The organism is Achromobacter sp. ACRQX (assembly GCF_022346505.1).
GTDB lineage: Bacteria > Pseudomonadota > Gammaproteobacteria > Burkholderiales > Burkholderiaceae_B > Achromobacter > Achromobacter animicus.
This window is the reverse complement of record NZ_JAKRML010000018.1, coordinates 57,672-114,237: the sequence shown is the minus strand read 5'-3', so window position 1 is coordinate 114,237 and position 56,566 is coordinate 57,672. Positions and strand designations below refer to the sequence as shown.

53 protein-coding genes (2 of these 53 only partly in view) are annotated in these 56,566 nt (G+C 65.0%); 25 read left to right on the top strand and 28 right to left on the bottom strand.

The annotated features are described in order from the left end of the window. Window positions 1–576: the 5' portion of an ATP-binding protein gene (locus tag MHZ91_RS17285; RefSeq protein ID WP_239214817.1), read on the bottom strand. The gene continues 783 nt to the left of window position 1, outside the view; 576 of the gene's 1,359 nt are visible here — the first part of the coding sequence; it begins with the start codon at window positions 574–576; the stop codon falls past the left edge of the window. Further along, a complete protein-coding gene (locus MHZ91_RS17280; protein ID WP_239214815.1) occupies window positions 573–1,244 on the bottom strand; it encodes a response regulator in 672 nt (223 codons plus the stop codon). Before MHZ91_RS17280 ends, MHZ91_RS17285 begins: the two co-directional genes overlap by 4 nt. Window positions 1,245–1,369: 125 nt before the next feature. Between MHZ91_RS17280 and MHZ91_RS17275 the strand changes: the two genes are divergently transcribed. Genes MHZ91_RS17275 through MHZ91_RS17255 form a run of 5 tightly spaced genes read left to right on the top strand, consistent with a single transcriptional unit; the run spans window position 1,370 to window position 5,622 of the window. Continuing rightward, window positions 1,370–1,996 (top strand): thermostable hemolysin, encoded by a 627-nt coding sequence (locus tag MHZ91_RS17275; RefSeq protein ID WP_191577855.1) that lies wholly within the window; start codon window positions 1,370–1,372, stop codon window positions 1,994–1,996. Continuing rightward, window positions 1,993–3,486: an AMP-binding protein gene (locus MHZ91_RS17270; protein ID WP_239214813.1), complete on the top strand. Its 1,494-nt coding sequence runs from the start codon at window positions 1,993–1,995 to the stop codon at window positions 3,484–3,486. Before MHZ91_RS17275 ends, MHZ91_RS17270 begins: the two co-directional genes overlap by 4 nt. Beyond that, window positions 3,483–4,154, top strand: a complete 672-nt coding sequence (locus tag MHZ91_RS17265) for a TenA family transcriptional regulator (RefSeq protein ID WP_239214810.1) — start codon at window positions 3,483–3,485, stop codon at window positions 4,152–4,154. The genes MHZ91_RS17270 and MHZ91_RS17265 overlap by 4 nt, the downstream gene beginning before the upstream one ends. Then, window positions 4,151–4,966, top strand: a complete 816-nt coding sequence (locus MHZ91_RS17260) for an SDR family oxidoreductase (protein WP_175184567.1) — start codon at window positions 4,151–4,153, stop codon at window positions 4,964–4,966. Before MHZ91_RS17265 ends, MHZ91_RS17260 begins: the two co-directional genes overlap by 4 nt. Then, entirely contained in the window at window positions 4,963–5,622 is a 660-nt protein-coding gene (locus tag MHZ91_RS17255; protein WP_370647831.1) for a tetratricopeptide repeat protein, read from the top strand. The genes MHZ91_RS17260 and MHZ91_RS17255 overlap by 4 nt, the downstream gene beginning before the upstream one ends. 136 nt (window positions 5,623–5,758) lie before the next feature. Here MHZ91_RS17255 and MHZ91_RS17250 read toward each other — a convergent pair whose 3' ends face one another. Then, window positions 5,759–6,769: a tripartite tricarboxylate transporter substrate binding protein gene (locus tag MHZ91_RS17250; protein WP_239214807.1), complete on the bottom strand. Its 1,011-nt coding sequence runs from the start codon at window positions 6,767–6,769 to the stop codon at window positions 5,759–5,761. A gap of 45 nt (window positions 6,770–6,814) precedes the next feature. Then, window positions 6,815–7,957, bottom strand: a complete 1,143-nt coding sequence (locus MHZ91_RS17245) for a mandelate racemase/muconate lactonizing enzyme family protein (protein WP_239214804.1) — start codon at window positions 7,955–7,957, stop codon at window positions 6,815–6,817. A gap of 82 nt (window positions 7,958–8,039) precedes the next feature. Between MHZ91_RS17245 and MHZ91_RS17240 the strand changes: the two genes are divergently transcribed. Together MHZ91_RS17240 and MHZ91_RS17235 are read left to right on the top strand one after the other, a co-directional pair. Continuing rightward, window positions 8,040–8,933 carry a LysR family transcriptional regulator gene (locus MHZ91_RS17240; protein WP_239214801.1) on the top strand — a complete coding sequence of 298 codons (894 nt, stop codon included), beginning with the start codon at window positions 8,040–8,042 and terminating at the stop codon, window positions 8,931–8,933. A 29-nt stretch (window positions 8,934–8,962) separates the two neighbouring features. Continuing rightward, window positions 8,963–10,597, top strand: a complete 1,635-nt coding sequence (locus MHZ91_RS17235; RefSeq protein WP_239214798.1) for a thiamine pyrophosphate-binding protein — start codon at window positions 8,963–8,965, stop codon at window positions 10,595–10,597. An 82-nt stretch (window positions 10,598–10,679) separates the two neighbouring features. Here the strand turns inward: MHZ91_RS17235 and MHZ91_RS17230 are convergent, their stop codons facing one another. Continuing rightward, entirely contained in the window at window positions 10,680–11,861 is a 1,182-nt protein-coding gene (locus MHZ91_RS17230; RefSeq protein WP_239214795.1) for an MFS transporter, read from the bottom strand. Window positions 11,862–12,143: 282 nt separating this feature from the next. On the opposite strand from MHZ91_RS17230, the gene hisD reads away from it, so the two are divergent. From hisD to MHZ91_RS17205, 5 genes are all read left to right on the top strand, one after another. Beyond that, window positions 12,144–13,463 (top strand): histidinol dehydrogenase, encoded by a 1,320-nt coding sequence (hisD, locus tag MHZ91_RS17225; protein WP_239214792.1) that lies wholly within the window; start codon window positions 12,144–12,146, stop codon window positions 13,461–13,463. After that, window positions 13,460–14,227 (top strand): SDR family NAD(P)-dependent oxidoreductase, encoded by a 768-nt coding sequence (locus tag MHZ91_RS17220; protein ID WP_239214789.1) that lies wholly within the window; start codon window positions 13,460–13,462, stop codon window positions 14,225–14,227. Before hisD ends, MHZ91_RS17220 begins: the two co-directional genes overlap by 4 nt. Continuing rightward, entirely contained in the window at window positions 14,224–15,237 is a 1,014-nt protein-coding gene (locus MHZ91_RS17215; protein ID WP_239214786.1) for a LacI family DNA-binding transcriptional regulator, read from the top strand. Before MHZ91_RS17220 ends, MHZ91_RS17215 begins: the two co-directional genes overlap by 4 nt. An 81-nt stretch (window positions 15,238–15,318) precedes the next feature. Next, window positions 15,319–16,305, top strand: a complete 987-nt coding sequence (locus MHZ91_RS17210) for a tripartite tricarboxylate transporter substrate binding protein (protein ID WP_239214783.1) — start codon at window positions 15,319–15,321, stop codon at window positions 16,303–16,305. 25 nt (window positions 16,306–16,330) lie between these two features. Further along, window positions 16,331–17,119: an HpcH/HpaI aldolase/citrate lyase family protein gene (locus MHZ91_RS17205; RefSeq protein ID WP_239214781.1), complete on the top strand. Its 789-nt coding sequence runs from the start codon at window positions 16,331–16,333 to the stop codon at window positions 17,117–17,119. 2 nt (window positions 17,120–17,121) lie between these two features. Here MHZ91_RS17205 and MHZ91_RS17200 read toward each other — a convergent pair whose 3' ends face one another. From MHZ91_RS17200 to MHZ91_RS17185, 4 genes are all read right to left on the bottom strand, one after another. Further along, complete coding sequence (locus MHZ91_RS17200; protein ID WP_239214778.1) at window positions 17,122–18,018, bottom strand: glycerophosphodiester phosphodiesterase; 897 nt, start codon at window positions 18,016–18,018, stop codon at window positions 17,122–17,124. Then, complete coding sequence (locus tag MHZ91_RS17195; RefSeq protein ID WP_239214775.1) at window positions 18,008–19,612, bottom strand: hypothetical protein; 1,605 nt, start codon at window positions 19,610–19,612, stop codon at window positions 18,008–18,010. Before MHZ91_RS17195 ends, MHZ91_RS17200 begins: the two co-directional genes overlap by 11 nt. A gap of 2 nt (window positions 19,613–19,614) precedes the next feature. Continuing rightward, complete coding sequence (locus MHZ91_RS17190; protein ID WP_239214770.1) at window positions 19,615–20,487, bottom strand: hypothetical protein; 873 nt, start codon at window positions 20,485–20,487, stop codon at window positions 19,615–19,617. Between the two features lie 184 nt (window positions 20,488–20,671). Next, window positions 20,672–21,130: a hypothetical protein gene (locus tag MHZ91_RS17185; protein ID WP_239214773.1), complete on the bottom strand. Its 459-nt coding sequence runs from the start codon at window positions 21,128–21,130 to the stop codon at window positions 20,672–20,674. Window positions 21,131–21,360: 230 nt separating this feature from the next. Between MHZ91_RS17185 and MHZ91_RS17180 the strand changes: the two genes are divergently transcribed. Then, the gene (locus MHZ91_RS17180) at window positions 21,361–21,780 is read left to right on the top strand and encodes a hypothetical protein (RefSeq protein ID WP_239214772.1); all 420 of its coding nucleotides are present in this window, start codon (window positions 21,361–21,363) and stop codon (window positions 21,778–21,780) included. Here MHZ91_RS17180 and MHZ91_RS17175 read toward each other — a convergent pair. From MHZ91_RS17175 to MHZ91_RS17165, 3 genes are all read right to left on the bottom strand, one after another. Next, window positions 21,696–22,565 carry a hypothetical protein gene (locus MHZ91_RS17175; RefSeq protein WP_239214771.1) on the bottom strand — a complete coding sequence of 290 codons (870 nt, stop codon included), beginning with the start codon at window positions 22,563–22,565 and terminating at the stop codon, window positions 21,696–21,698. The two genes, MHZ91_RS17180 and MHZ91_RS17175, sit on opposite strands and share 85 nt — an antisense overlap. 2 nt (window positions 22,566–22,567) lie before the next feature. Then, window positions 22,568–23,440, bottom strand: coding sequence for a hypothetical protein (locus MHZ91_RS17170; protein ID WP_239214770.1), 873 nt, complete (start codon window positions 23,438–23,440; stop codon window positions 22,568–22,570). Between the two features lie 184 nt (window positions 23,441–23,624). Next, the gene (locus MHZ91_RS17165) at window positions 23,625–24,083 is read right to left on the bottom strand and encodes a hypothetical protein (RefSeq protein WP_175122654.1); all 459 of its coding nucleotides are present in this window, start codon (window positions 24,081–24,083) and stop codon (window positions 23,625–23,627) included. A gap of 230 nt (window positions 24,084–24,313) precedes the next feature. On the opposite strand from MHZ91_RS17165, the gene MHZ91_RS17160 reads away from it, so the two are divergent. From MHZ91_RS17160 to MHZ91_RS17145, 4 genes are all read left to right on the top strand, one after another. Continuing rightward, the gene (locus MHZ91_RS17160) at window positions 24,314–24,898 is read left to right on the top strand and encodes a hypothetical protein (RefSeq protein WP_239214769.1); all 585 of its coding nucleotides are present in this window, start codon (window positions 24,314–24,316) and stop codon (window positions 24,896–24,898) included. A gap of 49 nt (window positions 24,899–24,947) precedes the next feature. Beyond that, the gene (locus MHZ91_RS17155; protein WP_239214768.1) at window positions 24,948–25,613 is read left to right on the top strand and encodes an RNA polymerase sigma factor; all 666 of its coding nucleotides are present in this window, start codon (window positions 24,948–24,950) and stop codon (window positions 25,611–25,613) included. Continuing rightward, a complete protein-coding gene (locus MHZ91_RS17150; protein WP_239214767.1) occupies window positions 25,613–26,341 on the top strand; it encodes an anti-sigma factor in 729 nt (242 codons plus the stop codon). The genes MHZ91_RS17155 and MHZ91_RS17150 overlap by 1 nt, the downstream gene beginning before the upstream one ends. Before the next feature lie 65 nt (window positions 26,342–26,406). After that, window positions 26,407–28,035, top strand: a complete 1,629-nt coding sequence (locus tag MHZ91_RS17145) for a caspase family protein (RefSeq protein ID WP_239214765.1) — start codon at window positions 26,407–26,409, stop codon at window positions 28,033–28,035. A gap of 36 nt (window positions 28,036–28,071) precedes the next feature. Here the strand turns inward: MHZ91_RS17145 and MHZ91_RS17140 are convergent, their stop codons facing one another. From MHZ91_RS17140 to MHZ91_RS17120, 5 genes are all read right to left on the bottom strand, one after another. Further along, window positions 28,072–28,458, bottom strand: coding sequence for a VOC family protein (locus MHZ91_RS17140; protein ID WP_239214762.1), 387 nt, complete (start codon window positions 28,456–28,458; stop codon window positions 28,072–28,074). Between the two features lie 122 nt (window positions 28,459–28,580). Beyond that, window positions 28,581–29,477 (bottom strand): SMP-30/gluconolactonase/LRE family protein, encoded by an 897-nt coding sequence (locus MHZ91_RS17135; protein WP_239214760.1) that lies wholly within the window; start codon window positions 29,475–29,477, stop codon window positions 28,581–28,583. A 17-nt stretch (window positions 29,478–29,494) separates the two neighbouring features. After that, window positions 29,495–30,568: a tripartite tricarboxylate transporter substrate binding protein gene (locus MHZ91_RS17130; RefSeq protein WP_239214758.1), complete on the bottom strand. Its 1,074-nt coding sequence runs from the start codon at window positions 30,566–30,568 to the stop codon at window positions 29,495–29,497. 29 nt (window positions 30,569–30,597) lie between these two features. Further along, on the bottom strand, window positions 30,598–31,797 hold the full coding sequence (locus tag MHZ91_RS17125) for a CaiB/BaiF CoA-transferase family protein (protein WP_239214756.1): 1,200 nt from the start codon (window positions 31,795–31,797) through the stop codon (window positions 30,598–30,600). A 95-nt stretch (window positions 31,798–31,892) separates the two neighbouring features. Beyond that, window positions 31,893–32,810, bottom strand: coding sequence for a hydroxymethylglutaryl-CoA lyase (locus MHZ91_RS17120; protein ID WP_239214754.1), 918 nt, complete (start codon window positions 32,808–32,810; stop codon window positions 31,893–31,895). A 99-nt stretch (window positions 32,811–32,909) separates the two neighbouring features. Here MHZ91_RS17120 and MHZ91_RS17115 point away from each other — a divergent pair, with 99 nt between their 5' ends. Continuing rightward, on the top strand, window positions 32,910–33,662 hold the full coding sequence (locus MHZ91_RS17115) for an IclR family transcriptional regulator (protein WP_239214752.1): 753 nt from the start codon (window positions 32,910–32,912) through the stop codon (window positions 33,660–33,662). Here the strand turns inward: MHZ91_RS17115 and MHZ91_RS17110 are convergent. The 8 genes from MHZ91_RS17110 to MHZ91_RS17070 form a co-directional block, all read right to left on the bottom strand. Beyond that, window positions 33,643–34,941: a CitMHS family transporter gene (locus MHZ91_RS17110; protein WP_239214751.1), complete on the bottom strand. Its 1,299-nt coding sequence runs from the start codon at window positions 34,939–34,941 to the stop codon at window positions 33,643–33,645. The two genes, MHZ91_RS17115 and MHZ91_RS17110, sit on opposite strands and share 20 nt — an antisense overlap. 423 nt (window positions 34,942–35,364) lie before the next feature. After that, window positions 35,365–37,161, bottom strand: coding sequence for a methyl-accepting chemotaxis protein (locus MHZ91_RS28320; protein ID WP_304505271.1), 1,797 nt, complete (start codon window positions 37,159–37,161; stop codon window positions 35,365–35,367). A 183-nt stretch (window positions 37,162–37,344) separates the two neighbouring features. Continuing rightward, window positions 37,345–38,292 carry a sensor domain-containing diguanylate cyclase gene (locus tag MHZ91_RS17095; protein ID WP_239214749.1) on the bottom strand — a complete coding sequence of 316 codons (948 nt, stop codon included), beginning with the start codon at window positions 38,290–38,292 and terminating at the stop codon, window positions 37,345–37,347. 76 nt (window positions 38,293–38,368) lie between these two features. Continuing rightward, window positions 38,369–39,946 carry a serine hydrolase gene (locus tag MHZ91_RS17090; RefSeq protein WP_239214747.1) on the bottom strand — a complete coding sequence of 526 codons (1,578 nt, stop codon included), beginning with the start codon at window positions 39,944–39,946 and terminating at the stop codon, window positions 38,369–38,371. A 7-nt stretch (window positions 39,947–39,953) separates the two neighbouring features. After that, a complete protein-coding gene (locus MHZ91_RS17085; RefSeq protein WP_239214745.1) occupies window positions 39,954–41,126 on the bottom strand; it encodes a hypothetical protein in 1,173 nt (390 codons plus the stop codon). Then, window positions 41,123–42,268 (bottom strand): D-alanyl-D-alanine-carboxypeptidase/endopeptidase AmpH, encoded by a 1,146-nt coding sequence (gene ampH, locus MHZ91_RS17080; RefSeq protein ID WP_239214742.1) that lies wholly within the window; start codon window positions 42,266–42,268, stop codon window positions 41,123–41,125. The genes MHZ91_RS17085 and ampH overlap by 4 nt, the downstream gene beginning before the upstream one ends. Window positions 42,269–42,418: 150 nt before the next feature. Then, window positions 42,419–43,333: a LytTR family transcriptional regulator DNA-binding domain-containing protein gene (locus MHZ91_RS17075; RefSeq protein ID WP_239214740.1), complete on the bottom strand. Its 915-nt coding sequence runs from the start codon at window positions 43,331–43,333 to the stop codon at window positions 42,419–42,421. A gap of 132 nt (window positions 43,334–43,465) precedes the next feature. After that, window positions 43,466–44,467 carry a LacI family DNA-binding transcriptional regulator gene (locus tag MHZ91_RS17070; RefSeq protein WP_239214738.1) on the bottom strand — a complete coding sequence of 334 codons (1,002 nt, stop codon included), beginning with the start codon at window positions 44,465–44,467 and terminating at the stop codon, window positions 43,466–43,468. Window positions 44,468–44,674: 207 nt separating this feature from the next. Between MHZ91_RS17070 and MHZ91_RS17065 the strand changes: the two genes are divergently transcribed. The 7 genes from MHZ91_RS17065 (at window position 44,675) to MHZ91_RS17035 (ending at window position 53,188) form a co-directional block, all read left to right on the top strand. Continuing rightward, window positions 44,675–45,817, top strand: coding sequence for a mandelate racemase/muconate lactonizing enzyme family protein (locus MHZ91_RS17065; protein WP_239214736.1), 1,143 nt, complete (start codon window positions 44,675–44,677; stop codon window positions 45,815–45,817). A gap of 82 nt (window positions 45,818–45,899) precedes the next feature. Next, a complete protein-coding gene (locus MHZ91_RS17060; RefSeq protein ID WP_175122674.1) occupies window positions 45,900–46,862 on the top strand; it encodes a tripartite tricarboxylate transporter substrate binding protein in 963 nt (320 codons plus the stop codon). Window positions 46,863–46,936: 74 nt separating this feature from the next. Then, entirely contained in the window at window positions 46,937–48,571 is a 1,635-nt protein-coding gene (locus tag MHZ91_RS17055; RefSeq protein WP_370647830.1) for a Na+/H+ antiporter, read from the top strand. Window positions 48,572–48,805: 234 nt separating this feature from the next. Further along, window positions 48,806–49,951, top strand: coding sequence for a muconate/chloromuconate family cycloisomerase (locus tag MHZ91_RS17050; RefSeq protein WP_239214735.1), 1,146 nt, complete (start codon window positions 48,806–48,808; stop codon window positions 49,949–49,951). A 75-nt stretch (window positions 49,952–50,026) separates the two neighbouring features. Next, window positions 50,027–50,962, top strand: a complete 936-nt coding sequence (gene catA, locus MHZ91_RS17045) for a catechol 1,2-dioxygenase (protein WP_175137599.1) — start codon at window positions 50,027–50,029, stop codon at window positions 50,960–50,962. Between the two features lie 135 nt (window positions 50,963–51,097). Further along, window positions 51,098–52,396 carry an MFS transporter gene (locus tag MHZ91_RS17040; protein WP_175137774.1) on the top strand — a complete coding sequence of 433 codons (1,299 nt, stop codon included), beginning with the start codon at window positions 51,098–51,100 and terminating at the stop codon, window positions 52,394–52,396. A 12-nt stretch (window positions 52,397–52,408) separates the two neighbouring features. Beyond that, complete coding sequence (locus MHZ91_RS17035; protein ID WP_175137600.1) at window positions 52,409–53,188, top strand: 1,6-dihydroxycyclohexa-2,4-diene-1-carboxylate dehydrogenase; 780 nt, start codon at window positions 52,409–52,411, stop codon at window positions 53,186–53,188. A 2-nt stretch (window positions 53,189–53,190) separates the two neighbouring features. Here the strand turns inward: MHZ91_RS17035 and MHZ91_RS17030 are convergent, their stop codons facing one another. The 3 genes in view from MHZ91_RS17030 to MHZ91_RS17020 are tightly spaced (at most 9 nt apart) and all read right to left on the bottom strand, a layout consistent with a single transcriptional unit that may run on beyond the window. After that, on the bottom strand, window positions 53,191–54,066 hold the full coding sequence (locus MHZ91_RS17030) for a hypothetical protein (protein ID WP_239214734.1): 876 nt from the start codon (window positions 54,064–54,066) through the stop codon (window positions 53,191–53,193). A 9-nt stretch (window positions 54,067–54,075) separates the two neighbouring features. Further along, complete coding sequence (locus MHZ91_RS17025) at window positions 54,076–54,306, bottom strand: hypothetical protein (protein WP_239214733.1); 231 nt, start codon at window positions 54,304–54,306, stop codon at window positions 54,076–54,078. Beyond that, window positions 54,303–56,566, bottom strand: the 3' portion of a protein-coding gene (locus tag MHZ91_RS17020) for a T6SS effector BTH_I2691 family protein (RefSeq protein WP_239214732.1). Its footprint extends 514 nt past the window's final position; 2,264 of the gene's 2,778 nt are visible here — the last part of the coding sequence; the start codon falls outside the window, past its right edge — the gene reads right to left on this strand; it ends in the stop codon at window positions 54,303–54,305. The genes MHZ91_RS17025 and MHZ91_RS17020 overlap by 4 nt, the downstream gene beginning before the upstream one ends.

Below are 56,566 nucleotides of genomic sequence, written 5' to 3'. Positions count from 1 at the left end.
TCGTTCCAGTTCGGACGATAGCCTGCGCACGGGGGACATCGCCTGGCGCACCGCGTAGATCAGCAGCCCGATCAGCACCGGCAGGCCCAACAGCCAGGGAAGGATCTGGCCCGCCACGTAGGCGATCACCAGGTCGTCGCGTTCTCCGATGCGCTGTCCCACGGCGACCCGCGTCGGGCCCGATGGATCGTCCAGGTAAAAGAGCCGCCAGGGTTCCCCGTTGACGATGCTTTCCGCAAACCCTTCGCGGTCTTCGTTGCGGGGAAACTGCATGGCTTCGGGATCCAGCACCAGAGGGGCCTGCGCGCCGCGCCATATGGCCACCGAGAGATCGCCAAGGCCGGCATCGCCCGCTGTGCCCGATGCGGGCAACTGGGCACGCGCAGGCTGTGTCTGGGTGGAAGGCGGAATCAGCGCCGATATCGCGATCGTCTGTTGCGCCAGACGCACCATGTCGGTGTCGTAGAGTTCGTTGATCTCGTGGGCGGCGCGCCAGTACGTGCCTGCGATGGTGACGAGCCACGCGAATGGCGCCGCAAGCAGCACGGCAATGATCAGGCGGCGTTGCAATGTCATAAGTCGGCTTCCACCTGGCCCAGCGCGTATCCCGAACCCCGCACGGTGCGCACGATTTTCGGGTGAATCTTCTTGCGCAGATGGTGCACGAACACCTCGAGCGCATTGCTTTCGAGTTCGGCATCCCAGTCGTAAAGCTTGTCGCGGATGAAATCGCGCGTCAGCACGCGATTGGGATGCGTGAGGAACAGTTCCAGAAGCAGGGCTTCACGCGTCGTGAGGTCCACTTTCTGGCCTTTCCAATGCACTTCGTGCAGGGCCGGGTGGTAGTCAAGATCGCCATGCCGCCAGACGGGTTCGGGCTTGCCGGCGACGCGCCGCGTCACCGCGCGCAGGCGTGCCGCCAGTTCATCCAGAGTGATGGGTTTGATGAGGTAATCGTCCGCGCCGGCATCCAGGCCCGCGATGCGGCTTGAAACCGCCTCGCGCGCCGTCAGGATGACAACTGGCATGGTGCGGCCATCGCGGCGCCAGCGGTTGAGCAGAGACACACCGTCTTCTCCCGGCAGCCCGAGATCGAGAACGACGGCGTCGTAATGCACGACGCTGATCGCCTGATCTGCTTCCCGGCTGCTGGAGAACCAGTCGACGGCATAGCCCAGAAGCCGTAAGCCGGACTTCAGGCCATCACCAATGAGGGGGTCATCTTCGATGATGAGAATTCTCATTTGTCGTCTCTCGCCTTGCAGGGCTGAGATTAGCACCGCGCGGCGGTTAATTTCTCATTAAGGTTCCATGCCTAAGCTGCGCTCCATCGTATCGGGAAAATCAGTTCCTAAGCATGGAATACCGCATGCCCCACAACAAATGTTTCGCCCCGTCCGCCTGGACGGCGATGGCCGCGCAGCCCCGGGCCATGCCCGCAACGCTGCACGTCCACCCCCTCGAGGATCCGATGCGCGCGCGGATCGAGACCTACATTCACCAACGTTATCAACAGCGCTTTGGCGCCCGGCTGACCGAGTGGCTGCCCACGCTGGTCAGCGTGCAGCGCGACGGCGAGATCCTGGCGGCGGCGGGCTATCGCAGCGCGAGCGATCCGCTTTTTCTGGAGCGCTATCTGTCCGCGCCGATCGAGCAATACCTGCGCGATCAAGGCGCGCCTGTTGCGCGCAGTCTCATCGTTGAAGCCGGGCAGTTCGCCGCCGTGCGTCCCGGCGGCGGCAGATTGCTGGTGCCGCTCCTGGCAAGGCATCTGCACGCCGAGGGCTTTGATTGGGCGGTCAGCACGCTCACCATCGAATTGCACCATCTGTTCCGGCGGATGGGGCTGGCGCATCAGCCGATCTCGGCCGCCACCTCGGACCACCTGAACGAAGCCGAGCGCAAGGACTGGGGCAATTACTACGCGCATGCGCCGACGGTGTTCGCGGGGCGGCTCAATGCCATCCTTGGCCGGCTCCCGGAGATGGACGTATGAACGTGTCCGATTTCTTTGCACTGTTGAAAGACCCCGCGCGTGCTCGTGCATTGGCGGTCCAGACGCCGGCCGAGGGGCCGGATTACGCCGCGCTCACCGCCCGTGTGGACAAGCTTGCCGAAAGCCTCGCGGTGCGGGGAGCGACGGTGGTGGCCTCGCTGATGGACAACGGCCTTGAGTGGATCGTGCTGGATCTGGCCTGTCTTCAAGCGGGCGTGGTGCACGTGCCCCTGCCGCTGTTCTTCACGCCGGGCCAGTGGCGCGAGACCCTGGACGCCGCAGGGGTGAACGCCGTCGTCGGACCTGCGTCATTGCAGCCCATGTTGCAAGCTTTCGGTCTTGACATCGCCGCACATTGGCAGGGCCACACGGCGCTGTTCCGGCGCGCCTTCGCCAAGGTGCCGTTGCCCGCCGGCACGGCCAAGATCACGTTTACTTCCGGCTCGACCGGCAGTCCGAAAGGCGTATGCCTGGGCGCGGCCGAGATGCTTGCGGTGGCGACCGGTCTGGCGGCCGCCACGCAGCCGCTTGGCATTCGCTGCCATTTCACCGCATTGCCTTTGCCGGTTTTGCTGGAGAACATCGCCGGCGTCTACGCGCCACTGATCCAGGGCGCGGCGATCTGCGTCAACCCGCTGAAGGACGTCGGGCTTCAGGGATCGTCGCGCTTCGACCCCGCCGTGTTTCATCAAGGCCTCGTGGCGGGCCGCGCACAAAGCGTCATCGTGTTGCCGCAGATGCTGCGCGCTTACGCGGGCTGGCTAGGGTTGGCAGAAATCCTCGGCCCCGAGACGCTGCGATTAGTCGCGGTGGGCGGCGCGGCAGTCGGAAGGGATCTGCTGGAAAGCGCTCGTACGATGGGAATTCCCGCCTATGAAGGCTACGGTCTTTCGGAGGCCTGCTCGGTACAGACCCTGAATCTGCCCGGCGCGGATTGTCCCGGATCGGCGGGCCGCCCCTTGCCGCATGCGCGTGTGCGCGTGGCCGCCGATGGTGAAATCGAAGTGGCCGGCGCGCTTGCGCTCGGATACCTGGGGCAGCCCGCGATGCCCTCGGCATGGCTGCCGACAGGCGACCTGGGCCGCATCGACGACGCCGGATTTCTGCATATCCGGGGTCGAAAGAAGAATGTGCTGATCACCGGATACGGACGCAACGTATCGCCCGAATGGGTCGAGCTGCGCCTGGCGAATCAGCGCGTCATCGCCCATTGCGTCGTGCTGGGCGAAGGCCAGGCGTCGCTGGGCGCCGTGATCTGGCCCCTAGGCAATCCCAGCGACAGCGCCATTCAGGCGTGTGTCGACGAGGTCAACCAGGGGCTACCGGACTATGCCCGCATCGGGTCCTGGATGCGCGCGCGGGCCGAGTTCTCTGCCACCAGCGGCCTGGCGACGGTGAATGGGCGTCCGCGCCGGCAGGCCGTCGCCGAACTGCATGCCGATCTCTTTTCCGCGGGTTACCGCTCAACCGTTGATGTAGACCCATCATGACCTTTTTCGAACAGTTGCTTGATCAGACGCGCGAGGCCCGCGAGGCCCTGGTGGCCACGCCCATCATCCAGGATTGCCTGCGCGGCCAGGTCGCGCGTCCCGCCTATGCGGCGTTTCTGCGCGAGGCCTATCACCACGTGAGCCACACCGTGCCGCTTATGCACGCGTGCCGTGCACGCATGCCCGCCCGCCTGGCGTGGATGCAGCCCGCGCTGGATGAATACATCGAGGAAGAGACCGGCCACGATGCCTGGATCCTCAATGACCTGCGTGCGCTGGGACACGATGCGGACGAGGTTCGCCGCGCCGGACCCGGGCCGGCCACCGAAGTCATGGTGGCCTACGCCTACGACACCATCGCGCGCAAGAATCCGGTGGGATTCTTCGGCATGGTGCACGTGCTGGAGGGCACCAGCGTCACGCTGGCCTTGAACGCCGCCGACCAGATCCAGCGCGCGCTGGCGCTGCCGCCAAGCGCCTTCAGCTATCTGCGGTCCCACGGCACGCTGGACCAGGAGCACACCGCGCACTTCGCCGATCTGGTGAACCGCCTGGACGATGGCGCCGACCGGGCCGCCGTGGTCCACGCCGCCAACATGTTCTATGGACTTTATGGGGCGATCTTCCGCTCCCTGCCGCGCTCGTCATCGCAAGGAGAGGTCGCATGAGCCCGCGCGACGCCTCCGTCGTATTGACGGGCGCCGCCGGCGGTCTGGGAAGCGCGATGGCGCGCAGGCTCTTCGACGAAGGCGCGAGCCTGCTGTTGGTCGGGCGCAGCGAAGCGCCGTTGCTCGCGCTGGCGCAGTCGCTGAGCGCCGGCGCGCGCGATCGGGCACGCGTGGACGCGCTGGTGGTGGATGTGACCACCGACGCCGGCCGCAACGCGGTCATCGATGCCGCCGGCGCTCGCAATGCCAATGTGCTCATCAACAATGCGGCGCTGGCCGCGTTCGGGCCGGCGCAGTCCCTGCAGACCGAAGCGCTGCGCCAGCTCATGGACACGAATGTCGTCGCGCCCATGATGCTGACCGCCGGCATGCTGCCGCTGTTGCTGGCGCAGCCGCGCGCACAGGTGCTGAACATCGGGTCCACGCTGGGCAGTCTGGGCGTGCCGGGGTTTTCGGCCTATGCGGCAAGCAAGGCCGCGCTTCGGATGTACTCCGAAGCCTTGCGCCGTGAACTGGCCGACTCGTCCGTCCGGGTGCAGTACTACGCGCCGCGGGCGATCGACACGCCGTTCAACTCGCCCGAAGTCCTGGCGTTCAACAAGGAGACCGATTCGGCCAGTGATAGCCCGGAAGAGATCGCGCAAGCCGTATCGCGCATGCTGCAACGCGAATCGCGCCAAGGCTTTGCGGGCGGAATTGAATCTGTCGCGGCGCGGTTGAATGGTCTTTGTCCTGAATGGTTCGATGGCGCGTTTGCAAAGCATCGTCGCGCATTGATGTCGTTGAAATTTCCTACTGGAGCCCAGTCATGAACTTGAATTCTGGCTTGCGCAATGCGGCCGCCGGCGTGCTGGCGGGCATGGCGTGTCTGTTTTCCACCTTTGCCGTGGCGGCTCCTGCCGAAATGGACCAGGGCATCCGCGAGCTGCAAAGCGGCTGGGCGGACATTCAATACAAGACCCCGCCCGATGATCGCGCCAAGCGCTTCGAGGCATTGTCCAAGCAGGCCCACGACCTGACGCAGCGTTACGTCAACAAGGCCGAACCGCATATCTGGGAGGGCATCATCCTGAGCTCGTGGGCCGGCGCCAAAGGCGGCATGGGCGCCCTCAGCCTGGCGAAACAGGCCAAGGCCGAGTATGAAACCGCGATTCAGATCGACAGCAAGGCATTGGACGGGTCTGCGCTGAACAGCCTGGGCGTGCTGTATTACAAGGTGCCCGGCTGGCCGGTGGGCTTTGGCGACAACAAGCGTGCAGAGGCGTTGTTGCAGCAGGCGTTGGTCATCAACCCGGACGGCATAGACCCGAACTACTTCTATGGCGATTACCTGGTGTACCGGAACCGCAAGTCGGAGGCGGTTCCTTACCTGGAAAAGGCGTTGAAAGCGCCGCCCCGGCCCGGTCGCGAAGTGGCTGACGAGGGCCGGCGGGAGGAAGTGCGCACGCTGCTGAAGGCGGCCCGCTGAGTCGGTACTGATACGGCACCGTGACGACGATTTCGATCTGCTACTGCATCTTTGCGTTTGAACTTGCGGAGGTCGAGCCTGACGCCGGTGCGCTCAGACGACAGCCGGCGCCCGGCAGGACTTCCCGCGGATCGCATCAGTCCATCTTCAACCCCGCGGCTTTGGCGACCGTTGCCCATTTCTGGATTTCGCCGGTAATGAACGCGGTGAAATCCTGCGGGCTGCGCAAGGTGACGGCGTTGCCGGTGGCCTTCAGCGGCTTTACCACTTCCGGGTCGGTCAATGCGGCCCGGGTGGCCTGTGCCAGCCGGTCGCGTATGGCATCCGGCAGGCCGGCAGGCGCGGACAGCCCCGTCCACGACACGGCATCGAAATCCGGAAAGCCGGATTCGGCGACCGTCGGCAGATCCGGAAAGAGCAGGCTTCTTGAGGCGCCGGTCGAGGCCAGCACGCGCAGCTTGCCTGCGCGGACATGCGGCTCCAGGGTGTCAGCGACCATGACCAGGATGGGAACCTGCCCACCGATGACGTCGGTCACCGCCTGCGAGGCGCCCTTGTAGGGGATGTGCTGCACCTTCAGGTCGGCCCGTTGTTTCAGAAGTTCGAAGGCGAGGTTGCCGGAAGATCCGGCGCCCGGGCTGGCGTAGTTGTATTTGTCCGGCGATTGGCGAAGCAGGCTAACCAGTTCCGCGAGCGTCTTGGCCGGAAACTGGGGGTTCACGGCAATGACGTTCGGACTGGAGGTGACGCTGCTGAGGTGAGTGAAGTCCTTGAGCGGGTCGTACGGCATGGACGCGTACAGGGCAGCGTTGGCCGCGTGGGTACCCACGCCGGACATCAATAAGGTATAGCCGTCCGGCTTGGCGCGTGCGACGAATGCCGAACCGATATTGCCGCTGGCGCCCGCGCGGTTTTCCACGATGACCGATTGGCCGAGCTGCGTGGACAGCGCGCGAGCCAGGATCCGCCCCGTGACGTCGGTGGTGCCGCCTGGTGGAAATGGCACGATCAGCGTGATCGGCTGGCTGGGCCAGGCGTCAGCAGCTTGTACGGGCGACGCGAGCGCGGCTGGCAGGGCCAGTGCCGCAAGCATTGCGGAAAAGCGGCGGCGCGACAGCCGTGCGCGGTTGCCATTGAGGTTGTGCATGTTGTCTCCTGTTCTGGTTTTGATCGAGGGCGTGCAGGCGGCGCGTCAGGGTTCGATGCGCCAGTGCCGCACCGTCCAAGGTTCGAACTGGTCTGGCGTGAAGTCCATGCCGAGGCCAGGACCGTCGGGTAGCGCCGCACATCCGTTGGACTGAATCGCCGGGCCGGCCAGCGCGATGAGCGGATTGCCGGTCACGTCGTATTCCACGAACGGATAGCTGGCCCACGCGCCGCCGCGCGACGGCATCTGTGTCGCCGCGATCTGCAGCGAGGCCAGAAAGTTGATAGCGGTGCCGAAGGCATGCGGCATGACGGCGATGTCCCGGCTTTCCGCCAGGGCCGCGACCTTGCGATAGCCCGTGAAGCCGCCGCATACGCCTAGGTCCGGTTGCAGTACGCCGACGGCGCCGGCGCGCAGGAAGGCGTCGAAGCCGGCCAGGCTGCCAATGGCTTCTCCGCCGGCGATGGCGCAGGCGGTTGCCTGGGCGGTGGCGGCGTAGCCCTCCAGGTTCTCCGGCGCGACGGGCTCTTCGATCCACAGCGGGCGCGCCGGTTCAATCAGCGCAGCGGCCAGACGCGCCGCCGCCGTGCCGTAGCCCTGGTTCATGTCGAGCATGAAGTCAGCGTCGGGGCCGATCAGCGCGCGCACCTGATGCGCCATGACGGCATCCGCCTGCGGAGAGACACCCGCGCGCGGCTTGACCGCCTTGAATCCCTGGCTGAGCAGCGATTCGATCTCACGGGGATAGTTGCCATAGGGGTCATCGCCCTCGGCAATGAAGGGGCCGCTGGCGTAGCACGGCAGTTCACGCCGCACCGCGCCGCCCAGCATCTGCGCGATACCCACGCCGTGTGCGCGGGCCGCGATGTCATGCAATGCCATGTCCAACGCGGAGATCGCCATCATGGCCGGCCCGCGCTTGTCATAGCCGATGCGCGGCACCAGGTCGGCGTAGATCGCGCCGTGATCGAGCGCAGACCGGCCGCACACCAGCGGGCCAAGCTGCTGCTGGATCAAGGCCGCCGCGGCCCACGGCGAGGAGAAGACTTCCCCCCATCCCCGAAGCCCGTTGTCGGTGCGGATTTCCAGTGCCAGAAACTCGCGTTTGCGCATGAACGTGCGCGCGTTGCCGAGCGGCACCCGGGGTGTATAAGCCAGGTGGTAGCCGTTGATCTGAGTGACTTTCAAAATGGATGCCGAGCTGAATGGGATCGGTCCAGTTTGGAGCTCGAGTAGCATACGGTCAAATACATAGCCAATGCTGTTTCATATGAAATCCCTTATACGTCCGCGCGAGATGGAGCTGGTGGCCGCGATCTGCCGCACGGGTTCGGTGACCCAGGCCGCGGAGGCGTGCAGCCTCACGCAGCCGGGCGCCAGCGCCATGCTCAAAGAGCTGGAAGTCCGGTTGGGTGCGACGTTGTTTTCGCGGCGCCACCGACGGCTGGAGCTGACGGCGGCGGGGCAAGCCTTGCTGCCGGAGATCACGCATGCGCTGGCGGCGCTGGATGCCGTCGACAAGCTTGCGCAAAGCCTGGGGAACCGCCGGCGCGAACAACTGATCATCGGCACGGTGTCCGCCACGGGCGCGAGCGTGCTGCCTGCGGTGCTCAAACAGCTGCAGGACGCGGATCCGCTACTGTCGGTGGTGCTGCGCGTGGGAACGGCTGCTGAAGTCGTCGAGATGGCCATCGCGCAACGCATCGACTTGGGCGTCATCCTCGGGGCGGGGGCGCATCAGCACGCCAACTTTGAAAAGATCGCGGACCTGGGCCTGGTTTGCGTCGTGCGTCCGGACCACGCGTGGGCGTCGCTGCCGGAGGTCACCGTGGATATGCTGGCGTCGGAGCGGTTCATCGGTCACAGCCGCCACCTTCCGGTCGGCGCGCTGACGGCGCAGGTGCTGGAGGAGGCTGGGCTGTCCTGCCGCCCCGCGATTGAAGTGATGCAGTTCTCCGCGGCGTGCGCGCTGACGGATGCAGGGTGCGGTCCGGCGGTGCTTGAGAGCGTGACGGGGGAATATGCCCGTCGCCTGGGTTTGGTCCCGGTTCCCCTGAATGCAGGAAGAACGCTTTCGCTCAGCCTGGTATGGCCGCAGGGAAGAGGCATGAGCGGCGGCGCGCGCTTCGTGAAGCAGGCGCTGTCGCAAGCGCTGGTGGCATAAGTCCTAAACGCAATCTCAAGGAGACGTACGTGCTGGGTTCTGAATTGATCATTCGCTCGCTGCGCCGGCGGGGCGTCACCACCATCTTCAGCCTGTCCGGCAATCAGATCATGCCGCTCTACGACGCGTGCATCGACGCCGGCATTCGCATCGTTCACGTGCGGCACGAAGCGGCCGCCGTTTTCATGGCCGATGCGTGGTCGCAGGTCACCGGCGAGCTCGGCGTGGCGATGGTCACGGCGGCGCCGGGCCTGACCAATGGCCTCGCGCCGCTGTACTCGGCCTCGCAGGCGGAGAGCCCGGTTCTGCTTATCTCGGGCGATTCGTCGGTGTCGGAGGACGGCTCAGGTGCGTTCCAGGAGCTGGACCAGGTCGCCATCACGCGGCCGTTGACCAAGTTGTCGGTGCGTCCGCAGTCCGCGGCAGAACTGTGCCCCGCGCTTGAAGATGCCATCACGCAGGCGCTTGCACCGCGTCGAGGTCCCGTCCACGTGGCGCTTCCGTTTGATCTGCTGACGGCCGAATCGGGCATCGCTGATCTGCCGCAGGCGCCGGCAGATCAGCCGGCTGTCGCGCTGGATGCGGCGTATGTGGATCAGCTGGCTGAACTGCTAAATGCCGCCCGCCGCCCGCTGGTATTGGCGGGACCGACGAGCGCGCGATCGCACGGTCGTTCCGCCCGCGCGGCTGCGCAAGCCACGCTTGGCCTGCGCATCATTCCGATGGAAAGCCCGCGTGGGCTGAAAGATCCTTCGCTGGGCGCGTTGGCCGGCATCATGCCAAGCGCGGATCTGATCGTGCTGGCGGGGAAGTGCCTGGACTTCACGCTGGGTTTCGGCGGCACGGGCGCGCTTGGCGACAACGCACGCGTCGCGGTGATCGACCCGGATCCCGCGATGCTGGAACGCGCGAGCCGTCTTCTTGGCGAGCGTCTGGTGCTGGCGTTCCAAGCTGACCCGGTTGCGGCGCTAGCCGCGATACGGGCGGCGCAAGCGTCGGCCGAACGTCTGGCGTGGCAAAAACAGGTGGATGACGCGCTGCGCAGCCGGACGATCAAGGCGCCGTCCGCGCCTGTCGAGGGAGCGCTGGGCCCGCGCGCGCTGTGCGAGACCGTGCAGGCATTCCTGGCGTCCGCGCCTGATCCGATCCTGATCTGCGACGGCGGCGAGTTCGGCCAGTGGGCGCAGGCATTCTGCCAGGCGCCGGTACGCATCATCAACGGCATGTCCGGCGCGATCGGGGCAGGCGTCTGCTACGCGATCGCCGCGAAGATCGCACGGCCCGAAGCCACGGTGGTCGTCATGATGGGCGACGGCACCGCCGGCTTTCACTTGATGGAGCTGGATACGGCGGTGCGCGAAGGCGCGGCGGTCATTGCAGTGATCGGCAACGACCTGCGTTGGAACGCCGAAGATCTGATCCAGATGCGCACCTATGGTCCGCAGCGGCTGATCGGCTGCGAGCTTTCACCGACGGCGCGGTATCACGACGTCGCGTTTGCGCTGGGCGGCGCGGGGTTTGCGGCCCACGACGTGGACGGTCTGGCCAACGCGCTGAAAGGAGCCGCCGACAGCGGTCTGCCAGCTTGCATCAATGTATCGCTGGCTGGCGAGGCCGCGCCGGTTTTCAACGCTGGATTGATGGCGTCGACAAGCGGACATTGAGCGGGGAGCTGGTCAGTGTCCGCGAAAATCGCGCGCTCTGGGTGGCTGGCGGATCAGCACATCTTGCCAGCGAAGGCGGGCGCTATGCCGACGCCCGCCGCGGCAGCCACCGCCAGAACACCCCCGCCGCCACCAACCCCAACGTTCCCACGCCAAACGACGCGCCGCCCAGCGACAACAACGCCGTCAGCGCCGACAACGCCACCGGTCCGCCGCTTGCACCCAGATCGGCCATGAAACGCCAGATGCCCAGAAACTGCGTGCGCGCGCCGGGCGGCGCGGCGTCCGCGCCCAGCGTCATCACAATGCCCGACCCGATGCCGTTGCCAAAGCCCAGCAGCAGCGACACCAGGATGAAGCTCGTCACGCCGCCTGTCAGCGGGATCGCCATCAAGCTCAAGCCCATCAGCAGCGTGCACGGCAGCGCCACCCACAAGCGGCCGCGCTGGTCCATGACCTTGCCGGCGGGATAGAACACCGACATGTCGACGGCCGCGACCAGGCCGTAGACAAGCGACGTGGTGGTGGCGTCCAGCCCAAGATGGTCTGCCCACAGCGGTATCACCACCTGGCGCGACGCGCGCAGCGCGCTGATCAGCATCACGCCGACGCCCAGCGTGGCGTACACGCCGCGATGGTCGCGCGCGACTTCGCCGATGCGTGCGCGCGGCGCGCCGGCGGCCTTGGCGTGCGAGGGTTCGATGTCGGGCGCCTTGATGGCGATGAAGCCCGCGCCGAGCATGGCGCAGACGGCGATCCAGTACGCGCCGTCCAGCCCCATGAAGTGAATCAGCGCCGCGCCCGCGAAGGGGCCGATGAAGGTGCCGATGCGGGTTGTGCCGCCCAGCGTGGACAGGGCGCGCGCACGGTACGCCAACGGCACGACCTCGATCATGTAGCTTTGGCGCGCCAGCTGGAACACCGATTGCGCGCAGCCCTGCATCAGCATGGCCAGCGCCAGCACCCAGAGATGCGGCACGCCGATCACCAGCAGCAGACCAGCCACGCTCAACAGCGCGGCGCCGGCCATCGCGCGCTTTTCGCCGAAGCGTTCAGTGATCAGCGCGGACGGAATGTTGGAGAGCAGCGAGCCGACGCCGATGAGCGCGGCGATGAGACCGGCGGCCGCAAACGACGCGCCTTGTTCCCGCGCGGTGAGCGCGATCACGGGAAGAATGGCGCCGTTGCTGATGCCGTAAAGCAGCGACGGGCCGAACGCCGGCACGGCGATCTGCTTCAGATTGAACGATTCGGGATGCGACATGAGGGGAGGGCGTGAGCACGGCCGCTTGCCGTCCGCCTCGCGTTTGCGCGTGGGCCGGCCCGGCGGTCATCGATGCGGAATCCCGTGAGTGTAGCGAAAGCGCTCGGCGCCCGGCTGTCAGCAGGCTGACAGCGCATTCGCGATTGTGCCGCGATCCGGCGCGAGTGGAAGGGAGGGTCGGCGTACGCGCGATCTCCGGGTTTCTCCCTATTTGCATACGTATGCAAGACTTCGAAAGTGCCCTGCATCGATGAACTTTCAACGTTTGCAGGACCCGAGACCATGATCCGTTATCTGAAGCGCGGCCGGACCGCCGCCGTCAAGACCGACGACGACGCCAAGGTGCGCGCCACCGTCGAAGACATCATCCGCGACATCGAAACCCGTGGCGACGACGCCGTGCGCGATTACAGCCGCAAGTTCGACAACTGGGACCCGGCGGACTTCCGCCTGTCGCGTGCCGACATCGAGGCGGCGCGCAAGCAGTTGTCGGCACGCGAGATCGAGGACATCGCATTTGCGCAGAGCCAGGTCCGCAACTTTGCGCAGATCCAGCGCGACTCGATGCGTGACGTCGAAGTCGAAACGTATCCCGGCGTGGTCCTGGGCCACAAGCACGTGCCGATGAACGCGGTGGGCTGCTACATCCCGGGCGGCAAGTATCCGCTGCTGGCCTCGGCGCACATGAGCGTCCTCACCGCCAAGGTGGCGGGCGTCAAGCGCATCGTGTCCACGGCGCCGCCGTATCAGGGCAAGCCGCATCCGGCGATCGTGACCGCCATGGACATGGCGGGCGCGGACGAGATCCTGGTGCTGGGCGGCGTGCAGGCCGTGGTGGCGATGGCGGTGGGCACGCCCAGCGTGGCGCCCGTGGACATGCTGGTCGGCCCGGGCAACATGTTCGTGGCGGAGGCCAAGCGGCAGTTGTACGGCCGGGTCGGCATCGACCTGTTTGCGGGACCGACCGAGACGCTGGTGATCGCCGACGACAGCGTGGATGGCGAGCTGTGCGCGGTCGATCTGCTGGGCCAGGCGGAACACGGCCCCACGTCTCCTGCGGTGCTGCTGACCACCAGCGAACAACTGGCGCGCGCCACGCTGGCCGAAGTCGAGCGCCAGCTGTCGATCCTGCCGACGGCGGGCATCGCGGCTAAGGCGTGGGCCGATTGCGGCGAGGTCATCGTCTGCGACAGCGACGAGGAAATGCTGCAGGTGGCCGATGACCTGGCGTTCGAGCACGTGCAGGTCATGACGCGCGATCCCGATTACTTCCTGAACCGCATGACGAACTACGGCGCGCTGTTCCTGGGCCCGCGCACCAACGTCAGCTTTGGCGACAAGGTGATCGGCACCAACCACACGCTGCCGACAAACCGCAACGCGCGCTACACCGGCGGCCTGTGGGTGGGCAAGTTCCTCAAGACCTGCACCTATCAGCGCGTGCTGACGGACGAGGCCAGCGCGGCGATGGGCGAGTATTGCTCGCGCCTGTGCCACATGGAGAATTTTGCGGGCCACGGCGAGCAGGCCAACATCCGCGTGCGCCGCTATGGCAATCGCCCCGACCTGCCGTGGTATCGGCCGGTGGAGGCCCAGGCATGATTGCGCTGCCCAAAGGACCGGACTTCCGCCTGGACGGACGCCGCGCCCTGGTGACGGGCGGCAGCGGCGGCATCGGACTGGCGGCGGCCACCGCGCTGGGCCGCGCGGGCGCGCATGTGACGGTGGCGGCCCGGCGCGAGCCGGAACTGGCGCAAGTATGCGAAGCCCTGCGCGCGGAAGGCATCGGCTGTGCGCCGTTGGTGCTGGACGTCACGGATTCCGCAGCCGTCGACCAGGCGGTCGCGCGCGCCGAGCCCTTCGACATCCTGGTCAACAACGCGGGCATGAATCGTCCCAAGCCGCTGGTCGAGCAGTCCGACGAGGACATCGACGCTGTGCTGGACCTGAACGTGAAGGCAGCTTTCTACACCAGCCGGGCCGTGGCGCGCCGCCTGCTGCAGGAAGGCCGTGCAGGGTCCATCGTGAATGTGTCGTCGCAGATGGGGCACGTGGGCAGTCCACGCCGCACGCTGTATTGCGCCAGCAAGCACGCGCTGGAAGGCATGACGCGTGCCTTGGCGTGGGAGTTGGGCGCGGCCAACATTCGCGTGAACACCGTGTGCCCGACCTTCATCGAAACGCCCATGACGGCGGGCATGCTGGAGCAGCCCGGCTTCCGGGACTGGGTCTGCGCGCGCAACGCGTTGGGCCGCGTCGGCCGTCTGGACGAAGTGATGGGCGCCATTGTGTTCCTGGCCAGTGATGCGTCCAGTCTGATGACGGGCAGCGCGCTGATGCTGGATGCGGGATGGACCGCGGCATGAGGACCGCGCCCCGCGCGCAGGACGTGGCGGATCTGGCGCAGGTGTCGCAGTCCGCCGTCAGCCGCACGTTCACGCCCGGCGCCAGCGTGTCCGAAGAGACGCGGCGCAAGGTGCTGGCGGCCGCGCAGAAGCTGGGCTATCGGCCCAATGCGCTGGCGCGCAGCCTGATCACCCGCCGCAGCCGCATCGTCGCATTGGTGATGAGCTATCTGGAAAACCAGTTTTATCCGCTGGTGATCGAGCGGCTGTCGCAAAAGCTGCAGAAAGAGGGCTATCACGTGCTGATGTTCATCGCCGAGGTGGACGAGGCGGCCGACGGCGTGCTGGCCGAGATCCTGCAATACCAGGTCGACGGCATCGTCATGGCCTCCGCCATGCTGTCGTCCAACGTGGCGCGCAGTTGCGCAGAAGTCGGCGTGCCGGTGGTGCAGTTCAATCGGGTGTCCATCCTGGGCGGCCTGGCACGTCACGCCAGCAGCTCGGTCACGTCCGACAACTATGCGGGCGGCCAACTGGTGGCGCGACTGCTGGTGGACCGCGGCTACCGGCGCTTTGGATTTCTGGCGGGGCTGGAGGATTCGTCGACCAGCATCGAACGCGAACGGGGCTATCGGGATGCGTTGACCGAGTTGGGCCACGACGTCGCCTGCCGCGAAGTGGGCCACTACGACTTCGATCTGGCGCAGGCGGCGGTTCGCCGAATGTTTGCCGCCGACCCGCCGGACGCGCTGTTTGCCGGCAACGATCACATGGCGATTGCGGCGCTTGACGTGCTGCGTCAGGAACTGGGCCTGCGCGTGCCGCAGGACGTGGCCGTCGTGGGCTTTGACGACGTGCCGCAGGCGGCCTGGGGCGCGTATCGCCTGACCACCGTGCGTCAGCAGGTCGAACCCATGGTGGACGCCACCGTCACCCTGCTGCGCGAACAGATGCAGGCCGAGCTGCGGCCGCGCGACATCGTTATTCCCTGCTGCCTGGTTGAACGCGCGACGGTCCGGGCGGGGTCCTGAAGATTCGCTATTCCCCTTTTTCCGGCACTACCCAATGAAAGCGCGCACAGACCGCGCTCATCGACTCCAGGAGACAAACGCATGCGCAGCATTTTTGTACGCACCCTGACCGCCGTCGCGGCCATCGGGTTGACCGCCGGCTTGGCCCACGCCCAAGGCGGCGCGCCCGCCTGGCCGACCAAGAACATCCGGTACATCGTGCCGTTCTCGCCGGGCGGCGTGTCCGACGGCGTCGCGCGCCTGATGGCCGAGCAGTTGAGCGCTCGTCTCGGGCAGTCAGTCATCGTCGAGAACAAGCCGGGCGTATCCGGCATTGTGGGCACACAACAGGCGGCCCGCGCCGAGCCCGACGGCTACACCATCGTGGGCGGCACCATCACCACGCATGCCGTCAATCCGTTCTTCATCAAGTCGCTGGGCTATGACCCGGTCAAGGACTTCACGCCCGTCAGCCTGGTGGGCATGGTCAGCAACGCATTGGTGGTGCGGGCAGACAGCCCGTTCAACACGGTGCAACAGGTGATCGACGCCGCGCGGGCCGATCCGGATGGGCTGACGTACGGCACGGCCGGCGCGGGCACGTCGCAGCATCTGTCGGGGCAGCTCTTTCAATCGATTTCGGATACGCGCCTGCGCCAGATCGTCTACAAGGGAGGATCGCAGTCGATGGTGGACCTGATCGGCGGACAGATCGACATGGTGTTTGAAACGGTCGCGGCCGCGCGTCCGATGATCGATGCCAAGCGGGTGAAAGTGCTGGGCGTTACATCGGCCGCGCCGCTGGCGGATCTGCCGGGCGTCAAGCCGCTGGCCGAACTGGGCTTGCCGGGCTTTGCGATGCAATCGTGGCAAGGTATCTTTGCGCCGGCGGGCACGCCCGCGCCGGTGGTGGAGCGCCTGGGACGCGAGATTGCGGCCATCGTCAACACCCCCGACGTGCGCGCCAAGCTGCTGACGCTGGGCGTGGCGCCCGACGGCCGCGGCTCGGCGGAGTTCTCGCAGTTCCAACGCAGCGAAATCGAAAAATGGGGCAAGGTGATCAAGGACGCCGGCATCCAGGCCGACTGACCCCGCCCCGACACAGGAGACTTGCATGACCGATCCCCGCTTCCCGCTGGACGGCCGCCTGCCGGACATGCTGCGCAGTGGCAAGCCGCTGCGCGGCCTGTTCAACGGATTGCCCAGCCCGGCCATCGTCGAGATGTGCGCGTACGCCGGCTTTGATTTCATCATCCTCGACAACGAGCACGGCAGTGCCGATCTCGGCATGACCGAGCACATGCTGCGCGCCGCACGGGCGACGGGCATCGTGCCGATCGTGCGCTGCTTCGAGCAGGACTTGCCGCGCATCCTGGACATGGGCGCAAGTGCCGTGCAGGTGCCCATGGTGGAAAGCGCCGAGCAGGCACGGCGCCTCGCCGGCATGATCCACTATCCGCCAGTGGGCCGCCGCGGCAGCGCCTTCAGCACGCGCGCGGCCGGTTATGGGGCGTTTGGCGGCGCCGGGCACACGCAGCGCAGTAATGAGGGCATCGGCTTCATCGCCATGATCGAAACGCCCGAGGCCATTGCGGCGGCGGGCGAAATTGCGGCGGTGGACGGCGTGGATGCGGTGTTCATCGGACCCAATGATCTGGCGCATGCGATGGGTCACGGCAGCGACTGGAATGCCGAACCCGTGCAACGCGCCATCGCGGCCGGGCTGCGCGCGATCGCCGGGGCAGGCAAGTGTTCCGGCATCATCGCGCTGACGCCGCAGGACGAGGAGAAGTACGGGGCCATGGGCGCGCGCTATTTTGCCAACGTGTCGACCAGCATCATCACCCGCGCGCTGGCGCAGGCGGCCTCGGCCGGACGCGAGGCCAAGCCGCCCGCCTATTGACGCTATCCGCCCACCGCCCGGCAGAACGCCTGCGCATCGCCGTCGATGATGACGCCGGACGGCAGATATCCTTCGCGTTGCTTCGTGGCGCGCAATTGCTGCGCCAGCGCCGCATCGCCGCCCACCGCGTACACGAAGACGCGCACGGATTGCGCGGCGGCGTCGCGCAGCAGTTGCGGGTTGGCAGACAGCGTCAGGGCGTCCACATGCACGCCCACGGGCGCGCCGACGGTGGCGGCCAGATTGGCCAGCCACTGGCGCGTCAGCTTGGGCGCGGTGGCGCGCTGCGACACATACTTGCCGAGCGGGCTTGCGCCCAGGGAATCCGCGTGGCGCGGGTCGAAAACGATCAGGCCCAGATAGCCCTGCCGGTCGGTGCCGCGCACGCAGCGCAGCGCCTCGGGGAAGGCGGACGTGATCATCCAGTTGCCGTGCGGCAGCGCGGTCTTCATGCCGGCGACCAGCTTGGACACCGGCGCGCAGTCGCGGTAGACGACCTTCAGTTCCGCATTGAAGGTCTTGGCGGGCTGAGCGGCGGCGACGCGCAGCGCATCAGTCAGGAAAGGCGGGGGCGCTCCGCCGCCGGCACCCGTCAACTTGGCGTCGCGCCATTGGTCGCTGGACAGTTGCAGCACGGCCTTGCGTCCGACGCCGCTTACCGTCCTGCCGGTCAGCAGGTCGTGGTGCAGCACCCAGGCGCCGTCCTTCAGGCGCTGCATGTCGATTTCGACGCCATCCCATGCGCCGGCATAAGCCGCGCGAATCGAGGCCAACGAGTTCTCGGGCAGCGCGGGCGCGCCGCGATGCGCATGCACCTGCATGCCCAGGCACGCGGCGCTGGCGCCGGACCAGGGCAGGGCGGCGGTCAGCAGCGCGGCTATCAGACGGCTAGCCCGCATCGCCGTGGTATCCGAACCGGAAGCCGCCCAGCACCGTCGTGCGCACGGCTTCGTTGAAAGGATAGGTGTAGGCCTGGCCCACGACGATCACGTGCGCCACGTTGGCCAGCACGCGGCGCCGCAGCGCCTGACCGATCGACTCGTCATCGCGCCCGCCTTCCACGCGCGACATCTGCTGGAAGAGTTCACTTTGCGTCACGCCGTTCTGCATGAACGAAAACGCCGTCCAGACGCAGGCCAGGGTCAGCACCAGCGCCAGACCCGCCGCGCGCGTGGCGGTGCGCCCCGGCTGCTGGCCGGCGGGCGTGCGCAGCCAGACGACGAGTTTGACGATCAGGTAAAGCAGCTTGCCGAAGTGGCCCACCGCACCCAGCAGCGAGAACAGCAGCGCAACCGGCGGCACGATGGCCGCGCGCGCGGCGTCTTCGCCCAACTGTTGATGCTGGCCGCCGCGCGCAAAGTCCGCGCTGCTGGCGGAAAAGCGCGGCATGGCTTCGTCCACGGCCCGGTCCAGCATGCCGTCGTACAGCCGCTTGAAGCTGGCGGCGTCGGTGTAGTTGGGCGCGACGTTCATGGTGGCGGGCACCATCAAGGTCTGGCGCAGCAGCTTCTGCACGCCGGGGCGCGCCACGAAGTCTTCGTACGACAGACCGGGCGGAATGGCATCGCCCTCGACATGCACCGTGCGGCTGCGCATGGTCTTCCAGTATTGCTGGGCGACCGCTTCATTGAACGTGGCGCGGTCGTGCGGCTGCCAGCCGGCGGGCACGGGGATGCGCTTGCGCACGTCCTGCACGACACGGCCTTGATAGCGCGCGGGCACGCTGTCGGGCGTCCAGCCGCGGCGCGACAGGTTGCGGCGATAGTCGCCCCACGCGCGATCCTGTTCGCGCGCCAGGCCGATATCCGACGCCACCGGCACGCCGGCGTATTTCTTCCAGCGTTCGGCGACGGACTGCATCACGCTGGTGTAGACCTGGTGATACCCGCGGATGCCCGGGGACGTCATGCGGACTTCGCGGTCATCGAAGGTGAAGGTCTTCATCTGGCGCTGCAGGTCGGTGCGGATGACCTGGCGCTTCTTGGGTTCGACCTTTTCATCCAGATTGTCGATGTTGGTCAGCAGCACCTGGAACACCGCCAGGAACGCCTTGCCCTCGGGCCGCGCGTAGATGCCGTCGTCCACCAGCCCGTCCAGATGCAGGTCGCCCTGCACCAGCGAGCGTTGCAGCAGGCCGGCGTTGGTGGCAATGCGGCGGAACTCGCCGTCGCGCGAGTCGACCAGCACGTTCACCATCATCTTGATGGCGCTGAAGACCAGCAGCGCGGTCACGGCGCAGGCCACGGCAATCTTCAGGTAAGACGGCCGGCCGCCGGTGGCAAGCCGCCGGGTCAGCATCAGCTGCAACACCACCAGCGCGGCGGCGATGCCGGACAGGGTGCGGCCGAAGAACTCCAGTTCCTCGATATCGTGCGGCGTGGCGCGGCTGCCCACCACATCGAGCAACCGGGCGTTGAAGCCGAGTTCAAAACTGAGGTAGATGACCGTCAGGACGATCAGGAACAAAATCTGGCGAATCTGGGCCTGGCGCACGATCAATCCCTCAGGTCCAGACGGGTCGAGGTGATTTCCTCTTCGGGCAGGTCCAGCTTGGCGGGTGTGCGCGATGCCGCGCCCGAGCGGGGTGTTGCGGGCGTGTCACCCGTGGACACGCGCTGCGGGGGCGGCGGCACCACGCGGCCAGCGGATGTGTCACTGCCGGCCGTCTGTGTCTGCACCGCGGCGGGCGTATTGGGTGGCGAACGGCGGCCGCCGCTGGCCGGCTTAGCCGCCTTGCCCGATCGCGCGGCCGGCGCGGCGGGCGGCGGATAGACGCCATGCAGCCGGATAGAATCCATGTACCCGGGCGGATACAGCGACTCGTCGGCAAACGGCTTGGCGCGCGGATTCAAGCCCGCGACGCTCTTGACGTTGCCGCGGCGCATCCGGCCATCCTGCGTGTAAACAAAGCGCTCGATCGCCGAGCCCTTGGGAAAGTCGAACGTCAGCGCGCTGCGGTCGTCCTGGACCAGCACGACGGGCCGGTCACGGCAATTGCCCACGTCCCACGACAACACGTCGGACCCCTCGATGGCCAGCACGGTATAGCGGTAATCGCAGTTGCGGCGCTGGGTCTCGATGACGACCACGGTGCGCGGGCCAATGTTTTCGGTCCGGGCGATGCGTGCGGACTCAACATTGTTCAGGGGCACCACGCGCTGATTGCCTGATAGCTTCACCGAGAAGTTCTTGCCTTCACGGCGCAATGTGCCCAGTCCGCCGTCCTGCAGCGGGAACTGGCCGATCTCGGTGCCGAACAGGGCGGCGGTGTCCACGCCGAACACGTAGTTGCCCCGCGAATTGGTCTTGACGGCGCAGGCGGACAGGCCCGCCAGCAAGAGGAAGCTGGCCGCAAGGCGAAGGATCAACGAACGGGATACGTGCAGGCGCAATGACATCATGGGAAGGCGGAAAACCGGGCGCCACACGGGCGCCTTTTTCGTCAAAGCCCTGCAATGTATCGCAAAGTTACAGCGCAGGACCAGACTTGTTTCAATTGCGCCGGGCGCGTCGCGCCGTGCGTCGTCGCAAACCAGGCGCGGGTTTGGCGCGTCAGTTGGCGGCCTGCTTCAGTTCCATCGACAGTTTCACCAGTTCGTGCACGCCATTGCGAATGGCGGACACGGTGCGGGCCAGGGTGGCGCGCAGCAGGGCGATGTCGGGCAGCGTGTCGGGCGCGGCCACGATGCTGTCCACCGAGGCCGACTCGCGCGCGGGGCGATCGGCGGCGTCTTGCGGCAGCGTCTGCTTGCTGGCCTTGCACCGGTTGTTCACGACGTTGATGACTTCAAGGAACTGGCCGCGCGTCAGGTTCAGTTCGTCAGCCTGCACGAAGGCGGGGTAGACGAGGCGCAGGAATTCCGGGTCCGAATCGCTCAGGCTGAAATACATGATGCCCATGTCGGGATGCTTGAAGACCACATCGCCTTGCTCGTCAAAGCTGGCGACGAGGCCCAGTTCTTCTTGCACCACGGTCTGGTACAGGGTGGACAGCGGGGTGGGGGTGGACATGATTCAACGCTCCGTTGGTGGTAAGTGGGAAAAAAGACGAGCCCATGACCCTTGCTACGCGCCGTCTTGAAAAAGGTTCGAAAAATTTAGCGACGAAGGATAAACCGAACCCGGCAAATCAATTGGCCGAAAAAAGGGCGAAAAAAAAATCGAACCTTTTGCGCCGCTGCGCGTAGCGATCAGTACCGGCATCCATACCGGCATCCGCCTCACGCAAAAAAGGAAACACCATGCAGGACAAAGCACAAGACGTATTGATGCAGGCAAAAACCCACGCCGCCCGGTGGGCAGCCATTGCGGTTCAGCGCGTCCACCGGGGCGACGCGGCGGGCGCGTTGCTGTTTCTTCTGGGCACCACGCTCTTCGCGGTGGTCTCCATGCGCATGATGGGATCGGGCGTCAGTCTGAGCTTCTACGACCTCCTGCGCTTGCAGAACGGCGGCAGCGTGCAGGGCGCGATGGCAGGGCAGGGGGCCGGCGCGGGATTCTATGCCGTGTTGTGGCTGCTGGCCGTCGTGGGGCCGCTGCTGCCTTCGCTGCTGGACCAGCGCGCGGCGCGCCTGGGCTACTTTGCGCCGCTGGCGTTGTGGATCATCGCGTTGGCGGGCACGGGGATGCGCTTGCGCACGTCCTGCACGACACGGCCTTGATAGCGCGCGGGCACGCTGTCGGGCGTCCAGCCGCGGCGCGACAGGTTGCGGCGATAGTCGCCCCACGCGCGATCCTGTTCGCGCGCCAGGCCGATATCCGACGCCACCGGCACGCCGGCGTATTTCTTCCAGCGTTCGGCGACGGACTGCATCACGCTGGTGTAGACCTGGTGATACCCGCGGATGCCCGGGGACGTCATGCGGACTTCGCGGTCATCGAAGGTGAAGGTCTTCATCTGGCGCTGCAGGTCGGTGCGGATGACCTGGCGCTTCTTGGGTTCGACCTTTTCATCCAGATTGTCGATGTTGGTCAGCAGCACCTGGAACACCGCCAGGAACGCCTTGCCCTCGGGCCGCGCGTAGATGCCGTCGTCCACCAGCCCGTCCAGATGCAGGTCGCCCTGCACCAGCGAGCGTTGCAGCAGGCCGGCGTTGGTGGCAATGCGGCGGAACTCGCCGTCGCGCGAGTCGACCAGCACGTTCACCATCATCTTGATGGCGCTGAAGACCAGCAGCGCGGTCACGGCGCAGGCCACGGCAATCTTCAGGTAAGACGGCCGGCCGCCGGTGGCAAGCCGCCGGGTCAGCATCAGCTGCAACACCACCAGCGCGGCGGCGATGCCGGACAGGGTGCGGCCGAAGAACTCCAGTTCCTCGATATCGTGCGGCGTGGCGCGGCTGCCCACCACATCGAGCAACCGGGCGTTGAAGCCGAGTTCAAAACTGAGGTAGATGACCGTCAGGACGATCAGGAACAAAATCTCGCGACTCAGGGCCTGGCGCACGCTCAATCCCTCAGGTCCAGACGGGTCGAGGTGATTTCCTCTTCGGGCAGGTCCAGCTTGGCGGGTGTGCGCGATGCCGCGCCCGAGCGGGGTGTTGCGGGCGTGTCACCCGTGGACACGCGCTGCGGGGGCGGCGGCACCACGCGGCCAGCGGATGTGTCACTGCCGGCCGTCTGTGTCTGCACCGCGGCGGGCGTATTGGGTGGCGAACGGCGGCCGCCGCTGGCCGGCTTAGCCGCCTTGCCCGATCGCGCGGCCGGCGCGGCGGGCGGCGGATAGACGCCATGCAGCCGGATAGAATCCATGTACCCGGGCGGATACAGCGACTCGTCGGCAAACGGCTTGGCGCGCGGATTCAAGCCCGCGACGCTCTTGACGTTGCCGCGGCGCATCCGGCCATCCTGCGTGTAAACAAAGCGCTCGATCGCCGAGCCCTTGGGAAAGTCGAACGTCAGCGCGCTGCGGTCGTCCTGGACCAGCACGACGGGCCGGTCACGGCAATTGCCCACGTCCCACGACAACACGTCGGACCCCTCGATGGCCAGCACGGTATAGCGGTAATCGCAGTTGCGGCGCTGGGTCTCGATGACGACCACGGTGCGCGGGCCAATGTTTTCGGTCCGGGCGATGCGTGCGGACTCAACATTGTTCAGGGGCACCACGCGCTGATTGCCTGATAGCTTCACCGAGAAGTTCTTGCCTTCACGGCGCAATGTGCCCAGTCCGCCGTCCTGCAGCGGGAACTGGCCGATCTCGGTGCCGAACAGGGCGGCGGTGTCCACGCCGAACACGTAGTTGCCCCGCGAATTGGTCTTGACGGCGCAGGCGGACAGGCCCGCCAGCAAGAGGAAGCTGGCCGCAAGGCGAAGGATCAACGAACGGGATACGTGCAGGCGCAATGACATCATGGGAAGGCGGAAAACCGGGCGCCACACGGGCGCCTTTTTCGTCAAAGCCCTGCAATGTATCGCAAAGTTACAGCGCAGGACCAGACTTGTTTCAATTGCGCCGGGCGCGTCGCGCCGTGCGTCGTCGCAAACCAGGCGCGGGTTTGGCGCGTCAGTTGGCGGCCTGCTTCAGTTCCATCGACAGTTTCACCAGTTCGTGCACGCCATTGCGAATGGCGGACACGGTGCGGGCCACGGTGGCGCGCAGCAGGGCGATGTCGGGCAGCGTGTCGGGCGCGGCCACGAAGCTTTCCACCGAGGCCGACACGCGCGCGGGGCGATCGGCGTCCTCTTGCGGCAGCGTCAGCTTGATGGCCTTGCACCGGTTGTTCACGACGTTGATGACTTCAAGGAACTGGCCGCGCGTCAGGTTCAGTTCGTCAGCCTGCACGAAGGCGGGGTAGACGAGGCGCAGGAATTCCGGGTCCGAATCGCTCAGGCTGAAATACATGATGCCCATGTCGGGATGCTTGAAGACCACATCGCCTTGCTCGTCAAAGCTGGCGACGAGGCCCAGTTCTTCTTGCACCACGGTCTGGTACAGGGTGGACAGCGGGGTGGGGGTGGACATGATTCAACGCTCCGTTGGTGGTAAGTGGGAAAAAAGACGAGCCCATGACCCTTGCTACGCGCCGTCTTGAAAAAGGTTCGAAAAATTTAGCGACGAAGGATAAACCGAACCCGGCAAATCAATTGGCCGAAAAAAGGGCGAAAAAAAAATCGAACCTTTTGCGCCGCTGCGCGTAGCGATCAGTACCGGCATCCATACCGGCATCCGCCTCACGCAAAAAAGGAAACACCATGCAGGACAAAGCACAAGACGTATTGATGCAGGCAAAAACCCACGCCGCCCGGTGGGCAGCCATTGCGGTTCAGCGCGTCCACCGGGGCGACGCGGCGGGCGCGTTGCTGTTTCTTCTGGGCACCACGCTCTTCGCGGTGGTCTCCATGCGCATGATGGGATCGGGCGTCAGTCTGAGCTTCTACGACCTCCTGCGCTTGCAGAACGGCGGCAGCGTGCAGGGCGCGATGGCAGGGCAGGGGGCCGGCGCGGGATTCTATGCCGTGTTGTGGCTGCTGGCCGTCGTGGGGCCGCTGCTGCCTTCGCTGCTGGACCAGCGCGCGGCGCGCCTGGGCTACTTTGCGCCGCTGGCGTTGTGGATCATCGCGTTGGCGGGCGTGGTCTCGCAGGTGCAGGAGTTCATGAATGCGACGCGCCAGTTGTCGGGTTTCATGGGCAGTTCACGCGCCGGCCGCAGCCTGGCGGGCGACATGGCGTCCAACCTGTGGAGCGGCCTGTCGTTCGGGTTCGGCTTCTATCTGTCTGTCGCCATCGCGCTGGCCTTCACTGTCCGCGGGGTCGCCGCGTTGCGCCGCCGCGCTTGATTTTCCGCCCCTGCGCAGCTAAGGTGCCGCAGCCCCAAGAACCTGAACCATGAACACGCTCGAATCCAAGCGCTACGTCATCGACAACGTCGACGCGCTGCTGCGCATCATGCACGCCGACCCGCGCTACGCGCTGGCGTTCCGGAACAAGGCCGAGCAGCACATCACGCTGAAACTGCGCAGAAAGTTCTTCAACACGCCGCCCGAAGGCGTGGTGGACGCGTTCAACAACGCGCTCATGAAGTTTCTGCAGACGCGCAGTTTCAAGGACGAGGTCCTGCTGCACGGCCAGCCCGAGGGCGGATGGACGGCGCATGAACTGGCCGTCAGCAAGCTGGGCGGCTACCTGTACCGCGGATCGCTGCACGAACTGATCCAGTTTCATCGCCGCACGCGGCACGAGGTGCAGTGGGCGGGTCCCGACGACGGCGGGGATCGGGACGACACGGCGTTTGACGACGCCCGGGATGTGGCGGATGACTCGCTCTTTGCCGACCCCGCGCAGGCGTACGAGCACCTGTCGATCGTCAAGCGCATGCGCGACTGCCTCAACAAACTCAGCGACACGCTGAAAACCACCATGTTCCTGTACCTGGACGATATGCCGATGGAACAGATCGCCCGGCAGCAGGACCTGCACGTGCCCACCGTGAAGAGCCGCCTGCACGCCGCGCGCAAGCTGGTGACGGAATGCACCCGCAAGGGGATGGACTGATGATGGCTGAAGACCGAGTGCTGTCGTATTTGTCCGGCGAGCTGGACGCCGATGCCCGCCGGGCCTTCGAAGCCGATCTCGCGCGCGATCCCGCATTGCGGGAGGAACTGGAGGCGTGGCGAAGTCTTGCCGAGGCGCGCCAGCTTGCGCATAACGAGATTGGGCAGGGGGAGCGCGATGCGGCTTTCTTGCGTGCGCTGGGGCAGGGCGTGGAGGCGGCGCCTGCGGGGGCGTCTGCCGAATTTGCGTCCGCATCTGAGCCTGCTTCTGCAAAATCTGCGCGTGCGTCATCGTCGGAACCTGCATCTGCGCGCGCGCCGGTGTCTTCGCACGCGCCGGTGTCGCGCGTGCGGCGCTTGTGGCAATGGCTGTGGCCTACGCCCGCCAGCCCGTTGATGCCGCTGGGCTGGGCGCTCGCAATAATGCTGTCCGTCGTGGTGATCCAGCAGGCGCCGGTGCACGGTCCCGCGGTTGTCCTGTCCGACGACGTCCTGACGCGCGGCGGTGCATCTTGTCCGCGGTTGGTGGTCGATCTTCCCGACGCCCTGACGGCGCGGCAGTTGCGCAATACCTTGTCCCAGTACGCGGTGTCCATCGTCGACGGGCCTGATGCGGACGGGCGATACGTCCTGGCCGCTGCGCGTGAGTCGTCGCTGCGCGATGCCGCGACGGCGCTGGGCGCGCTGTCGGTCACGGCGGCGCCAGCGGGCGCGTGCCCCAAACCGTGAGGCCCGGCGCAAGCCCGAGATAACGTCCAGTCCCTCCCGAACAAAAGTCAGGCCCCCAATTCTCTATGAAGCCCAACAAAGAACCTGCCCTTGCCAGCATGCCGGACGCGCGGCCGCAACCCCTGATGCGGCGGCGCCTGCTGGCCGCGCTGGTCGGCGCGGGGCTCTGCGGCGGGCACGCTGGCGCCGTGCTCGCGGCGGGAGCGAATGCGCGGGGGCTGAACAACCGGAACATGATGGACGAGGAGCCGGCCCGCTCGGGCGCGCCGGCACCCCAGCCGACCACGCCTGCGCCAGCGCCGGACGACGAGCCTTCCGCAGCTGCGACGGATCGCAAGGCCGAATCGGATGCCAAGGCGCAAGCTGAACCCCAAGCCACGCCCGCCAAGCGCCGCTACGCGCTGGTGATCGGCAACGCGCGCTACGCCGTTCCCGCGAACGCGCTGGTCAACCCGGTCAACGACGCCCGCCTCATCGCCGACTCGCTGCGCCAGCGCCAGGTCGATGTGACCCTGCTCACCGACCTGACCACGGCGCAGATGGAAGCCGCCGTCGACGATTTCGCCCTTCGGGCCGCCGGCGGGGACCTGGCGCTGATGTACTTCGCCGGACATGCTGTTGCGGTGGACGACGTGAACTATCTGTTCGGTGTGGACCTGCCTTTGCCGCTGGGTGAAGTGCGCATCCGCACGGCACAGCAAAGCTCGTTGAGCCTCAAGCGCGTGTCGCAAGCGCTGCGGCGTGCCAATGTCCGCGCGCGCTTGATGGTGCTGGACGCCTGCCGCACCAACCTGACCCGCGGCACGCCTGGCGCGGGACTGGTGCATGCCGTTCCCGCGGGCGGTGAACTTATCGCCTTTTCCACGCAGCCCGGCGCCACGGCCGAAGACGGCTTTGGCAACGACGGCCCCCGCCACAGCCCCTACGCGTACTACTTCGCGCAAGGGCTGCGCGCGCTGCCCGGTTCCGCGCCGGTGGAGACCTTCTTCAAGCAATTGACCGCCGACGTGCAGGTGGCCACCGCCTACCGGCAGATTCCGCACTACGCCAGCAGCCTGGTCGGCACCGTCACGTTCACCACGCTGGCGGACGGACAGACGCCCGCGACGCCGGGGGCGTCCGGCGGTCAGACGGCGCAGGGCCGAGGCCCGTCCCCCACGCTGGGCCGCGATCTGATCAAGGCGCGCATGAGCGCCTGGGAATACGAAATCGAACGCGGCGCGCAGTATGTGGACGAGCCCCGGCTGGCGTCGTTGCAGGCGCGCGCCAAGGCGGGCGACGTGGTCGCCATGACCACCTTGGGGCTGATCGCCGAGAACGGCGAGCACGTGCAACAGAACTACCCCGTCGCCGCCCGCTGGTATCAACGCGCCGCGGATCAAGGCTTCGCGCCCGCGCAGACGTATCTGGGCGAGCTGACCGGCATGGGCCGGGGCGTACCCAAGAACTACGCCGTGGCCGAACGCCTGTTTCGAGATGCGGCCGAGGCGGGACATCGGCGCGCGGCGATGGACCTGCTGGACGTGCGCGCGCGCATGGGCGAACCGATCGACCCGCGCGAGTGGGCCAAGGCGCTGCAGGACGCCGCCCTTAATCCGGTCGGTTTTCCGATGCCCGGCATGGCGCCCATTCAGGGCCTGCCGGACAACCCGTGGATGCGCGCGCTGGGTGTGCGCCCGCCCGGCCAGCCCTGAACCCGGTGGCGGCGCGCGTATGACGTCGCAGGCGCGTCAGACTGGGCGGTGATACACCGCCTCGACGTTGTAGCCGTCGGGATCCAGGATGAAGGCGCCGTAGTAGTTCGGATGATATTTCGGGCGTAACCCCGGCGCGCCGTTGTCGCGCCCGCCGGCCGCCAGCGCCGCGCGATGAAAGGCGTCGACCTCGTCACGGCTGCGCGCGCGAAACGCCACATGCACGCGCGGCGTGCTGGGCGTGCCCTCATGAATCCAGAACTCGCCGCCCGGGTCGCCCGCGTCGTCGGCCTCGCCAACGCCAAAGCCCATGCCCGTCGGGAGCGCCTTGCGCGGCACATACCCCACCGCCGCGAGCGCGCTCAGGTAGAAAGCCCGGCTGCGCGCGAAGTCGCTGACGTGAATCTCGATGTGGTCCAACATACGCTGCTCCTCGAAAAGGCGGCCGCGTGGGCCGGAGAGGTCAGCATAGGTGAGGGGGCGGGGCGGGATGGCTTCGATTTGCAACGTGGGGATACGCGGGCTCCCGCCTTGACCGACGCACGCTAAAACGTCGCAGGCGCCCTCAGAATGGTGCCCGACGAAGACTCCGTCATTACAACGGAATCTCGGTTCGGAGCAATGCAGACATTCGTCACCGTTCGTCCTGTTGGACTGCGCAAGAAGTGCGTGACCTCGCCGTGGGGATTCAGCACAAAAACGCCTCCCAAGCTGGCATGCGCAACGAGAAGGTTGTTGTTGGTGTCTACAGCAAGGCCGTCGGGGCCGCTGGTTCCGAAGAACGTCTGAAAGGCGCCCATCTTGCTGATCGAACCGTCCGCCAGCAGGGGCGCGCGCCACACCTGGTTGCCGCGCGTCACGGCAACGAAGAGCACTTTCTCGTGGGTGTCCAGCGCAATGCCATTGGGGCTGGGCGCATTGGAGATCAGCAGGTCAAGGCGCCGCGTGTTGCTGTCAAACCGATACACGCGGCCTGTGGGATCATGCAAACCCGTCTGGCCCTGGTCCGTGAAGTAAAGCAGGCCGTTGCGGTCGAACACCAGGTCGTTGACACCCCTGAAGCTCTCGCTGTTGCGGTGGCCGATGACGGGTGTGACATCGCCCTTCGCCAGGTCGCACCGGAGAATTCCGCGCCGATAGTCCGCGACCCAGAGACTTCCGTCGGGATGCCGCGCAAGTCCATTTGGCCAACCTCCCGTTTCGGCGACCAAGGTCCATGCGCCCTTCTGACAAACGCGAAATAGGCGGCCGTGCGGAATGTCCGTTACATAGAGATTGCCCTCGGGATCAAAGACGGGTCCCTCAAGAAAGCAGTCCACGATCTGCCCCGGCTTGTTGGCCTGCGCCCATTCACTTTCCCGCTCCAGGCGAAGATGCGCAGGCATGGACGTAAAGGGCTCGGCGTCGATGACCGCCGGCGGCGTAAAGGACATGTTCCACATGATGGTCCGCTCCAAAATCAGTCAGGCTTGATGTCCACGCGCTTGCCCACCGCTGCCCATTGCGCGTTTTCTCGATTGACGTAGGCCGCCGTCTCTTCGGTGCTCATCTTCTTGTACGCCGCTCCTTGTTCCTGCAGCATCGATTGCCGCTTGGGATTCGCCATGACCTCGGCAGTCAGGCGGTTGAGCTTTTCGATGATCTCGGACGGCGTGCCTTTTGGCGCCGCGACCCCAAACCAGTTCACCACCTTGTACTCGGGCAATCCAGCTTCGGCAAATGTGGGAACGTCGGGCAGGGCCGTCAAACGCTTGTCGCCGGTGACGGCAAGCGCTCGGGCGCGGGCGCCCTTCACCGGCGGAATCGCCGTCGGCGCTGCCGTGATCAGCAGATCAATCTGACCCGCCATCAGGTCGGTGAGCGCCGCGCCCGCCCCGCGGTAGGGCACATGTGTCAGCGACACTTTCGCGTCGTCCTTGAATACTTCGCCGGCAAGGTGGGTGGAGCTGGCGGGACCGCCCGATCCGAAGTTGAGTTTGCCGGGATTCGCCTTGGCATATGCGATGAGTTCGTTCAGCGATTTGAACGGGGATTTTTCAGGAACGATGGCGACGACCGGCGCCTCGATGATGTTCGACACGTGCACCAGATCCTGCTGGTGATTCCATGGAAGCTTTGCAAAGAGCAGCGGCAGCATGGAGTAAGTGGTGTCGGTCACCAGGAAGGTGGAACCGTCCGGCGTAGACCGGGCCACATCGAGCGTGCCTATCGTGCCGGAGGCCCCTGATTTGTTTTCGACCACGAACGGGGATCCGGTCGCTTCGGACAGCTTCTGCGCGAGCTGACGCGCGGCATAGTCGGTCGTGCCGCCCGGCGCATAGGGAACAACGAAGCGAACGGGCTTGTCCGGCCACTTGGTTTCTGCGTTCGCGGCGGCGGACGATACCGCCAACAAGCCGGTCAGGGCGGCAACTGCAATGGTCTTGGCCGAAATCAGCCGGTGCAAGGTTTGATGCTTCATGATGGTCTCCTCGGAAGTGAGCACTTTTCTACAAACGTCGAATGGGTTGTCAGGTGCTTCTCTACAAATCAATACGGTGTGGCGGGTTGGGATGGCGCCTGTCAGTTCTCTCCTTGTGCAATCGCGCGTCGCTTCAAACTTTCGATTTCGCTATCGCTGTATCCCGCCGCGCGCAGGATTTCGTCGGTGTGTTGGCCCACGCGCGGAGGCTGCAGGCGCAGCGCGGGCTGTTGGCCGTTCAATGACAATGGGGCGAGCGGGACGCGCGATTGCGTGCCGTCTGGCAACTCGATCGGCGCAAGGCCGCCCGTGGCCAGGAGATGTGGGTCCTCGAAAAGCTGATCGGGTCTTGTGATCGGCGCATACGGCAAACCTTCTCGCTCGAACACCGCCGCCAGCTCCGCTGCACTGAAACCAGCCAGATGCTGGCGCAGCACGGGCATCATCCAGTCTCGGGCCTGGACGCGGTGGTTGTTGGTGGCCAGCCGCGCGTCTGCAAGCAGGTCCTGCAGGCCGAACGCCTGGCAGAAGATGGCCCATTGCTTGTCGCTGACTACCGCAAGAAAGATCTGTTCGCTGTCTTTGACCGTGAAAACGTCGTAGACCGCCCAGGCGGAAATCCGGCTTGGCATGGGCGCGGCCACCTTGCCGGTTGCGGCGAACTGCATCATGTGCTGCCCGACCAGGAAGACGTTGTTCTCGAACAGCGATGCCTGAACTTCGGCGCCCAGACCGGTTTTCTCTCGCTGGGCCAATGCGGCCATGGCACCGATCGCGCCGAACATGCCGCCCATGATGTCGTTGACGCTGGTCCCGGCGCGAACCGGGTCACCAGGACGCCCCGTCATGTACGCCAGCCCGCCCATCATCTGCACGACTTCGTCCAGCGCGGTCCGGTTCTCGTACGGACCCGGCAGAAAACCCTTATGGCTCACGTAGATCAACCTCGGATTGCGCTGCTTCAGGGCGTCGTACCCCAAACCCAGCTTTTCCATCACGCCGGGCTTGAAGTTTTCGCTCACGATGTCCGAGGAGTCGATCAGGCGCAGCGCGGCTTCCACGCCTTCCGGACTTTTCAGGTCCAGCGATACGCTCTTCTTGTTCCGGTTGAACATCGGAAAGAAGCCGGCGCCGGAGCCCAGCAGCTTGCGGGTGGTGTCGCCGCCGATCGGCTCGATCTTGATGACTTCGGCGCCAAGATCTCCGAGCAGCATGCCGCAGGTTGGCCCCATCACCATGTGGGTAAATTCGATGACGCGCACGCCTTCATACGGAAGGGGCGCTGCAGTTTGATTGCTCATGATCAGATGCCTGATAGAAATTTCCTTGGGCGGCCCGGCCTTGCGGCGAGGTCATGTCTACTGCGACGCACGGGACCCTCGGCGGGCTTCGCCGTTCAGTCTGTTTGCGTGAATCCCTTGGGCATGCCGGCTTCCGGCGTCATGCCGTACAGCGGCTCTCCCGGCAGGCCTTCGCTCAGCGGCGCGCGTGCGGCAAAAAGTTTGTCGAGGTCGATGGCGGTCTTGACGCCCATGGCCTCGAACATGAAGACGAGGTCCTCGGTCACGACGTTGCCGGACGCGCCCGGCGCATAGGGACACCCGCCCAGACCGCCAAGGGAAGAATCGAAGGTGCGCACGCCAACGTCCCAGGCGGCAAGGCAATTGGCCAAGCCAAGGCCACGCGTGTTGTGCATGTGCGCGGCGCCCGCGTGATCGCCGATTTCCGCTCTCAGGCGTTGGAACAGACGGCGGACCTGTTGCGGGTTGGCGTAGCCAACGGTGTCGGACAGCCCGGCGTCATCTGCGCCGGCTTCGATGCACGCGGCGGCCAGGCGGATCACGTCGTCTTCGGGGACATTGCCTTGCAGCGTGCAGCCGAAAGCGGTGGAGATTCCGGCTTCCAGCTTGACGTGCGGGGCTATGTCATCGCGCAGGGCGGCGATCGCACGGACCTCTTCGACCATTTCCATGGGCGTTCGCCGTACGTTGGCCAGGGAGTGCGCGTGGCTGGCGGACACGGGCAAGGTCAGTTTGTCCACGCCGGCCTTCAATGCGTTTTCGGCGCCGCGAAGATTGGGAACAAGCGCCATGATGGTGACGCCTTGGTGCTGCCTTGCATGCCGCACCACTTCGGCGGCGTCCGCCATCTGGGGCAGCAGCTTTGCCGGGACGAAGGACGCCACCTCGATTTCCTTGATTCCTGCGTGGACAAGCGCGTCAATCCAGCGGAACTTGTCTGCGGTTGGCATAACGCCTTTCACGGATTGCAATCCGTCACGGGGGCCGACTTCGCTTATCAACACTTCGCTCATGATTTCACCTTTCGTTCGTTCGGTTCTGTTAGATAGAATGCGGGTTCATCCCCGTGTCAGAACCCGCCTTGTCGAAGGCGGCCAAAGAGATTCCCACCGATGCCCAAGAAGTCCACACTCGAAAGCGCTGCCGATTTGCCCGTAGCTCCCGGCGGCGCGGTCGCCGTGGACCGGGCCATCGCGCTGCTCCACACGTTCTCGCAAGAGCGCAAAACGTTGACGCTCACCGAGCTTGCCGCGGCAACGGGCCTGTACAAAAGCACCGTGCTCCGATTGCTGGCATCGCTGGAGCACGGCTCGCTGGTGCGCAAGACGCCAGCGGGATACGAACTGGGCAACGAAGTGCCGCGGCTTTTCTCTGCCTACTCCAAGTCGTTCTCGATGGAGTCCGTGGTGGTTCCCGAACTGACCGGGCTGGTCGAGCAGACGCGGGAGAGCGCGGCCTTCCATGTGCTGCAAAATGGCCAGCGGATCTGCCTTTTCCGTGTCGAGTCTCCGCAGCTGGTGCGCGAGCACATCCAGGTGGGCGACATCCTGCCCATAGACCGGGGCGCAGGGGCGCGCGTGCTGATGGCGTTCACGGGCGCAAAGGGAGCGCTGTACGACCGTATCCGCCGTGAGGGCGTCATCGTGATGGAAAAGGATCGCTCTTCCGAAATCTCGGGGATATCCGCGCCGGTCTTCGCCCACGGAGACGTCCTGGCGGGCGCCGTGACGCTGACCATGCCTGCGCATCGTCTCGATCATGATCACGCACCCCTTGTGCTGGCCTGTGCCAGGCGGTTGACCAAAGCGCTCGGTGGGAAATTCCCGGACATGGCAGATCCCATCATCAGCCCCTTAAAGGGATGATTCCGAACAACAACGCCGCCGCAAGCATGGCCAGCACCAGGCCGAAAACCCATGCGATGGAAGACCGCTGGTTATCGCCGTAGTTGAGGTCGAGCAGACTGACCAGCAGGTACGTGGACGCAACCAGCGGGCTGAGCAGATGGATGGGCTGGCCGATCAGGGAAGCGCGTGCCATCTCCGCAGCGGTGATCCCATACGCGTCCGCCGTACTCGCCAGCAACGGCAGTACACCGAAGTAGAAGGCGTCGTTCGTCAGCACATACGTGGCTGGCGCGCTGATCAACGCCGTCGCCGGCGCAAGGTAGGGTCCCAGCCAATCCGGCATGACATAAAGCAGGCTTTCCGACATGGCTTTCAACATGCCCGTCCCGCCGATCACGCCGGTAAAGATGCCAGCCGCGAAGATCAACGACACAACGGCCAGGACATTCGCGGCGTGGGCGCCGACGCGCTCCTGCTGCTGCTTGAGCTGGGGATAATTCAGCATCAGCGCAAGCGCCGTTGCGATCATGAACAGCACGGCCAGCGGCAAGAAGTCGGAAATCAGGCCGTACAGCAACGCCACGGTCAGGGCCAGATTGGCCCACATCATCTTGGGACGCCGATGTTCCGGCATATCGTCCAAGGCGCGCTCGATACCTGCCAGTTGCGCCGGATCTCGCAGCACCCCAATCCGTGCGCGTTCGCGCACGCCGAACACGGCGGCGACAAGGATCTGGTAACCGAAGCCGACGAGCATCGCCGGGATGAGCGGGAGAAACACTTCCGCGACGTCCAGGTGCATGGCGCTGGCGGCGCGCGCAGTGGGGCCGCCCCACGGGACGATGTTCATGATGCCGATCGACATCAGTAGCACCGTCGCCATGTACTGAAGCTTGACGCCCAGCTTCCGGTAGATCGGCAGCAGCGCGGCGGCACAGATGACGTACGTGGTGGCGCCATCGCCGTCCAGCGCCACGACCGTGCCCATCACCGCCGTTCCGACGAGCAGTCGCAGCGGGTCGCCTTTCGTCATGCGAACGACGCGATGCACGATGGGGTCGAACAGCCCGGCGTCGGTCATGATGCTGAAGTACAGAATGCCGAACATCAGCATGATGCCGGTGGGGGCAAGCTTCTTGATCCCGTCCAGCATCATCGTGCCCAACTCGCCTTGGTGGCCCGTGAGCAGCGCGAACACGATAGGAACGACGATCAGCCCAACAAGGGCTGACATACGCTTGGTCATGATCAACGCCATGAACGTTGCGACCATCGCATAGCCGTAAAGCACAAGCATCGAGTCTCCTCGCCTCTTGATAGGTCCAGCAACCTTGAGAGCGACGCGATGTTTTGTGACGCACTTGTGGTTCTGTCCTACAGAATGGCATTCTGTTGTACAAAATCGAAGTGTATGTTCGAGTTATTGTTGCTGGTATAAGGGTTGACCCTAATGCGGCTGTCATGAGCCGCGAGAGGCGTTCCCCGGCAACAGGAGAAAACTCGTTAGCGGGAAGCGTGGTGCAGGAATGGTTGCCGGCGTGGAGACACCACCGGGATGAGTTTTTAAGGCTCTAGGGGCGCCCAGGTTTCTTCTCGCAAGCATGGAGAAAAACCGCATGCAAATCGGGCCTGCCACCCCAAAGGATGGCAGGCCCGATGCGTCTGGTGAAAACGGTAGCCGTCTCGCGCCGATCCTGCGCGCGGTGTCACCGCCTACCGATCAGAAACTCTCCCAATCATCATTCGACTGCGCGGGCTTGCTGTCGCCCGGCACGCGCAGCGGCGCTTTCGCTTGCGGCGCGGGCTTGGCGTCGGCGCGGCGAGTCTCTGCCGGCTTGCCAGCGGCCGCACGTGAAGATGCCGGCGTGGCCAAGACGCGCTGCGGCTTTGCAGGCTGGCTAACTACAGACTGCACCTCCCGCACCTGAGCAACCTGCGGCTGCGCTACAAAACGCGGCGCATCATCCTCGGCAAGACGGAACACACTGACCAACTTCACCAGCGTCGCCGCCTGCGAATTCAAGCTATGCGCAGCGGCGGCCGACTCTTCCACCAGGGCGGCGTTCTGCTGCGTCGTCTGGTCGAGCTGGTTGATGGCATCGCCCACTTGCGAGATGCCTTGTCCCTGCTCGTGCGCGGCGGCGCCGATTTCGGCGATCAGGTCGGCAACGCGGCGCACCTGCGTCACGATGTCGTTCATGGTGCTGCCGGCTTCGCCGACCAGGTTCGAACCGGCTTCGACGTTGCCGACGCTGTCGCTGATCAGTTGCTTGATTTCCTTGGCGGCGCTGGCGCTGCGTTGTGCCAGGGCGCGCACTTCGCTGGCCACGACGGCAAAGCCGCGGCCCTGTTCGCCGGCGCGGGCCGCTTCGACGGCGGCGTTCAGCGCAAGGATGTTGGTCTGGAATGCGATGGAATCGATGACGGCGATGATGTCGACGATCTTGCGCGAGCTGGCCGAGATGGCATCCATGGTGCTGACCACGTTGCCGACCACTTCACCGCCGCGGGCGGCGGCTGCGCTGGCCGAGCCGGCCAGGCTGCCGGCCATCTGCACGGATTCCAGGTTCTGCTTTACCGCGGAATTCATCTCTTCCATCGAGGCCGCGGTCTCTTCGACGTTGGCGGCCTGTTCTTCGGTGCGCTGGCTGAGGTCGGCATTGCCGGACGAGATCTGCGTGGCGCCCGTGGCGATGGACTCGCTGGACTGGCGCACCTGGCTCACCAGTTGCGCCAGGTTGGCGCGCATGGCGTCCATGTTGGCCAGCACGCTGGTCTGGTCGCCTTCGCGGCGTTGCACGCGCACGGCCAGGTTGCCCTTGGCGACTTCCTGGGCGATCTGCGCGGCGTAGGCGGGTTCGCCGCCCAGACGGCGCATTACGGAGCGCACCAGACCCAGACCCAGGATGCTGCCGATCAACGCGCACAACACGATCAGCGCGGTCAGCGTCCAGAACGTGCGTTCGACTGCGGCGGCGGCGTCTTCGGTGTCGAGGCGGGCCAGTTCTTCCTGGCGCTTGGCGGCTTCCATCAGGATGTTGCGCGCGGCGACATGCAGCGCGGCCGAGTCCTTGTGCAGGACGGTCATCGCGGTCGGATCGTTGCGGTCGGCAAGGCCCTTCACGTCGTTGACGGCCGCCTTGTAACGGGTCCAGGTGTCGGCCAGCTTGCCGCCGAGTTCGCGCAGGGCGGGGTCCTGCTCCTGCTGCAGACGGTCACGCGCCTGCAACACGGATTTTTCGGATTCCTCGTTCAGGCGAAGTTCGTTCTGGCGTCCTTGCGGATCAGTATTCCAGATGTAGACGTACATGCGCCGGAAGTGCGTGGCGCCTTGGCGGGCGGCGTCGACGACGACGCGCAGCGGCATGACGGTTTCCGTGTACATGGCGCGCTGCTTCTGGCTGATGCTCCAGAGCTGCTGCATGGCGATGGCGCCAACGGCCACCAGCATCACGATGAAGAACAGCACCAATGCGGTCAGGCTGCTCCGGAGAGAGAGATTTCTGAGTTTGGACATGATGGGCACGCGACGGGGGCGCGGAATGCGCCCTCCACCCGGGCACTACAGCACATCATGTTGCGGTGCAATACGGGGAATTACGGGTGAAAAAGCCGGATCGGCGCGGTTGCGCCGCTGGCAGTTCCGATATGCGGGATTTTCGGGGATTGGCGGCTCAACCGGCCGCCGTCGTAGCGGGCCCTACGGGGCCACCTGCACGTGCTCTATGCGGTTGCGCCCGTTGGCCTTGGCCAGATACAACTGCTGGTCCACGGCCTTGATGAAATCCGCGCGCGTGACGGGCCCTTCGGGAATCACGGTGCCCGCACCGACGCTCACCGTGACGCGTCTGCCATGCGGCGACAGCGCGTGCACGATGGCTTTTTTCTGCAATTGGCGCTGGCAGCGTTCAGCCACTTTCCGGGCCACCTCGGCATCGGCTTCGGGCAGCAGCACAACGAATTCTTCACCGCCGTAGCGCGCAACCAGATCGCGCGGACCATCCAGCGCCAGGCTCAGCGTCTCGGCGATTTCGATCAGGCATTTGTCGCCCTGGGTGTGGCCATACAGGTCGTTGTATTGCTTGAAGAAGTCGACGTCAAAGAGCAAGACCGACAAGGGCTGGTTTTCGCTGCGGGCGCGCTCCCATTCCAGTTCGAAACTGCTGTCGAATCGCCGCCGGTTGGCGATGTTGGTCAGGCCGTCCTTGAAAGACAGCACCTCAAGTTCTTTCTGCAGGCTGAGCAGTTTCTCTTCGGTCTTCTTGCGCTCGGTGATGTCGAACATGAAGCCGATCAGGGCCTCGGGCTCGCCGCTTTCCGTGCGCACCACGTGCACCACGTCGCGGATCCACACGTAGCCGTTGTCCTTGGTCAGCGCGCGGTAGTCCGCTTCGTGGTCGACGCCGGCCTGGGATTGCGAGACGCAGAAATTCACCACGTACTCACGATCCTCGGGATGCATGCGCATCGCCCAGTCCTCGACGGTGACCCAGCTATCGGTGCGCCAGCCCAGCAGCGCTTCGATCTGGGGGCCGATGTAGGCGAATTTCATCGTGGCCCAGTCGATCTTCCAGGGAATCGCCTTGGTCGATTCCAGCAACGTCCTGTAGACCGCGCTGTCGTTCAGAAGCGTACTGTCGTCAGCCATGCTCAATCCTTCCGGGATTCCGAGGAACGAGCACTGTAGCCCGAACCGGGGACTGATGGGAATCTGCTGGCGGCCGCTATTTGCGGTTCCAGTGGCCCAACCCGCTGTCGTCGTAGTACTTGATGTCAAAGCCCTGGGCCTGCCCGTTTGCCATCTTGAAGACGATGGACGCCCGCGAGGCGAGCATTTCGGCTTCACCGGCCGGCGAAAAGGCGAACGTGTCGCCGTCCCAATGGCGCACGGGAAAGCGCATGTCCTTCGGTCCCAGCACCAGCGTCAGCGCGCCGTAGGCTTCCTCGATCCGCGCGGGGCCGTAGTAGGGGTTGTCGAACGTGCCGGTGTACTGCGACAACGCCTTTGGTGCGGCGGGCTTGGCGGGATCGGGCTTGCCGGTCAGGTCCGCCTGCGGTTCGAACAACTTCTTCATGGCGCCGTTGTATGCCGCATACCAGTCGCGTGTGGACTTGCCGTACAGCGCCGTGTCGGTGAACGTGGCCACCACGGCTTCCGCCGCGCCGACCGGCGCGCCATTGGTCAGCACGACGATGCCGATGCCGGCGGAGGGCACGATGCGGAAGGTGGTGCCGGTGCCCACGAGGAAGGCGCCGGAATGCCCCATGGCAGGGCGTCCGCCGGTTTCCGTGTTGACGTTGAAACCAAAGCCATAGAAGCCGGACCGCGTATTCAGGTCGGGCGCGGGGGCGCTGAAGGCCTGCGGCGACAGTGCGGGCAGCAGCGCGCCGGGGGCGGCCAGTGGCTTGCCCTGGTGTTGGCCATCCGCCAGCAGCAGTTTCAGCCACTGCGCCAGATCCACCACCGTGGAGGACACGCCGCCCGCGGGCGCCTGCGCATCGGCGTTGCGCTTGCCTACCTGCACGAAGCGGCCATTCTGGTAGGCGTGCAGCAAGGCGCGGTTGCCGTGCGACTCGAAGTCGGCGTAGCGGTAACTGGTCGATGCCATGCCCAGCGGCTTGAAAAGCTGTTCGTCGGCCAGTTGCTCCCACGGGCGCCCCGCGACCTTGGCGATGGCCTCTGCGCCGATCGTCGTGCTGAAGTTGGCGTAGTGATACGACGTGCGGAAGGGGGTGAGCGGCAACAGGCGCAGGCGGGAGATGACCTCGTTGCGGGAAAAGCCCAGGTCTTCCAGATCGTCGCCGGCCGTGGGCGGCAGCCCGGAGCGGTGCGCAAAGAAATCGCCGATGGTGGCGTGCTCGGACACATAGGCGTTGCTGAGCGCAAAGCCCGGAAGATGACGCGACACGGGGTCGTCCCACGTGGCCTTGCGCTGCGTGATCTCGATGGCGGTCACTGTCGCCGACAGCGACTTGGAGATGGACGCGATCTGGAACACGGTATTGGCATCCACCGGCGCGTCCTTGCCGACCTCGCGTGTGCCGAAGCCTTGCGTCAGCACGGTCTTGCCGTCGATGACGACCGCGACGGCCAGGCCCGGCACCTGGCTGCGTTGCATGATGTCCTTGATGATGCCGGGCAGGTCCTGCACGGCGCGTTCGCGGCTGCCGGCAGGAATCGTGACGGCGTCCGCCGGCGGGTAGTCGGCGGGGGTAATCGGCACGGGTTGCGACCAGGCGGACGTGACGCCGCCCAGGGCAAGAACGATCGTTGCGGTGATGCGCGTGGTTGTGCTGTGCATGTTGGCCTCAGAATCCTGCTTGGTAAGCGATGCGAAAGACGCCCTGGTTGAGGCGCAGGGCCTGATCGCGCTGATGCGTGATCCCGGCCTGCACGATCAACCCCACGGGCGTGACGTAGGTGACTGCGCCCGATACTCCCCAATCCGTACTGTCCAGCAGGCCATACCGGGCCAGCGTCTGGCCGCCGCCGGTCAGCTTGCGCACGGCGGCCGTCGCGGTGACCTGCCAGCGGTCTCGAGACAACGACACCGAGGTTACGCCATTGCCGTTGGAAACCGGCGCGCCGCGAAAGGCGCTGGAATAGGTAGCCTCGTTGAACCAGTTCAGGTGCCATCCGTCATCCAGCGGCGTGTCGTAGCTCAGCCGGGCCGATACCGTGTTGGCGCTTTCGCCCTGGTTTGGATCCAGGTGCAGCCGGCCTGCGTCCACGCCGCCCGATATGCCCGCCAGTCCGGGTAGATTGCGGAAGTCGTACGAAAGGATGAACGACTTGAGCTGGTCGCTGAACAGCGGCGGCTCGTCGGGGCCGAGCAGGCCGCCGTCCAGGCTGAACCTGCGGTTCATGGCGGTGTTGTCGCGCTTGAACACCAGGGCGGCCACGGAATGCGTGCCGCGGCCCGACGTATCCAGCGTGTAGCGTCCGCCCACGCCGATCGAGCCGCGGAATTCCGAGTTCTCGTTGAAGCCCGAGTACAGGCCGTCGACGACGTGCCAGGCGTCGCCAAAGCCCAGATCCATCTTCCCGCCGTACAGCGCATAGTTGTCGGCGGTGTAGGCGGCGAACAGGTTGTCCAGGTTCACGCCCAGATCGGAAAACGCGTTGTCCTTGGTGTCGTTGGTGGACGAGTTGAACGTGGCCTTGGTGCGGATCGAAAACTCGCGCGTCAGTTGCAGCACCAGCGCGGCCTCGGCGGTGGGCTGCACACTGCTCCAGTGCGAGCGCGGAAGCTGGCCGTTGTCGTCGTGCACGCCAAAAAAGCCGGTGTAGCCGGTCATCAGGAGGAACCTGCCGTTCAGGCGCGGATACGATTGGTCGCCATCGGCCAGGTCGCTGTAGGGCGTGAGAAAGATCTCGGTCTTGAAAATGTCTCTTGCCTCTTGCGCCGACGCGCCGTGCGCGGCCACGGCAAGCAGCGCCGCCGCCGCGGTCTGGCGCAACGCACGATGCAGACGCTTCACCGCGCCAGCTCAGCCGCCAGTTCGCGCACCTGCGCATGGATGTTGTTGAACATCCCGAAATTCACGCGGCTGGCGACAACGAACACGCCCAGGTCGCGGTTGGGCGACAGCACCACGTACGACATGAAGCCGCCAATGCCGCCGCTCTTGCCCAGCAGGAACGGCGAGCCGTTGCGCGGCAGCGTCACCACCCAGCCCAGTCCCATGCCGTCGGCGTCCGTGACTTCCGTGCCCACCACGGATTTGAGCCCGTCATAGGGCAGCCACATCGTGTGCGCCAGCAGGGCGTTCTCGCGGGCCTGTCTGGCGTCATCCAGATGCCAGCGCATCCAGCGCACCATGTCGTCGGCCGTGGCGTAGACGCCCGCGCTGGCATACATGATGTCGGGCGCTACTGCATTGTTGTCGGGCTTGTCGAAGGGATCGAGGCCCGTCATCAGGCGCTTTTTCTGTGCGTCGTTCAGCACGTTGGTGGCGTCGGTCATGCCGGCGGGCTTGAAGACCTCGTTGGCAAGCACGGTCGAATAGTCCGCGCCGCCGGCCTTGGCCAGCGCGTCGCCCAGCAGGCCATAGCCCAGGTTGGAATACAGCGTGGTGGTGCCGGGCACGTAGGCGGGCTTGTGGCTGCCCATCCACTTCCAGTAATAGGCCCGGTCGAAGACAGCGAACGGATTGTCGGAGGGCTTGGCGTCCGGGTCGGGCAGTTCGCGCGGCAGGCCGGCGGAATGCGTCGCCAGGTCGAGCAGCGTGATCGGGCGGCCGTTGGCATCGACCTTGGCATTGTCGGGCGCGTACTTCGAGAGGGGATCGGTCAGCTTGAGCTTGCCCTTGGCGGCCAGCGACGCCAGCACGTCGCCCGCAAACACCTTGGACACCGACGCGATCCGGAAGATCGATTTGCCGTCGGGTTCGACGCCGCTGCCCGGCGCGGTTTCGCCATAGCCCTGGACCACCACGTCATTGCCGCGGACCGCCGCGATGATCAGGCCCGGCGCGCCGCCGTTCAGATACATCTGCATGCCGGCCATGGACACGGCATCCTGCAAGGCCAGGTCGGCGGCCTGGGCGTGGCCTGCGCCCAGCGCGCAGGCGGCGCTCAAGGCAAGTACGGGGATGCGCGGGAGAAGGCGGGACGTCAGCATGCGGTTCTCACTGAAGGGGGCGAGGAACGGGTGTCCCTGCGCATGCCGCGATGATCCCAAAATCCCGGTGCGTAGCCACCAGCGTCAGGACGAAACAACATCCCGGCGTGATGAATGGCATATTGGCCGGCTTGGCCGGGCGGCCCCGGCTCAGATCCCCATGCGTTCGCGCAGCGGCTTGCGGTACGAGCGCGACACCGGCCACGTGTCGTCCAGGGCTCGCATCCGGATCTGCCATCGGTCAACGCTTCTGCGGTCCACGTCCATGACATGCAACGCGTTTGCAATCGCGGTGCGGTGCACGCGAAAGAACGTCTTCTCGGGCAGGAGGGTCGACCAGACGCCGAGCGCGCGCGAGTCCAGCACCATCGAGCCGTCGTCCAGCCAGATCTCGCTGTAGTTGCCGGCCGAGCGCACGCCGACGATGGCTTCCGGCTGAACGCCCCGGACCACGCCGCGCATGCTCAGGTAGACGACTGATGCGGCGGGATTGCCCAGCGGCGCCCGCGGGCGGCCGCTGCCGTACTTGGCCTGGCCGATCAGGTTGGCGCATTGGTACAGCGCGCCGACCTCGCCGGCGGTCCAGTGCCGATGCCGGACGGTGGTGTCGAAACCGATGATGCCTTGCAGCTTGCCGTCAAGGCACACCGGCACGCTGAGCACGCTCTTGTTGCCCTGGCGCTGGAATTCGGCCTGGATGGCGCGTGCGGCGCGGGGCAGGTCGTTGACGTCGTGGATGGCGACCGCCTGCCCCTTGACCATGAACCGGTGCAGCCAGGCGATCAGCGTGGTCGGCACGTCCTGCAGTTCGGCGACGAAGGGTTCGGTCTGGCCGCGGCACCATTCGTGGGTATTGCGCAGCCGCAGCATGTCGGGGCGGTACTCGATCATCCAGGCGCGGTCGATGTCCGAGGTTTCGCCCATGTAGGCAAGCTGCTCCGAGATCGCATCGTCCGTGGGCAGCTTGAGCAGGCTCATGGCGCAGTGATAGAGCCAGTCCGATGACGGGTTGGGTTGGAGGAGGGTGACGGGGTGAGTCTGGTATTGGCCAACATCATCCTTCACGGGCGGTTCCTTCTGAGGCGGCAGGGCGCTTCGGGGGCGCGCTGTCGGACGCGCGCGGCTCGGCGGGATTTTCCTACCGGCGGCGCGGTCTGACAACCGCCCGTGGCGACCAGCGTTCAGCTAGGTGTCTGGCTATGTTGCCGCACGGGCGCCCGTCGATTCGCGCTCGACGATCCGGAATCCCACGTCAATGACAGGTTCTGGCGGGGTCTCGCCCCGGCATCGCGCCATCAGCACGCGCGCGGCCTGGGCGCCGATGTCCGCGCCGTCGATCTGCACGGTGGTCAGCGACGGCGCCAGGTGCGCGGCGAAGTCGGCCCCGCCGAAGCCACAGACCGCCAGATCCTGCGGCACGCGCAGGCCACGCACGCGCGCCTCGGTCAGCACGCCTTCGGCCAGCGCGTCGGCGCTACAGAAGATCGCCTGCAGGCCGGGCGATTTGTCGAACAGTTCGGCCGCAGCGCGCCGGCCCGACGCCACGTTGCTGGGCGCCGGAACCACCGCCGTGGGCACGTCATGGCCCAAGGTTTCCAGGAAGCCCGCGCGGCGCACCGCAGCGCGCTGGTCGTCGCCGGTGGCCAGTCCCACGTTGCGCCATCCCTTGGACAGGAAGAATTCGGCGACGGCGCTGCCCACCTGCCGATGTGAAAAGCCGACCAGCATGTCGAGAGGGCGTTCGGTCAGGTCCCAGGTCTCGACCACCGGAATGCCGATCTCCCGCAGGCGGTGCGCGGCGGGGATGTCGCTCAACAGGCCGGCAACGACCACGCCGTCGACGCGCCGGCCCGCCATGGCGTTGAGCAACGCTTCTTCGCGGCCGCGGTCATAGCCCATTTGCCCGAGGATGAGCTGGTAGCCCTCGCGATCAAGTTCGGCGGTCAGGGCTTCGATGGTGGGCAGGAACTGCGGGACCGAGATGATGGGCACCAGCGCCGCCACGGTGCGGCTGCGCCGGGACTTCAGGCCGCCCGCCAGCAAATTGGGGATGTATCCCGTTTCCGTAACGGCCTGCTGGACGCGTGCGATGGTGGCCTCGGACACGCGGCCCGGATTGCCGAGCGCGCGCGAGGCGGTGATGAGCGATACGCCGGCCGCGCGGGCGACGTCATGCAGGGTGATGGATTTGGGTTTCATGGAACGGGAAGTGCGGGTTTGTACGGATCGCGCGCTGGCTTGCCGCGAATTTTGGACAACGTTATCATGAACGTCAGCTGCAACGTTTTAATCCTGCCGCCAGCCAGGCTCCGCACATCGGCGCTTTTTATTTGGCCGCAAATGACAACGTTGTCCATGCGCCACCGTCGTCCTCGCAGGACCGTTCCAGACACCCGGAGAATTCTCATGACCGCCATTTCCAACGCCGACCGTATCGCCTGGTTGCGCATCTCGTCGTGCTACCTGCCGCTGGCCACCCCGATCAGCGACGCCAAGGTGCTGACCGGCCGCCAGAAGCCCATGACCGAAGTCGCCATGCTGTTTGTCGAAGTGCAGACCGAAAACGGCGACGAGGGCATTGGCCTGAGCTATTCGAAGCGCGCCGGCGGTCCCGGGCAGTTTGCCCACGCCAAGGAAATAGCACCCGTCCTGATCGGCGAAGACCCCAGCGATATCGGCCGGCTTTGGACCAAGCTGTGCTGGGCCGGCGCGTCCGTGGGCCGTAGCGGCCTGTCGACCCAGGCCATCGCCGCCTTCGACGTGGCGCTGTACGACCTGAAGGCCCGGCGCGCCAACCTGCCGCTGGCCAAGCTGCTGGGCGCCTATCGCGATTCGGTTGCTTGCTACAACACGTCGGGCGGGTTCCTGCACACGCCGCTGGAGCAACTGCTGGTCAACGCCAGCGCGTCGCGCGAACGCGGCATTGGCGGCATCAAGCTGAAGGTCGGTCAGCCTGACCGGCAGCTGGACATCCGCCGCGTCGAAGCCGTGCGCAAGCATCTGGGCGACGACGTGCCGCTGATGGTCGACGCCAATCAGCAGTGGGACCGCCCGACCGCGCAGCGCATGTGCCGCATCTTTGAACAGTTCAACCTGGTGTGGATCGAAGAGCCGCTGGACGCCTACGACCACGAAGGCCACGCAGCGCTTGCCGCGCAGTTCGACACGCCGATCGCCACCGGCGAAATGCTGACCAGCGCGGCCGAACACAGCGAGCTGATCCGCCACCGCGCCGCCGATTACGTGCAGCCCGACGCCCCGCGCGTGGGCGGCATCACGCCGTTCCTGAAAATCCTGTCGCAGGCGGAACAGGCCGGCGCGATGCTGGCGCCGCACTTCGCGATGGAACTGCACGTGCACCTGGCCGCCGCGTATCCGACCGAACCGTGGGTCGAGCATTTCGACTGGCTGGAACCGCTGTTCAACGAGCGGCTCGAGATCCGCGACGGCCGCATGCTGGTGCCGACCCGGCCGGGCCTGGGCATCTCGCTCAGCGATCAGGCGCGCGCGTGGACGCGCGACACGGTCGAAGTCGGCAAGCGGGCCTGAACCCTTTCCGGTCCCGCCGTCTTGCGGCGGGACGCCATGCACGACCAACGGCGCGACAGACGCCAACCCAGAGGAGACTCGCATGAAAAAATGGTTCACCACGCTCGCGCTTGGCCTGGCCGTCTCGGCGTCGGCCCAGGCGCAGAACTGGCCCGCCAAACCCGTCACGATGCTCGTGCCGTTTCCGCCGGGCGGTTCAACCGACCTGATCGCCCGGACGGTTGCGCCCAAGCTGCAGGACAAGTTCGGCGGCACCTTCGTGATCGAGAACAAGCCGGGCGCGGGCGGCACGCTGGGCGCGGGCCAGGCCAAGCGCGCCGCGCCCGACGGCTACACGGTGCTGGTGTCGTCGCTGGGTCCCTTCGTGATCGGCCCGCATCTGGTCAAGGAGCCGGGCTACAACGCACTCAAGGATTTTGAATACATCACGGTGGCCGTGCAGGCGCCGAACGTGCTGGTGGTCAACGCGAATTCGCAGCTTCGCGACATGAAGGGCGTGCTGGACTACCTGAAGTCCAACCCGGGCCGCATGACGTTCGCGTCGGCCGGCAACGGCACCTCGGATCACCTGACGGCCGAACTTTTCTGGCAGGAGACCGGCACGCAGGCCACGCACGTGCCGTACAAGGGCGGCGCGCCGGCCATCGTGGATCTGCTGGGCGGGCAGGTCGACGCCAGCTTCAGCAACATCAACACCTGCCTCACGCATATCCAGTCCGGGAAACTGCGCGCCATCGCGGTGACGAGCGCGAAGCGATCGCCGCTGCTGCCCGACGTGCCCACGATGGAAGAGCTGGGCCTGAAGGGCGTGACGGTGACGTCGTGGCAGGCGTTCGCAGGTCCCAAGGGCATGCCCGCCGACATCCGTGACAAGCTGCGCGCCGGCATTGTCGACGCGCTGAACGACCCGTCGGTCAAACCGCGCCTGCTGGAGCTGGGCTTTGAAGTCGTCGGCAACACGCCGGCCGAATTCACCAAGTTCCAGGCCGAGGAATTTGCCCGCTGGAAGAAGGTGATCGAAGTGGGCAAGATCACGGCGAATTGATTGCACGCCCCCAGGAGCCAAGGTAACGTCGCACCGCGGGCATTTGCCCGCGGATCGACGTTCAGGGGTTTGCATTGGGGACTTTCACCGTAGTCATGGCGATGCTGGTCGCCGTCCTGTTCAGCGGCGTGCTGGTCCGGATGTTGCCGTTGGCCGTTCCGCTACCTTTCGTGCAGATCGGTCTGGGTTTCGTGATCGCGGCCGTGTTCCAGCGTGGCGTGCTGATCGAACCCGAGATCTTCTTCCTGTTGTTCCTGCCGCCTCTGCTTTTCCTGGACGGATGGCGCATATCGAAGCTGGCGGTCCTGCGCGAATCCTCTTCCATCATCCAGCTCGCGTTCGGTCTGGTGATCCTGACGGTGATCGGCGTGGGATACCTGATCCACTGGATGATTCCCGACGTCCCGTTGCCCGTGGCGTTCGCCATCGCGGCCATCGTGTCGCCGACGGATCCGGTGGCGGTCGAAGCGATTTCCCGGCGCGTCCACATCCCGCGCCGCATGATGGCCATCCTGGAAGGCGAGGCGCTGTTCAATGACGCCAGTGGCCTGGTGGCGTTTCGCTTTGCCGTTGCGGCGGCGGCGACCGGCACGTTCTCGCTGGCGCAGGCCACGATGTCGTTCTTCTGGGTTGCCATTGCCGGCCTGTCGATCGGGGCCGGGCTGACGTGGCTGATCATGCAATTGCGGACCATCTACACGCGCCGGGTGGGCGAAGAGCCGGGGTCCGAGGTGCTGCTCAGCCTGCTGACGCCTTTCTTCGTCTATTTCGTGGCCGAGCACGCCAACGCCTCGGGCATCCTGGCCGCGGTATCCGCCGGCGTCATGATGAGCTATTCCGAACTGTCGGGCCGCGCGCTCGCGGCGACTCGCATGGAGCGCAGGGCCGTGTGGAACACGGTGCAGTTCACGCTGAACGGCATGATCTTCGTGTTGCTGGGCGAGCAGTTCCCCACGATCTTCGCCGGCCTGGCAAGCGCCGCGAAAGAGGCAGGCGGCCAATCCCTATGGTGGTTGCCCGTCTATGGACTGGCCGTCTGCCTGGGCCTGGTGCTGTGCCGGCTGCTGTGGGTGACCGTGTCGCTGAAGCTGAGCGCGATGGCGGCCCGCCGCCGTGGCGCCGAGCCGCGCGAGGTCGGCGCGCGCGTGATCCTGGCCGTCTCCGTGGCGGGCGTGCGCGGCGCGGTGACGCTGGCCGGGGTGATGACGCTTCCCTTTGCGCTGGACAGCGGCGCGCCGTTTCCGGCGCGCGATCTGGCGGTGTCGCTGGCGGCCATGGTCATCGTGTTTTCGCTATTGCTGGCCAGCGTGGCCTTGCCCCCCTTGATGCGCGGGTTGCACTTTGCGCCGAACAGCCGCACCGAGCGCGAGGCATCGCTGGCGCAGGACGCCATGCTGCGCGCGGCGCTCGACAGCGTTGCGGCCGGCGCAAGGCGCCGGGGCGTGGAAAATCCGGAAAACGCCGCGCTGTATCTGGAGGTGGCGGAGAACCTGAGCGGCGCGTTGCGGCGGCAGTCCGGCGAGGCGGCGGACGTGGCCGATACGGAACGCCTGGGCAGGCAGATCGCCATCGAGCGCGAACTGAGGCTGGAAGCCATTGCCGCTTCCCGCGAGGCGGTTTTTCATCTGGCTCGCACGCACCGCATCTCGGATTCGTTGGCGCGCGAGCAGGGGCGGCTGCTGGATCTGCACGAAGCGCATCTGCGGTAGCCGCGTGTGCGCGCCCACGGGGTACGGATTGGTCGCACATGATCCGCGTGACGATATGTCGACCCGCTTCAGATCGGTCAGACCCTTGAAGTATTGAGAATTCCGGGCAGCCCCCAGTGAATTCGTGGATTATTTATGCCTTAAAGGTATCAATTCGGATTCCCAAAGTATTGGACGCGAAAAGTCGCCGGGTTCTATAAACGCCTCGTGACCATCCCTTATCCAACGCCGTCCATGTCTGCAGCCACCATCGAACGCATCGAAACCTGTCTCGTCGACCTTCCCACCATCCGTCCGCACAAGCTGTCGGTGGCCACGATGTATGGCCAGACGCTGATGCTGGTGAAGGTGTATTGCAGCGACGGCGTGGTGGGCATTGGCGAGGGCACCACCATCGCCGGCATGGCTTACGGTCCGGAAAGCCCCGAGGCCATGAAGCTGTCGATCGATGCGTATTTCGCGCCCGCCATGATCGGCCAGGACGCCACCCGCGTGCAGGCACTGATGGCGCACGTAGGCAAGCTGGTCAAGGTGAACCACTTTGCCAAGAGCGCGCTGGAAACCGCGCTGCTGGATGCGCACGGCAAGCGCCTGGGCGTGCCGGTCAGCGAACTGCTGGGCGGCCGGCGCCGGGATCGCGTGCCCGTGGCGTGGACGCTGGCGTCGGGCGACACGGATCGGGACATCGCCGAGGCCGAGCAGATGCTGCAAGAGCGCCGCCACCGCATATTCAAGCTGAAAATCGGCGCCCGTGATCCGAAGGTCGATATCGCCCACGTGGCCGCCATCAAGCGCGCGGTGGGCGACCGCGGCGGGGTGCGCGTCGACGTAAACATGGCGTGGAGTGAAACGCAGGCGGCGTGGGCGATTCCCGCATTGGCAGAGGCCGGTTGCGAGCTGGTGGAGCAGCCCGTGGCCAGCGCTGCGGCGCTGGCGCGGTTGATGCGCCGGTTCCCGGTGGCGTTGATGGCCGACGAGGTATTGCAAGGCCCGGACACCGCGTTCGAGATCGCGCGTCAGCACGGTGCGGATGTCTTCGCCATCAAGATCGAGCAGAACGGCGGCCTTTTTGCGGCGCAGCGCGTGGCGGCGATCGCGGACGCGGCGGGCATCGAACTCTACGGCGGCACGATGCTGGAAGCTGCGGTCAGCACGGTCGCGTCGGCCCACCTGTTTGCCAGCTTTGCACATCTGCAATGGGGCACGGAGCTGTTCGGCCCCTTGCTGATCACCGAGGAAATCCTTGCGCAGCCGCTGGACTACAGCGACTTCGAATTGACCGTGCCTGCCGGACCGGGGCTCGGCATCGAGCTGGACGACGCTCGCGTCAAGCGCTTCACGCGCGACGGGCTGGTCAAGGTCACGAACAAAAGCCATTGAGAAAACCTGGCGATGCGGCGGCATGCAACGCCGCATTTCCCGACCCATACCAATAGACAAACCCTGGAGACAGACATGAGCCTCGACGTATTCAACACCCCGGAAGTGCAAGACCTGCTGAAGGCCGCGACCAACATTGCAGGCAGCGAGGGCAACCCGCGCTTCAAGCAGATCCTGAACCGCCTGTTGAGCGATCTTTTCAAGGCCATCGACGACCTGGACATCACGCCCGACGAGGTGTGGGCCGGCGTCAACTACCTGAATCAGCTGGGCCGCGACGGCGAGGCCGCGCTGCTGGCCGCCGGGCTGGGCCTGGAGAAATTCCTGGACGTGCGCATGGACCACGAGGACAAGCTGGCCGGCCTGGACGGCGGTACGCCTCGCACCATCGAAGGCCCGCTGTATGTCGCAGGCGCGCCCGTGCAGGACGGCGTTGCCCGCATCGATCTGGATCCGGATGCGGACGCCGGCCCCTTGGTGATCCGCGGCGTCGTGCGCGATACCAACGGCGCGCCGCTGGCCAATGCGGTGGTGGAGTGCTGGCACGCGAACTCCAAGGGTTTCTATTCGCACTTCGACCCGACGGGCGCACAAACCGACTTCAACCTGCGCGGCGCTGTGCGTACCGACTCGGATGGCAAGTATGAGTTCCGCACGCTGATGCCCGTCGGCTACGGCTGTCCGCCGCAGGGCGCCACCCAGCAGCTGCTGGACGCGCTGGGCCGCCACGGCAACCGCCCGGCGCACGTGCACCTTTTTGTCAGCGCCGACCAGCACCGCAAGCTGACGACGCAATTCAACATCGAGGGCGATCCCCTCATCTGGGACGATTTCGCTTACGCCACCCGCGAAGCGCTGATCCCGCCGGTGACCGACAAGACGGGCGGCGCCGAACTGGGCCTGAAAGCCGACGCGTACAAGGAAATCGAATTCGACGTCGTGCTGACGGGCCTGCTGCAAGGCAAGGACAACCAGATCGTCAATCGCCTGCGCGCCTCCGCCCAGGCCTGAACCCGGCAGGCATCGCCGCCGCGCGATGCCGCCATCCGACACTCATACCCATACCGATAACGGGCTCCGCGCGAGCCCGGGGAGACTCTCATGGCCTCAACAATCTCCATTCCGAGCCTGATCGATCAGGAACGGATGGGCGCCTTTCAATGGCGCGTCCTGATCCTGTGCTTTCTGATCGCTTTGTTTGATGGCTTCGACACGCAGGCAATGGCGTTCACCGGGCCCGCGATCCTGACGGCATTCAAGCTGCAGGCCGGCGAACTGGCGCCGATCCTGACCGCCGGCATCGTCGGCATGACGGTGGGCGCCATGACGTTGGGCCTGGTGGGCGACCGTATCGGCCGCCGTCCCGCCGCGCTGATCGGTGTGGCCGTCTTCGGGCTGGCGACGCTGTTGACGGCCGCCGCCACGGAGACGTGGCAGATTCTGGCGCTCCGGTTCATCGCCGGGCTGGGCATGGGCGGCTGCACGCCCATCGTGCTGGCGCTGGCGGCGGAATACGCGCCGGCGCGCCATCGCGGCGTGGTGATCACCGGCGTGTTGCTGGGTCTGCCCGCGGGCGCCATGCTGGGAGGCCTGTTGGCCGCGCGCATGCTGCCCGTGATCGGATGGCAAGGCATCTTCATCGTGGGCGGCGTCGCGCCGCTGTTGCTGTTGGCGGCGCTGATGGTGCTGCTGCCCGAGTCCCTGCAATTCAAGGCGATGCGCGGCGACGCGGCGGGCCAGGGGTATGTCGCCCGCATCCTCGCGAAGATCTCGCGCCAGCCGCTGCCGGCCGGCGTGCGGTTCACGGTGCCGGAAGACGCGACCATCCGCGCCAGCGTCAAGGCGCTGTTCACCGACGGTTATGCCCGCAAGACGCTGGCGATCTGGTCCGTGTATCTGCTGAACTGGGTGGCGTGGTTCATGCTGCTGTCGTGGCTGCCTACGGTACTGAAGGCCGCGGGTCTGCCGGCCGACCAGGCGCCGATGGGCACGTTCACCGTGAATCTCGTGTTCATCGTGTGCGCCTTCCCGCTGTCGTACCTGATGCCGCGCGTGTCGACCCGCACGCTGCTGATCGCCATGTTCGCGCTGGGCATCGCGGTGTCGCTGGGGCTGGGCTACGCGGGAACGGACTGGACGCTCGTGTTCATCCTGATCGGCGCGGCGGGCCTGGGCATCGGCGGCCAGCAGCTGGCGCTGAACTACCTGGTCATCGGCGCGTATCCGACCGCACTGCGCGCCACGGCGACGGGCTGGTCCATCGGCGTGGGCCGCGCCGGCGCCATCATCGGCTCGGCCATCGGCGGCAGCTTCCTCGGCTGGTTCGGCCCGTCGGGTTTCTTCATGGTGCTGGCGGTTCCGCTGGCGGGGGCGCTGCTCGCCGTGCTGGCTGTGGACAACAAGTCGTCGCAACCCGTGCCGGGCGAGCTGTCGCGCGCACATTGACCGGGAGCTTGCATGAATCGCTTTGAAAATCAGATCGCGCTGGTCACCGGCGCGGCCCAGGGCGTCGGACGCGCCACCGCCAAACGCCTGGCTGCCGAAGGCGCTGCGGTCGTGCTGGTCGACCGCGCCGCCGAACTGGGCGAGGCCGTGGCCCGCGAGATCCGCGAGGAGGGCGGACAGGCGTCGTTCATCGACGCCGACCTCGAAACCCACGCCGGTGCACAGCGGATGGTGCAGTACACGCTGGACACGCACGGCCGAATCGACGTGTCCGTGCACAACGTGGGCGGCACGATCTGGATGAAACCGTTCTGGGAGTACACGCCGGACGAGATGCAGCGGGAGGTCACCCGTTCGCTCTGGCCGACGCTGTGGTCGTGCCGGGAGGTGATCCCGGTAATGAAAAAGCAAGGCCGGGGCGCCATCGTCAACGTCGGCTCAAACGCCACGCGCGGCATCTACCGCGTGCCGTATTCGGCATCCAAGGGCGGCGTTCACGCGGCCACCGTCTGCATGGCGCTCGAACTGGCCGAATCCGGCGTGCGCGTCAATTGCGTGGCGCCGGGCGCCCTGGACAACGGCGTGCGCGCCATTCCGCGCAACACCGAAGCCCCCTCGGATCAGGACCGCATCTGGCAGGGCGAGATGTACACGGACTGCCTGGCCGGCACGCCCATGCATCGCATGGGCAGCATGGAAGAGGTCGCGTCAGCAATCTGCTTCATGGCGGCGCCGGAGGCGTCGTACATCACGGGGCAGGTGATGTATGTGGCTGGGGGGCACGTGGGGTGAGGTCATGCCCTCGCCGTCGGTATGGGGGGCTGTGCGGCTTGGACCTTCAGTACTCGACAAGCCGCATACCAGCACAGCGCGCAGAACATGTTGTAAGGAAAGAGCAACAGCCACAGAGGCAATAGCCAGTTGTTTTTTCCTTGCGCTTCATTCGGTTGGCCATTGCGCCAAGGTACGTATCGGCGCCAGGCTTCGGCGGGTGTCAGATAAATACGGTGGTCGGGAGCAAGCCACCAGTTGGATTCTGCGGGTTTGGGTAATTTGTTGGGTCCTTCATCCATGAATAATCGGATGAACTCCCATACTTGAGCGACATACAACACGCGCGGGTCGATCGGTTGGTTGCTTTCGGTGGATACAAATAGTGATTCCAGTCTTTTCCCTTTCATCTCGGGCTTAATTGATTCAACCGGCATTTTAATTATTAGCGAATGCGTCACTATCACTCCTGCTCCCGTGAATTCCGATTTCGACACCATGCCTCCAATGGCAGAGGTCCATGCGCCGGATATCACCCTCCCACGATCGCTGTAGCTGACGCGCTTATCGAGTCTGGAAAATATTATGTCCGATCTTTTTTTAATAAAGCTAACGCTGATCGTGAGCATCAAAAAGAAGAAAAGCGCAATCAGGAAAATACACAGAATTAACACATAATCGAACATTGCTTGCCCAATGAGCGCGGCAGTTAAATAGGTTGTGAGCCCAATAAGTGTCGCGACTAATCCCGCAGCATACTGCTTTCCCGACGATGCAGATTCCACAGTCCATGGGTTTCGTATACGTAAATAGGCGTTATCGATACTGACAAGCTGGTCGCCAATTGCTGGCTGAACACCAGCACCATCCTTGCACGTCCAAATCCAATCTGTTGCCATAATTAGTGCTCAATCGCTCAAACTGAACGAGGCGCCGACGACCGCCGTTTCATCCAGCCCCTGGTTGGGTTTGTAATCGACGGTCATGAACATGCCGTCGAACTTTTCACCTTTTACATGGTGACGCAATACCAAACCGGCAGCAGTCTCGATGCACTCTGGCTTTTGGCTGTGTACCGTAATCTTAGGTCTTCCAATACTTGACGTCGGCCCATTTTTTTCGCCATGGGTGTTACTCACAAGCGCACCTTTCCACGTGCTCTGTCCCTGGATAAAGCCGGGTAGAAGCACAACGAAACGACCTCATCTTCAGCAAACCACCTATCACGCCACTCGCTTTCCATGCCTTCCAAACCGATCGACTCGGCTTGATCGGAGTCAAGCAGGATTGGAGCGAACGATGCTTGATACCAATCCTTAGTTTCCGATATCAATTCTTTATATCTTGGGAGCCTGCGGTCTCCATCAAGCGGAATCCCCGATCGCTCTTTACCATCATTTTTTAGGTTTCCAAACTGGCACCGTGCAGCCCAAAGCTCCATCGGAGAGAAGGCTTGTGCGGCGGCACGAGAATGGAGCCACATGCCGCCGACGATGAGGGCTGTGCCCGTGAGAATGACTGCCGCTGCAATCCAGCCAAGAACTGGAACCGGCGCAGATGCTCCCGCGGTTGAAGTCGCAGCATAGATCGCAGAGGCAATCGCACTACTTTTCGCGATCGCACCGGTGCCCATCGCTACGGATATTCCTCCGGCGTAGGTGTAGTTTGCGGCTATCTGGTTGCCTCCTTTTTTAAGCTGGTGGCCTTTCTGTATGTCGGTGATTAAACCCAGAAATATGCCCGGACCCACGATAAGCCTGCCGTACAACTTCGACGATATGAAATTATTTAGTGCGATGGAAAACCCAAGTCCGGGAATCCGGTAGCCCATTCGTGCCATTAATGCGATGTATGTGGTTCGAGTTCCCAGCACTGCTACACTCAGCGAACCTATCACCCCTAATATTGCTGACGCAAAATTGGTGGCGTTCTCATGTGAGTACTCTCTTTCCAACGTTTTTAGTGCATACCCAAGATTGATAATATTGAAGTAGACCATGCCAATGTTAAAGCCAGCTCCCGTGGCTGTGGCGCTTAAAGATCTAAGCGTGGGCTTTGCTGTGACCGTCTGAGTGCGCTCAATCACTACGGTCCTGTTACCCTCAACTTTGATACGGCTTGTACGGTTGACTTCCTCCATCCCCTTTTTCAGGAAATCATCTACGTCCTGGGAAACGAGACTTCCTGCGGTTGTTGTTTTAGTTGTATCGTAGCGACCAGCCAATAGTCCCAAAATCTTTTCCATATTGGCCTCCCGCGCTGCCGCGTGAACTTGTTCGCGAAGGTTGCGGCTCGCATCCCAACGGGTTTTCCCCTTGAGCCGCTTAAGCACGACCGTGGTAACCGTTTGGGCGGTCAGATCGGTAACGCCCTTGATCGCTGGAAATTTAAGGGCAAGTTCGGAGATGATGGAGTCTGCGGCTCCAAGTATGGTTCCAACTGCATCTGCCTTTTCTTGAAAAGGGTTGTATGCGGCCAGAGATACATAGAGGGGGCTTCCTGGGTCATCACACCATTTTTCTAGCCGTTCGTACCTGGCGTCTCCATCGTCGCTGATAGAGAGCGATTGCGTCATGCTCTGCATCATCAACGTAATGGACAGTTCTAACGCTGCCGCAGATTGACGGTTGTCCCGATCGAAGGCGCTAAAGGCGGCCGCCAAACTCCTAGGGTCCGACATATTTATGGATTCCGCCGTCGATAGCCAACAGTCATGATCCGCACACGCCTTGTTCAATTCATGCATCATCACCTCTAACTGCGCATCAGCCTCTTTTCGTTGCCTCAGGAAGTCGAAGTACAACGCGGTGTCGATTGTTTTGGCCAGCCGCGCACCGGACGGGGAAATTCTCTCGTCCGTCAGAACTTCGTATTCGATTTGTTCTAGCGACGGTATGGGTCGATTGGTGCGCTGATTTCGATGCCACTCGTGTCTTGCTGATGCGATCTTCGCGGCGTCTTGTCCAGAAGCGCGGAACATGGACTTCAGGGACTCGGTCAGCAAGAATGCGGTCAGGTTCTTGTGATGAAACTCTGAACTTGCCAAGTGGATTTGGTCGACGTCCAAGCTTAGACAGTCGGGCAAGTGATGGGGACTTGCACCTTCAGCACGCTGATCAGGCCTGCGTTTCAAATCCGTAATCTGATGCTGGTACGCTGCGGCGATCAAACCCAAATCGAGGCTGATCGCCTCGGCGTCATTGAGTGCGACCACCGCAGGTACGCGCGGCTGCGTGAAACGGTAATGGCTGCCTTGGGCGATAAATGTGGCGACCGACAGTTCATCTTCGCTCGCATGACAACTCCATTTCAGCGGCAGGCGCTGCTCTAGGGGCTTGAAGTCTTCCACCCATTCAGTCAGGGCGTTGGCCGGAAGTAAGTGGGCCTGGCCAGAGGGTG

Bases quoted from the DNA above. Each gene is read 5' to 3' on its own strand.
- MHZ91_RS17280 (WP_239214815.1), bottom strand. From the start codon at position 1,244: ATGAGAATTCTCATCATCGAAGATGACCCCCTCATTGGTGATGGCCTG.
- MHZ91_RS17275 (WP_191577855.1), top strand. From the start codon at position 1,370: ATGCCCCACAACAAATGTTTCGCCCCGTCCGCCTGGACGGCGATGGCC.
- MHZ91_RS17270 (WP_239214813.1), top strand. From the start codon at position 1,993: ATGAACGTGTCCGATTTCTTTGCACTGTTGAAAGACCCCGCGCGTGCT.
- MHZ91_RS17265 (WP_239214810.1), top strand. From the start codon at position 3,483: ATGACCTTTTTCGAACAGTTGCTTGATCAGACGCGCGAGGCCCGCGAG.
- MHZ91_RS17260 (WP_175184567.1), top strand. From the start codon at position 4,151: ATGAGCCCGCGCGACGCCTCCGTCGTATTGACGGGCGCCGCCGGCGGT.
- MHZ91_RS17255 (WP_370647831.1), top strand. From the start codon at position 4,963: ATGAACTTGAATTCTGGCTTGCGCAATGCGGCCGCCGGCGTGCTGGCG.
- MHZ91_RS17250 (WP_239214807.1), bottom strand. From the start codon at position 6,769: ATGCACAACCTCAATGGCAACCGCGCACGGCTGTCGCGCCGCCGCTTT.
- MHZ91_RS17240 (WP_239214801.1), top strand. From the start codon at position 8,040: ATGAAATCCCTTATACGTCCGCGCGAGATGGAGCTGGTGGCCGCGATC.
- MHZ91_RS17230 (WP_239214795.1), bottom strand. From the start codon at position 11,861: ATGTCGCATCCCGAATCGTTCAATCTGAAGCAGATCGCCGTGCCGGCG.
- hisD (WP_239214792.1), top strand. From the start codon at position 12,144: ATGATCCGTTATCTGAAGCGCGGCCGGACCGCCGCCGTCAAGACCGAC.
- MHZ91_RS17220 (WP_239214789.1), top strand. From the start codon at position 13,460: ATGATTGCGCTGCCCAAAGGACCGGACTTCCGCCTGGACGGACGCCGC.
- MHZ91_RS17215 (WP_239214786.1), top strand. From the start codon at position 14,224: ATGAGGACCGCGCCCCGCGCGCAGGACGTGGCGGATCTGGCGCAGGTG.
- MHZ91_RS17210 (WP_239214783.1), top strand. From the start codon at position 15,319: ATGCGCAGCATTTTTGTACGCACCCTGACCGCCGTCGCGGCCATCGGG.
- MHZ91_RS17205 (WP_239214781.1), top strand. From the start codon at position 16,331: ATGACCGATCCCCGCTTCCCGCTGGACGGCCGCCTGCCGGACATGCTG.
- MHZ91_RS17200 (WP_239214778.1), bottom strand. From the start codon at position 18,018: ATGCGGGCTAGCCGTCTGATAGCCGCGCTGCTGACCGCCGCCCTGCCC.
- MHZ91_RS17185 (WP_239214773.1), bottom strand. From the start codon at position 21,130: ATGTCCACCCCCACCCCGCTGTCCACCCTGTACCAGACCGTGGTGCAA.
- MHZ91_RS17180 (WP_239214772.1), top strand. From the start codon at position 21,361: ATGCAGGACAAAGCACAAGACGTATTGATGCAGGCAAAAACCCACGCC.
- MHZ91_RS17165 (WP_175122654.1), bottom strand. From the start codon at position 24,083: ATGTCCACCCCCACCCCGCTGTCCACCCTGTACCAGACCGTGGTGCAA.
- MHZ91_RS17160 (WP_239214769.1), top strand. From the start codon at position 24,314: ATGCAGGACAAAGCACAAGACGTATTGATGCAGGCAAAAACCCACGCC.
- MHZ91_RS17155 (WP_239214768.1), top strand. From the start codon at position 24,948: ATGAACACGCTCGAATCCAAGCGCTACGTCATCGACAACGTCGACGCG.
- MHZ91_RS17150 (WP_239214767.1), top strand. From the start codon at position 25,613: ATGATGGCTGAAGACCGAGTGCTGTCGTATTTGTCCGGCGAGCTGGAC.
- MHZ91_RS17145 (WP_239214765.1), top strand. From the start codon at position 26,407: ATGAAGCCCAACAAAGAACCTGCCCTTGCCAGCATGCCGGACGCGCGG.
- MHZ91_RS17140 (WP_239214762.1), bottom strand. From the start codon at position 28,458: ATGTTGGACCACATCGAGATTCACGTCAGCGACTTCGCGCGCAGCCGG.
- MHZ91_RS17135 (WP_239214760.1), bottom strand. From the start codon at position 29,477: ATGTGGAACATGTCCTTTACGCCGCCGGCGGTCATCGACGCCGAGCCC.
- MHZ91_RS17125 (WP_239214756.1), bottom strand. From the start codon at position 31,797: ATGAGCAATCAAACTGCAGCGCCCCTTCCGTATGAAGGCGTGCGCGTC.
- MHZ91_RS17120 (WP_239214754.1), bottom strand. From the start codon at position 32,810: ATGAGCGAAGTGTTGATAAGCGAAGTCGGCCCCCGTGACGGATTGCAA.
- MHZ91_RS17115 (WP_239214752.1), top strand. From the start codon at position 32,910: ATGCCCAAGAAGTCCACACTCGAAAGCGCTGCCGATTTGCCCGTAGCT.
- MHZ91_RS17110 (WP_239214751.1), bottom strand. From the start codon at position 34,941: ATGCTTGTGCTTTACGGCTATGCGATGGTCGCAACGTTCATGGCGTTG.
- MHZ91_RS28320 (WP_304505271.1), bottom strand. From the start codon at position 37,161: ATGTCCAAACTCAGAAATCTCTCTCTCCGGAGCAGCCTGACCGCATTG.
- MHZ91_RS17095 (WP_239214749.1), bottom strand. From the start codon at position 38,292: ATGGCTGACGACAGTACGCTTCTGAACGACAGCGCGGTCTACAGGACG.
- MHZ91_RS17090 (WP_239214747.1), bottom strand. From the start codon at position 39,946: ATGCACAGCACAACCACGCGCATCACCGCAACGATCGTTCTTGCCCTG.
- ampH (WP_239214742.1), bottom strand. From the start codon at position 42,268: ATGCTGACGTCCCGCCTTCTCCCGCGCATCCCCGTACTTGCCTTGAGC.
- MHZ91_RS17070 (WP_239214738.1), bottom strand. From the start codon at position 44,467: ATGAAACCCAAATCCATCACCCTGCATGACGTCGCCCGCGCGGCCGGC.
- MHZ91_RS17065 (WP_239214736.1), top strand. From the start codon at position 44,675: ATGACCGCCATTTCCAACGCCGACCGTATCGCCTGGTTGCGCATCTCG.
- MHZ91_RS17060 (WP_175122674.1), top strand. From the start codon at position 45,900: ATGAAAAAATGGTTCACCACGCTCGCGCTTGGCCTGGCCGTCTCGGCG.
- MHZ91_RS17050 (WP_239214735.1), top strand. From the start codon at position 48,806: ATGTCTGCAGCCACCATCGAACGCATCGAAACCTGTCTCGTCGACCTT.
- catA (WP_175137599.1), top strand. From the start codon at position 50,027: ATGAGCCTCGACGTATTCAACACCCCGGAAGTGCAAGACCTGCTGAAG.
- MHZ91_RS17040 (WP_175137774.1), top strand. From the start codon at position 51,098: ATGGGCGCCTTTCAATGGCGCGTCCTGATCCTGTGCTTTCTGATCGCT.
- MHZ91_RS17035 (WP_175137600.1), top strand. From the start codon at position 52,409: ATGAATCGCTTTGAAAATCAGATCGCGCTGGTCACCGGCGCGGCCCAG.
- MHZ91_RS17030 (WP_239214734.1), bottom strand. From the start codon at position 54,066: ATGGCAACAGATTGGATTTGGACGTGCAAGGATGGTGCTGGTGTTCAG.